58 protein-coding genes and 2 pseudogenes are annotated in these 57,671 nt (G+C 50.5%); 32 read left to right on the top strand and 28 right to left on the bottom strand.

The window, feature by feature from the left end:
* From RW114_RS09295 to RW114_RS09315, 5 genes are all read left to right on the top strand, one after another.
* The coding region (locus tag RW114_RS09295) for an IS701 family transposase (protein WP_340122475.1) at window positions 1-611 on the top strand (611 nt) is incomplete at its 5' end.
* A 98-nt stretch (window positions 612-709) separates the two neighbouring features.
* A complete protein-coding gene (locus RW114_RS09300) occupies window positions 710-1,621 on the top strand; it encodes an HD-GYP domain-containing protein (protein WP_340122476.1) in 912 nt (303 codons plus the stop codon).
* 436 nt (window positions 1,622-2,057) lie between these two features.
* Window positions 2,058-2,333, top strand: coding sequence for a BufA2 family periplasmic bufferin-type metallophore (bufA2, locus tag RW114_RS09305; protein ID WP_340122477.1), 276 nt, complete (start codon window positions 2,058-2,060; stop codon window positions 2,331-2,333).
* 35 nt (window positions 2,334-2,368) lie between these two features.
* Window positions 2,369-3,256, top strand: coding sequence for an MNIO family bufferin maturase (gene bufB, locus RW114_RS09310; protein WP_340122478.1), 888 nt, complete (start codon window positions 2,369-2,371; stop codon window positions 3,254-3,256).
* Complete coding sequence (locus RW114_RS09315; protein WP_340122479.1) at window positions 3,253-4,071, top strand: HvfC/BufC N-terminal domain-containing protein; 819 nt, start codon at window positions 3,253-3,255, stop codon at window positions 4,069-4,071. The genes bufB and RW114_RS09315 overlap by 4 nt, the downstream gene beginning before the upstream one ends.
* 39 nt (window positions 4,072-4,110) lie before the next feature.
* On the opposite strand, the gene RW114_RS09320 is transcribed toward RW114_RS09315, so the two are convergent.
* Together RW114_RS09320 and RW114_RS09325 are read right to left on the bottom strand one after the other, a co-directional pair.
* Window positions 4,111-4,353 carry an anti-sigma factor family protein gene (locus RW114_RS09320; RefSeq protein ID WP_340122480.1) on the bottom strand — a complete coding sequence of 81 codons (243 nt, stop codon included), beginning with the start codon at window positions 4,351-4,353 and terminating at the stop codon, window positions 4,111-4,113.
* Window positions 4,354-4,359: 6 nt separating this feature from the next.
* Window positions 4,360-4,932, bottom strand: a complete 573-nt coding sequence (locus tag RW114_RS09325; RefSeq protein ID WP_340122481.1) for a sigma-70 family RNA polymerase sigma factor — start codon at window positions 4,930-4,932, stop codon at window positions 4,360-4,362.
* Between the two features lie 279 nt (window positions 4,933-5,211).
* Here RW114_RS09325 and RW114_RS09330 point away from each other — a divergent pair, with 279 nt between their 5' ends.
* The 7 genes and pseudogenes from RW114_RS09330 (at window position 5,212) to RW114_RS09360 (ending at window position 12,674) form a co-directional block, all read left to right on the top strand.
* Window positions 5,212-5,895: an MgtC/SapB family protein gene (locus RW114_RS09330; protein WP_340122482.1), complete on the top strand. Its 684-nt coding sequence runs from the start codon at window positions 5,212-5,214 to the stop codon at window positions 5,893-5,895.
* Window positions 5,896-6,523: 628 nt separating this feature from the next.
* On the top strand, window positions 6,524-7,513 hold the full coding sequence (gene gnd, locus RW114_RS09335; protein WP_340122483.1) for a phosphogluconate dehydrogenase (NAD(+)-dependent, decarboxylating): 990 nt from the start codon (window positions 6,524-6,526) through the stop codon (window positions 7,511-7,513).
* Complete coding sequence (gene zwf / locus RW114_RS09340) at window positions 7,510-9,084, top strand: glucose-6-phosphate dehydrogenase (protein WP_340122484.1); 1,575 nt, start codon at window positions 7,510-7,512, stop codon at window positions 9,082-9,084. The genes gnd and zwf overlap by 4 nt, the downstream gene beginning before the upstream one ends.
* Window positions 9,081-10,733, top strand: coding sequence for a glucose-6-phosphate isomerase (gene pgi, locus RW114_RS09345; protein WP_340122545.1), 1,653 nt, complete (start codon window positions 9,081-9,083; stop codon window positions 10,731-10,733). The genes zwf and pgi overlap by 4 nt, the downstream gene beginning before the upstream one ends.
* A gap of 208 nt (window positions 10,734-10,941) precedes the next feature.
* Window positions 10,942-11,355: a MerR family DNA-binding protein gene (locus RW114_RS09350; protein ID WP_340122485.1), complete on the top strand. Its 414-nt coding sequence runs from the start codon at window positions 10,942-10,944 to the stop codon at window positions 11,353-11,355.
* A 153-nt stretch (window positions 11,356-11,508) separates the two neighbouring features.
* Window positions 11,509-12,206: pseudogene (locus RW114_RS09355) on the top strand (mercuric transporter MerT family protein).
* Between the two features lie 21 nt (window positions 12,207-12,227).
* Complete coding sequence (locus RW114_RS09360) at window positions 12,228-12,674, top strand: putative iron-sulfur cluster-binding metallochaperone (RefSeq protein ID WP_340122486.1); 447 nt, start codon at window positions 12,228-12,230, stop codon at window positions 12,672-12,674.
* A gap of 161 nt (window positions 12,675-12,835) precedes the next feature.
* Here RW114_RS09360 and RW114_RS09365 read toward each other — a convergent pair whose 3' ends face one another.
* The 13 genes from RW114_RS09365 to RW114_RS09425 all read right to left on the bottom strand — a co-directional run bounded on the left by RW114_RS09365 (window position 12,836) and on the right by RW114_RS09425 (window position 23,377).
* The gene (locus RW114_RS09365) at window positions 12,836-13,036 is read right to left on the bottom strand and encodes a zf-HC2 domain-containing protein (RefSeq protein WP_340122487.1); all 201 of its coding nucleotides are present in this window, start codon (window positions 13,034-13,036) and stop codon (window positions 12,836-12,838) included.
* Window positions 13,029-13,625 carry a sigma-70 family RNA polymerase sigma factor gene (locus tag RW114_RS09370; protein WP_340122488.1) on the bottom strand — a complete coding sequence of 199 codons (597 nt, stop codon included), beginning with the start codon at window positions 13,623-13,625 and terminating at the stop codon, window positions 13,029-13,031. Before RW114_RS09370 ends, RW114_RS09365 begins: the two co-directional genes overlap by 8 nt.
* Before the next feature lie 16 nt (window positions 13,626-13,641).
* On the bottom strand, window positions 13,642-14,682 hold the full coding sequence (locus RW114_RS09375) for a methyltransferase domain-containing protein (protein ID WP_340122489.1): 1,041 nt from the start codon (window positions 14,680-14,682) through the stop codon (window positions 13,642-13,644).
* A gap of 173 nt (window positions 14,683-14,855) precedes the next feature.
* Complete coding sequence (locus tag RW114_RS09380; protein ID WP_340122490.1) at window positions 14,856-15,728, bottom strand: phosphate ABC transporter ATP-binding protein; 873 nt, start codon at window positions 15,726-15,728, stop codon at window positions 14,856-14,858.
* Window positions 15,725-16,561 (bottom strand): phosphate ABC transporter permease PstA, encoded by an 837-nt coding sequence (gene pstA, locus RW114_RS09385; RefSeq protein ID WP_340122491.1) that lies wholly within the window; start codon window positions 16,559-16,561, stop codon window positions 15,725-15,727. Before pstA ends, RW114_RS09380 begins: the two co-directional genes overlap by 4 nt.
* Window positions 16,554-17,408: a phosphate ABC transporter permease subunit PstC gene (pstC, locus tag RW114_RS09390; RefSeq protein ID WP_340122492.1), complete on the bottom strand. Its 855-nt coding sequence runs from the start codon at window positions 17,406-17,408 to the stop codon at window positions 16,554-16,556. The genes pstA and pstC overlap by 8 nt, the downstream gene beginning before the upstream one ends.
* Window positions 17,389-18,219, bottom strand: a complete 831-nt coding sequence (locus tag RW114_RS09395) for a phosphate ABC transporter substrate-binding protein (protein WP_340122493.1) — start codon at window positions 18,217-18,219, stop codon at window positions 17,389-17,391. The genes pstC and RW114_RS09395 overlap by 20 nt, the downstream gene beginning before the upstream one ends.
* Before the next feature lie 2 nt (window positions 18,220-18,221).
* A complete protein-coding gene (lpdA, locus tag RW114_RS09400; protein WP_340122494.1) occupies window positions 18,222-20,369 on the bottom strand; it encodes a dihydrolipoyl dehydrogenase in 2,148 nt (715 codons plus the stop codon).
* Window positions 20,370-20,507: 138 nt separating this feature from the next.
* Window positions 20,508-20,771: a hypothetical protein gene (locus RW114_RS09405; RefSeq protein WP_340122495.1), complete on the bottom strand. Its 264-nt coding sequence runs from the start codon at window positions 20,769-20,771 to the stop codon at window positions 20,508-20,510.
* A 220-nt stretch (window positions 20,772-20,991) separates the two neighbouring features.
* On the bottom strand, window positions 20,992-21,846 hold the full coding sequence (locus RW114_RS09410; RefSeq protein ID WP_340122496.1) for an EAL domain-containing protein: 855 nt from the start codon (window positions 21,844-21,846) through the stop codon (window positions 20,992-20,994).
* On the bottom strand, window positions 21,843-22,244 hold the full coding sequence (locus RW114_RS09415; RefSeq protein ID WP_340122497.1) for a hypothetical protein: 402 nt from the start codon (window positions 22,242-22,244) through the stop codon (window positions 21,843-21,845). The genes RW114_RS09410 and RW114_RS09415 overlap by 4 nt, the downstream gene beginning before the upstream one ends.
* An 8-nt stretch (window positions 22,245-22,252) precedes the next feature.
* A complete protein-coding gene (locus RW114_RS09420) occupies window positions 22,253-22,540 on the bottom strand; it encodes a hypothetical protein (RefSeq protein ID WP_340122498.1) in 288 nt (95 codons plus the stop codon).
* 171 nt (window positions 22,541-22,711) lie between these two features.
* Complete coding sequence (locus RW114_RS09425) at window positions 22,712-23,377, bottom strand: glutamate synthase-related protein (RefSeq protein WP_340122499.1); 666 nt, start codon at window positions 23,375-23,377, stop codon at window positions 22,712-22,714.
* Between the two features lie 229 nt (window positions 23,378-23,606).
* On the opposite strand from RW114_RS09425, the gene RW114_RS09430 reads away from it, so the two are divergent.
* Window positions 23,607-24,356: a DUF547 domain-containing protein gene (locus RW114_RS09430; RefSeq protein ID WP_340122500.1), complete on the top strand. Its 750-nt coding sequence runs from the start codon at window positions 23,607-23,609 to the stop codon at window positions 24,354-24,356.
* Between the two features lie 26 nt (window positions 24,357-24,382).
* On the opposite strand, the gene RW114_RS09435 is transcribed toward RW114_RS09430, so the two are convergent.
* Window positions 24,383-24,568, bottom strand: a complete 186-nt coding sequence (locus tag RW114_RS09435; RefSeq protein WP_340122501.1) for a hypothetical protein — start codon at window positions 24,566-24,568, stop codon at window positions 24,383-24,385.
* Here RW114_RS09435 and RW114_RS09440 point away from each other — a divergent pair.
* The gene (locus RW114_RS09440; protein WP_340122502.1) at window positions 24,549-25,235 is read left to right on the top strand and encodes a DMT family transporter; all 687 of its coding nucleotides are present in this window, start codon (window positions 24,549-24,551) and stop codon (window positions 25,233-25,235) included. The two genes, RW114_RS09435 and RW114_RS09440, sit on opposite strands and share 20 nt — an antisense overlap.
* 30 nt (window positions 25,236-25,265) lie before the next feature.
* Complete coding sequence (locus RW114_RS09445; protein ID WP_340122503.1) at window positions 25,266-25,412, top strand: hypothetical protein; 147 nt, start codon at window positions 25,266-25,268, stop codon at window positions 25,410-25,412.
* 205 nt (window positions 25,413-25,617) lie between these two features.
* On the opposite strand, the gene RW114_RS09450 is transcribed toward RW114_RS09445, so the two are convergent.
* Window positions 25,618-26,223, bottom strand: coding sequence for a TetR/AcrR family transcriptional regulator (locus RW114_RS09450; RefSeq protein WP_340122504.1), 606 nt, complete (start codon window positions 26,221-26,223; stop codon window positions 25,618-25,620).
* Between the two features lie 530 nt (window positions 26,224-26,753).
* On the opposite strand from RW114_RS09450, the gene RW114_RS09455 reads away from it, so the two are divergent.
* The 4 genes and pseudogenes from RW114_RS09455 to RW114_RS09475 all read left to right on the top strand — a co-directional run bounded on the left by RW114_RS09455 (window position 26,754) and on the right by RW114_RS09475 (window position 31,065).
* Entirely contained in the window at window positions 26,754-27,341 is a 588-nt protein-coding gene (locus RW114_RS09455; RefSeq protein WP_340122505.1) for a PAS domain-containing protein, read from the top strand.
* 37 nt (window positions 27,342-27,378) lie between these two features.
* Window positions 27,379-29,605 (top strand): annotated as a pseudogene (locus RW114_RS09460) (methyl-accepting chemotaxis protein).
* A 430-nt stretch (window positions 29,606-30,035) separates the two neighbouring features.
* Window positions 30,036-30,224 carry a recombinase family protein gene (locus RW114_RS09470; RefSeq protein ID WP_479687029.1) on the top strand — a complete coding sequence of 63 codons (189 nt, stop codon included), beginning with the start codon at window positions 30,036-30,038 and terminating at the stop codon, window positions 30,222-30,224.
* Between the two features lie 346 nt (window positions 30,225-30,570).
* Window positions 30,571-31,065 carry a MerR family transcriptional regulator gene (locus RW114_RS09475; RefSeq protein WP_340122508.1) on the top strand — a complete coding sequence of 165 codons (495 nt, stop codon included), beginning with the start codon at window positions 30,571-30,573 and terminating at the stop codon, window positions 31,063-31,065.
* A gap of 98 nt (window positions 31,066-31,163) precedes the next feature.
* Here RW114_RS09475 and RW114_RS09480 read toward each other — a convergent pair whose 3' ends face one another.
* A complete protein-coding gene (locus tag RW114_RS09480; RefSeq protein ID WP_340122509.1) occupies window positions 31,164-32,090 on the bottom strand; it encodes a methylenetetrahydrofolate reductase in 927 nt (308 codons plus the stop codon).
* Between the two features lie 151 nt (window positions 32,091-32,241).
* Here RW114_RS09480 and RW114_RS09485 point away from each other — a divergent pair, with 151 nt between their 5' ends.
* Together RW114_RS09485 and purU are read left to right on the top strand one after the other, a co-directional pair.
* Window positions 32,242-33,099: a 3-methyl-2-oxobutanoate hydroxymethyltransferase gene (locus RW114_RS09485; protein WP_340122510.1), complete on the top strand. Its 858-nt coding sequence runs from the start codon at window positions 32,242-32,244 to the stop codon at window positions 33,097-33,099.
* 166 nt (window positions 33,100-33,265) lie between these two features.
* A complete protein-coding gene (purU, locus tag RW114_RS09490; RefSeq protein ID WP_340122511.1) occupies window positions 33,266-34,141 on the top strand; it encodes a formyltetrahydrofolate deformylase in 876 nt (291 codons plus the stop codon).
* Between the two features lie 40 nt (window positions 34,142-34,181).
* Here purU and folD read toward each other — a convergent pair whose 3' ends face one another.
* From folD to RW114_RS09505, 3 genes are all read right to left on the bottom strand, one after another.
* Window positions 34,182-35,042 carry a bifunctional methylenetetrahydrofolate dehydrogenase/methenyltetrahydrofolate cyclohydrolase FolD gene (gene folD, locus RW114_RS09495; RefSeq protein ID WP_340122512.1) on the bottom strand — a complete coding sequence of 287 codons (861 nt, stop codon included), beginning with the start codon at window positions 35,040-35,042 and terminating at the stop codon, window positions 34,182-34,184.
* Window positions 35,043-35,097: 55 nt separating this feature from the next.
* Window positions 35,098-36,162: a cobalamin-independent methionine synthase II family protein gene (locus RW114_RS09500; RefSeq protein ID WP_340122513.1), complete on the bottom strand. Its 1,065-nt coding sequence runs from the start codon at window positions 36,160-36,162 to the stop codon at window positions 35,098-35,100.
* A 62-nt stretch (window positions 36,163-36,224) separates the two neighbouring features.
* A complete protein-coding gene (locus RW114_RS09505; RefSeq protein ID WP_340122514.1) occupies window positions 36,225-36,545 on the bottom strand; it encodes a hypothetical protein in 321 nt (106 codons plus the stop codon).
* A gap of 710 nt (window positions 36,546-37,255) precedes the next feature.
* Between RW114_RS09505 and RW114_RS09510 the strand changes: the two genes are divergently transcribed.
* The 3 genes from RW114_RS09510 to RW114_RS09520 all read left to right on the top strand — a co-directional run bounded on the left by RW114_RS09510 (window position 37,256) and on the right by RW114_RS09520 (window position 39,073).
* Window positions 37,256-37,687, top strand: coding sequence for an SRPBCC family protein (locus tag RW114_RS09510; protein ID WP_340122515.1), 432 nt, complete (start codon window positions 37,256-37,258; stop codon window positions 37,685-37,687).
* Between the two features lie 217 nt (window positions 37,688-37,904).
* Window positions 37,905-38,330, top strand: coding sequence for a hypothetical protein (locus RW114_RS09515; RefSeq protein ID WP_340122516.1), 426 nt, complete (start codon window positions 37,905-37,907; stop codon window positions 38,328-38,330).
* 50 nt (window positions 38,331-38,380) lie between these two features.
* Window positions 38,381-39,073 (top strand): haloacid dehalogenase type II, encoded by a 693-nt coding sequence (locus RW114_RS09520; protein ID WP_340122517.1) that lies wholly within the window; start codon window positions 38,381-38,383, stop codon window positions 39,071-39,073.
* An 11-nt stretch (window positions 39,074-39,084) separates the two neighbouring features.
* Here RW114_RS09520 and RW114_RS09525 read toward each other — a convergent pair whose 3' ends face one another.
* From RW114_RS09525 to RW114_RS09555, 7 genes are all read right to left on the bottom strand, one after another.
* Window positions 39,085-42,258: an efflux RND transporter permease subunit gene (locus RW114_RS09525; RefSeq protein WP_340122518.1), complete on the bottom strand. Its 3,174-nt coding sequence runs from the start codon at window positions 42,256-42,258 to the stop codon at window positions 39,085-39,087.
* Window positions 42,252-43,739, bottom strand: coding sequence for an efflux RND transporter periplasmic adaptor subunit (locus RW114_RS09530; protein ID WP_340122519.1), 1,488 nt, complete (start codon window positions 43,737-43,739; stop codon window positions 42,252-42,254). The genes RW114_RS09525 and RW114_RS09530 overlap by 7 nt, the downstream gene beginning before the upstream one ends.
* Window positions 43,736-45,040 (bottom strand): TolC family protein, encoded by a 1,305-nt coding sequence (locus RW114_RS09535; RefSeq protein WP_340122520.1) that lies wholly within the window; start codon window positions 45,038-45,040, stop codon window positions 43,736-43,738. The genes RW114_RS09530 and RW114_RS09535 overlap by 4 nt, the downstream gene beginning before the upstream one ends.
* Window positions 45,041-45,236: 196 nt before the next feature.
* On the bottom strand, window positions 45,237-45,680 hold the full coding sequence (locus tag RW114_RS09540; RefSeq protein WP_340122521.1) for a hypothetical protein: 444 nt from the start codon (window positions 45,678-45,680) through the stop codon (window positions 45,237-45,239).
* Window positions 45,681-45,812: 132 nt separating this feature from the next.
* Window positions 45,813-46,463, bottom strand: coding sequence for an ABC-type transport auxiliary lipoprotein family protein (locus tag RW114_RS09545; RefSeq protein ID WP_340122522.1), 651 nt, complete (start codon window positions 46,461-46,463; stop codon window positions 45,813-45,815).
* On the bottom strand, window positions 46,460-46,858 hold the full coding sequence (locus RW114_RS09550) for a hypothetical protein (protein ID WP_340122523.1): 399 nt from the start codon (window positions 46,856-46,858) through the stop codon (window positions 46,460-46,462). Before RW114_RS09550 ends, RW114_RS09545 begins: the two co-directional genes overlap by 4 nt.
* The gene (locus tag RW114_RS09555) at window positions 46,827-47,795 is read right to left on the bottom strand and encodes an MlaE family ABC transporter permease (protein ID WP_340122524.1); all 969 of its coding nucleotides are present in this window, start codon (window positions 47,793-47,795) and stop codon (window positions 46,827-46,829) included. The genes RW114_RS09550 and RW114_RS09555 overlap by 32 nt, the downstream gene beginning before the upstream one ends.
* A 188-nt stretch (window positions 47,796-47,983) precedes the next feature.
* Here RW114_RS09555 and RW114_RS09560 point away from each other — a divergent pair, with 188 nt between their 5' ends.
* The 8 genes from RW114_RS09560 (at window position 47,984) to RW114_RS09595 (ending at window position 57,412) form a co-directional block, all read left to right on the top strand.
* The gene (locus RW114_RS09560; RefSeq protein ID WP_340122525.1) at window positions 47,984-48,436 is read left to right on the top strand and encodes a DUF6789 family protein; all 453 of its coding nucleotides are present in this window, start codon (window positions 47,984-47,986) and stop codon (window positions 48,434-48,436) included.
* Between the two features lie 150 nt (window positions 48,437-48,586).
* Window positions 48,587-48,781, top strand: coding sequence for a DUF2934 domain-containing protein (locus RW114_RS09565; RefSeq protein ID WP_340122526.1), 195 nt, complete (start codon window positions 48,587-48,589; stop codon window positions 48,779-48,781).
* 142 nt (window positions 48,782-48,923) lie between these two features.
* Window positions 48,924-50,918, top strand: coding sequence for an amylo-alpha-1,6-glucosidase (locus tag RW114_RS09570; RefSeq protein WP_340122527.1), 1,995 nt, complete (start codon window positions 48,924-48,926; stop codon window positions 50,916-50,918).
* Window positions 50,919-50,997: 79 nt separating this feature from the next.
* The gene (locus RW114_RS09575; RefSeq protein ID WP_340122528.1) at window positions 50,998-53,718 is read left to right on the top strand and encodes an MGH1-like glycoside hydrolase domain-containing protein; all 2,721 of its coding nucleotides are present in this window, start codon (window positions 50,998-51,000) and stop codon (window positions 53,716-53,718) included.
* Between the two features lie 167 nt (window positions 53,719-53,885).
* Window positions 53,886-54,683, top strand: coding sequence for a GMC oxidoreductase (locus tag RW114_RS09580; protein ID WP_340122529.1), 798 nt, complete (start codon window positions 53,886-53,888; stop codon window positions 54,681-54,683).
* Window positions 54,684-54,711: 28 nt separating this feature from the next.
* The gene (locus RW114_RS09585) at window positions 54,712-55,038 is read left to right on the top strand and encodes a hypothetical protein (RefSeq protein WP_340122530.1); all 327 of its coding nucleotides are present in this window, start codon (window positions 54,712-54,714) and stop codon (window positions 55,036-55,038) included.
* A gap of 49 nt (window positions 55,039-55,087) precedes the next feature.
* Window positions 55,088-56,509: a hypothetical protein gene (locus tag RW114_RS09590; protein ID WP_340122531.1), complete on the top strand. Its 1,422-nt coding sequence runs from the start codon at window positions 55,088-55,090 to the stop codon at window positions 56,507-56,509.
* A 12-nt stretch (window positions 56,510-56,521) separates the two neighbouring features.
* The gene (locus RW114_RS09595) at window positions 56,522-57,412 is read left to right on the top strand and encodes a mechanosensitive ion channel family protein (protein ID WP_340122532.1); all 891 of its coding nucleotides are present in this window, start codon (window positions 56,522-56,524) and stop codon (window positions 57,410-57,412) included.
* The last annotated feature ends 259 nt before the right edge of the window (window positions 57,413-57,671 follow it).

Here is a 57,671-nt window from a genome sequence, read left to right on the forward strand (position 1 = left end):
AGCCTGACGCACAGCAGCCTGGACAGCGAGGACGTCGCCGTAAGTACGGTAAACGCTTGGGATCGGTGACCGAGATGGCTGCCGAGGTTCGGCAACAGGCCAAGACTTATACCGTCAACCTTTATAGCAAACGCCGAGAAGTGCGCGCTTATGACGCTGTGGTCATGGTGAAGACACTCAAATGCCCTGTTCGAGTGGTTTGGGTGTTCCGTAAAACCCAGTGGGTAGCACTGTTCACCACTGACCTGGAGCTTTCTATAATACAGATCATCGAGTATTATGGGGCGCGCTGGAAAATTGAATCCGGATTTAAAGAGCTCAAACAAGACATTGGCAGCCGGACAAGTCAGTGCCGCAATGCTCAAGCCGTGACTAACCATCTGCAATTTTGTTTAATGGCGTCAACGATCACTTGGATTTATGCAGATCGCCTGAAAACCGACCCGGAACGTCGGCATAAAGTGAAGGGACGAACCAGTTTTGCCTTTTCGGATGTTCGGCGGCTTATAGCTGAAGCCGCTCTCAATGAGGATTTTGATAGGGTTTGCCCCAAACCCGGCAACCCCTCGAAAAATTCGTTGGTGGCCGTATTGCTACGCATGGTGGCTTGATGATTTTTTAGGAAACTTCAGTTGTTTTTATTTCGACTTAGAATGATTAGTCCAAGAAAACCACGGCCCCCATTGGTTCAAGAGTAAAGGAGAACAACATGAAACCACTCTTAAGCAAAGCCCACACGCAAGATTTACTGCACACCCTTTACAGCATGGCGTTTTTGGTCGAAGCGCGCGATCCTTACACCGGCGGTCATTTGTGGCGGGTGTCGCAGTTTTCGACTCGTCTGGCGCTGGCTTGCGATTTCTCCAAACAGCAGGCTGTGGTTGCCGGACTGGGCGGTTTTCTACATGATTTAGGTAAGGTAGGAGTGCCGGACAGTATTCTGAACAACAAGGGTAAACTCGGTGATGACGAATATGCGGTAATGAAAACCCATCCTGAATTAGGGGCTCAGGTTTTACAGGGTCATCCATTGGCACCGCTGGCGATGGATGCGGTGCTGGGACACCATGAGCGCATCGACGGCCATGGTTATCCATCTGGCCTAACCAGCGAGGCTATATCGAACACAGCTAAAATAGTAGGCCTGGCCGACGCTTTCGATGCGATGACCAGCACTCGTCCCTATCGTAAAGGTATGGCGGTGGAAGCGGCTATTGAACAAATAACCAAAAATTTGGATACACAGTTCGACCGGACATTCGGTGTGAAGTTTATTGCACTAGCCAAGTCGGGTGAGTTGGATGGTATTATCGGTCACAGTGATGCCGGTATTCCGATGCGCGATTGCCCTATATGCGGGCCTGTTGTGGTAGTGCATAAGCACCAGAAAGCGGGGGATGCTGTCTTTTGCAGAGTATGCGGCAATGGCTTTTCAGTGCAAAAACAGCATGGCGAATTGAAACTGCAACCCACCGGAAAACTTGGCACCCCCCATGATTTACAAGCCAATATCGATCATGACCTGCTGGGTCGATTGCTCGAAGAGGCGCTGCCGCATTTGCCTGTTGACAGCAGCAACAGCGGCAGGAGCTGGCTACAACGCTTGCGACGCTGGTTGTAATGTGCATAGATGGATTAGGCAAAAGGGATGCCGTTTATCCGATAGGTAAACTGATTTATGCCGCAATGCTGAAAATCGTTGGGAATATAAGACCAGAACACACATGAGAAACTTTGGCGGCTCAGGCCGCTTGAATTGTTACGCACTTCGGAGTTAAATCCGCTATCGTTTGCGAAATAAAAAAATTAGCTTATAAGGAATGCCGTGATGGTACGACTAATCGTTTATAAGAAGTTTTGATGTAGCAGGAAGAGCATTTTTATTCCGCTATTTCCAGCCTGTATCGCACGCACGGATCGCGGGCGGTGGGGTCGCACCACGTTGAATCGGTGCGAACTTGATGCCCTTCTAGAGTAAGCGGGGCTATATTGAGCCGTTAAGCAAGACGCAGATGCGGCGAGTGTGTGTCAATTAATTAACGAAATAGGAAAAACTGATGAGAACTTCAACAAATACATCTGGAATGTTATTGGCTACTGCGGTAGCGGCATTATTCATGAACGGCCCTGTGATGGCAGCAGAGCAAGGCGGTGCGCAAGAGGCAAAAGTTCATTGCGGCGGCATCAATGCCTGTAAAGGACAGTCCGAATGCAAGACTGCCAGCAATGCTTGCAAAGGCCAGAACTCATGCAAAGGCCAAGGCTTTATCTCCACTACAGAAAAAGAATGCGCCGATCAGGGTGGCAAGGTTCTGGCAGCCCCCGCCATGTAAAGGACAGATTTTATCATTAAAACAGGAGTTCGGCTATGCTGTGGCCGGACTCCCCTTTTATCTACTACCGGGGAGACATTATTATGTCTAATACGGAGCAGCGACCCAATCTCGGATTTGGTCTGGGTCTGCGCACAGAGCACTATGAAACAATCCTGGCCGATAAGCCACCTGTTGACTGGTTTGAAGTGATCACGGAGAATTACCTCGTTCCAGGCGGCAAACCACTTCATTATCTCGATCGTATCCGCGCGGATTATCCGATGGTCATGCACGGTGTCTCGCTTTCCATCGGCGGAACCGACGCCCTGAATTTCGACTATTTACGCCAGGTTAAAACGCTGGCGGAACGGATAGAGGCAGCCTGGATTTCCGATCATCTTTGCTGGACCGGCGTTAACGGCGTTAATTTGCACGATCTTTTGCCGCTGCCTTATACCGAAGAAGCGATACAACATGTGGTGAACCGTGTCAAAACGGTGCAAGATTTTCTCGGCCGCAAAATTCTGCTGGAAAATGCTTCCAGTTATATCACTTATTTGCATTCGGAAATGAGCGAATGGGAGTTCCTCGGCGCGGTCGTGGAACGCGCAGACTGCCTTATTCTGCTCGACATCAATAATATTTATGTCAGCGCCCATAACCACGGATTTGATCCCTTTGTTTACCTGGACAATGTCCCTGCAAACCGCGTTCAGCAATTTCATATTGCCGGCCATCTTAATCTGAATAATATCATCATTGACACCCACGGCGAATCGGTGATCGACCCGGTTTGGGCGCTTTATGAAGCCGCATTACGCCGCTACGGGCCGGTTTCCACCATGATCGAGCGCGACGACAATATTCCGCCTTTCGGGGAATTACTGGCAGAGCTGGAGATGGCCAGACAGATCGCCGGTTCTCTGGAGTTAGCGGCATGACACTATCGAAACCGAAGCCATCCTCATCCACTCTTACGCTGAGGGATATGCAACAGGCATTTCAGTCAGCCGTGCTGCATTTGCAGGAAACGCCGCCGGACTTTGTCGTTGATACCGCACAGGCATCCTCCGCGGAACGTTTCAAGGTCTATACCGAAGCCTATCGCTTGCGCCTGATCGAAGCGCTCAGCGCCGATTATCCTGCCTTGAAAGACTGGCTGGGTGATGAGGGTTTCGATACCATGGGACGCGCCTATATCGACGCATCGCCTTCCGATCAATTTTCCATCCGCTGGTTCGGACGCCATTTGCCGCGCTTTCTAGCGGAATCACCACTTTATGCCGGGCAGCCGGGTCTAAAAGAACTGGCGATTTTTGAATGGGCGCTGAGCGAGGCGTTCGACGCCCCTGAAAGCACTTTGACCGATTACAAGCAATTGGCCGCAATCGATCCAGCTCATTGGCCATCGCTAAAACTGCGTTTTCATCCGTCTTTGCGCCGAAGCGATTTAAACTACAATGCTCCTCAAGTGTGGCAGGCGTCGAATCAGCAAGAACCGCTGCCGGCGTTTACAACGAATCCCGAATCGCAAGCCTGGATAATCTGGCGTCACGAACTCAAACTTTTATTTCGTTCTCTGTCGGCTCAGGAGGCGTTTTCCCTCGATGCCTTTATGCAAGGGCAATGTTTCGCGGAAATTTGTACAGGCTTATGCGAATGGCTGGACGAAGAACAAGTGGTCATGAATGCGGCGGGCTTTTTACAGGCCTGGTTGCGCGATGGCTGGATTGCGGATGTTGAGGTTAACTACTGAGGCAGTTATGCAGGAGCGGCTTAAGCCGCTCCTGCATTGTTATTGCTGGTCGCCTTTTATCCTATCGCTAATGCGTTTGCGGGCGGCGTCGGGTAGTGAAATAGTCAGGCAGTGATTGTTAATGTTAGCCGCTGCCTTCTGTATAAACTGTAATTGTTTAAGGTAACGATGGCAGGTTTTACACATTAACAAATGCAGCTTCATTTCCCAGCGTATTCGCCAGGGTAACGAGGTATCGAGGCTATTAGAAGCCAGATCTATGATTTGTTTACATTTAAGCATGGTTTCTTACTCTTTATCGAACCAGTGGGTGTCCAGGCACTGCCGGAGTTTCATGCGGGTTCGTGACAAGGTAACCCACAACTGATTAGTCGAATTAAGATCCAGAACCTTACAGCAATCTTCACTGGATAAATCTTCCAGGGTACGCAGCATGAATAAATCAGACATGTTTTTAGGCAGTCTGGACAGGCAATCATTAAATACTTGCCAGAACTGTTCATTATCTAAAGATTTATCCGGGGTTGCCCATTCTACCAGTGAGACTTGCCAGTTTCCCTCTCCATCAAACTGATGAGCCAATAAATCATCGCCCATGTCCGTTTCGCTGGGCGTTGAAATTTCGTGCCGGTTTTTTCGGAAGTGATCCATGATTTTATGCTTCAAAATACCTACCAGCCAGGTTCCAACTGCCGATTGCCCGGTAAAGTTTTGAAATCCCTGAAGCCCGGCTAACAGCGTATCTTGTACCATATCTTCAGCTGTGGCTTCCGAGCGCACTCTCAGCAGCGCATAACGATACAGCATGTCGCCATAATCATTCAGCCATGTCTCAGGCTCGGGTGTTGTTGACAGGGTCATAGGGAATCCTTGAGTTTTCTCTTAAATTTGTATTATAAGCAATAACCGGTGGTTTCTTAAGGAAAATCATGAAATTCACTGCGTAACCTCAGCAGCTGGATAAAAAAATCGATAATCATGAATTACATCTATTGCTCGTTTGGGATGAGCTTGCCTTACATTATTTTATAAATGCTCTGCTGCTAAAGGCTGTCAGGTTTTACCCTTTTTTCCGACTAATGGATTAATTATCAAGGCTGCTTTTGTCCATTCACAAGCCCTAGATCAGGAGACGCAACCATGAAATGGTTATTTGAAGACTGGTATCACCTGCTCGTTGCGCCCTGGGCGCACACAGCTCTGGTCGTTTGCGCGATACTTTGCGGGACGTTAATCGGCGCGGAGCGGGAGAAAAATAGCAAACCCGCCGGCTTGCGCACCATGATCCTGATTGCGCTGGGCTCTACGCTGTTCACGATGGTTTCCTATCAGTTGGCGGGCGATGACGGCGACCGTGGACGGGTCGCGGCGCAAATCGTTTCGGGTATCGGCTTTTTGGGTACCGGCGCCATTTTGCATGACACCGTCCGCATCAGGGGATTAACGACTGCCGCAACTATTTGGGTTATGGCCGCGCTTGGCATGCTCTGCGGTGTCGGTTACGGCGGCGCGGCAATCGGGTTGACCTGCGCCGTATTGCTGCTGTTGATCCTGTTAACGCAAGTGGAAAATCGCTATTTGGGTCCCTGTTATTACGCTAACGTTGCGCTGATTTATGATGACGACGGCGGCAAAACCAGCGTAAAAGTCGATTCGGTTCTGGAGGATTACAGAATCCCGCCAAGTTCGATCAATAAAACACTCAATGAGAATGGCATGGTCGAATTGACATTGATCTACTGCAATGCGCATAAACATCATAAAGCTTTTTTGATGAAATTTTCCGAAATGCCGGAAATCAAATCGATCAAACGAAGCGATTGATCCTAGAAAAATCATTTGATCCACGAAAAACACAAAAAGCACGAAAATATTCAAAGAGATACCAAGTTGTAGATCCTCACCCAAAGGGCATAGGTATCTACACAACTTTAAATATATATAATCAGTTGGTTAGGGAAATATAGTCGGTTTTTCATAAAGATAATCACCTTTACGAGGTGAGTTTTGACACTCAATGCAGTCAGTTGTTAACCAGAAATCATGAATAATCGAATTTAACCAATTGTTTTATAAGTCATTAAACTTGTGTAGATACTTATGCCCAAAGGGTGAATGGCTGCGCAATACAACATACTGATTTCTTTCGTGTCTTTCGTGCTTTTTGTGGACTAACTGCGGTTTTTAGGTTGATGTTTCCCAGCGGGTTCCTGGTGAAAGGCACTTATTTTGGACGCCCGGAAAATATTTCGGTTTTCGGCTTCCCAGCAGTTACCATTTTTCAGTAAACAATGTAAGTCCCGGCGGCAAGCGGCGACTAATTCGCAACACTGTTCGGATATCACTTCTGTTGAAATGAAAATTCGGGGGTTTTCCGCCGTTGTTGGCTAGACGGCACACTACTGCCAGCGCTTGCGCATTGGTTTATATTCACAATAGGAAAATGCAACAGATGAAAATTGCCATGATAGGTTTAGGAAAAATGGGGGCGAACATGACCAAACGCCTGATCAATAACGGCCATGAAGTCGTCGTTTATGATCTTAACCCTGACAATGTCGCGCAGCTAGTTGCGGAAGGCGCTGAGGGCGCTGCTTCCCTTGAAGATTTAGCGCAACGATTACCCGCGCCGCGTGTCGTGTGGATGATGGTTCCGGCAGGTGACGTGGTGGAAAAAAACGTGACGGCCCTGGCCGAATTGTTAGAACCGGGTGACACGCTCATCGACGGTGGTAATTCTTATTATAAGGATGACGTGCGCCGGGCCGGGCTGTTAAAAGCACAAGGCATCCATTTTTTAGATGTCGGCACCAGTGGCGGCACCTGGGGCATAGAGCGAGGCTATTCGCTGATGATCGGAGGCGACCAAGATCCCGTTCAACGGCTAGCACCCATCTTTGCCGCACTAGCGCCGGGACGGGGAGATATTCCGGCAACACCTTACAGAAACGATTCCGCCAGCAGCGCAGAGCAAGGCTATTTGCACTGCGGTGCTGTCGGCGCCGGGCATTTCGTCAAGATGATACACAACGGTATCGAATACGGCTTGATGCAGGCTTATGCGGAAGGCTTTGATATTTTGCGCGGCGCGGCATCCGAGACGCTTCCCGAAGCGTTTCGATACAACTTTGAATGCAATGAAATTGCCGAGCTGTGGCGGCGTGGCAGTGTCATCAGCTCATGGCTGCTGGACCTGACTGCGCAGGCGCTGGCCGAAGATCCCGAGCTGTCCGGTTATAGCGGCTATGTCACCGATTCCGGTGAAGGGCGTTGGACGGTGCAGGCCGCTGTTGAAGAAGCGGTGTCCGCCGAAGTGTTGACCGCTGCCCTTTATGCCCGCTTCCGCTCCCGTCAGGAACATACCTTTGGCGAGAAAATGCTGTCAGCGATGCGGCAACAATTTGGCGGCCATGTAGAAGACGGAAAGGGAGAAAAAGTGTGACCATCAATATTGAAGCCGTTGCCACCAAGTCCGGCGAATCCGCGTTAGCCAAGGCCGAAGCTTGCGTGATCGTCATTTTCGGCGCGACCGGGGATTTGACCAAGCGTAAGCTAATGCCGGCTCTGTGTCATTTGGCGCGGAAAGGAGAACTTTCGGAAGCGTCGATAATCATCGGCGTGGATCGTGAGACGATGGATACCGATAAGTTCAGGGCGTTAATGCAATCCGCCGTGCATGAGGCAAAAGGGGATCAATTGTTCGATGCCGAAGAATGGCGTCACTTTGCGCAAAAGTTAAACTATTTTGCCTGCGATTTGAAAGAACCTAGTCGTTATGGCGGTCTGGCTGCGCGTATTCAGGAGTTGAACGGAGGCACCTTGGGTAACCGGCTTTATTACTGCGCCACACCGCCTACGCTGGTCGAGCCGATTATCGCTGGCATAGGCACAGCCGGTCTGGCCGGCGAGGCGTCGGGCTGGTCGCGCATCATCATCGAAAAACCTTTCGGGCGCGACCTGGCTTCTGCACAAGCGCTCAGCGACACGATTGCCCTGGTATTTATGGAACACCAGATTTACCGGATCGACCATTATCTGGGCAAGGAAACCGTGCAAAACATACTGGTTTTCCGTTTTGGCAATGCGCTGTTCGAACCGGTATGGAATCGTAATCATATCGATTATGTCGAAATAACCGCAGCAGAAACCTTGGGCATAGGCCATCGCGGCGGTTACTACGAAGAAGCCGGCGCCCTTCGGGACATGGTGACTAATCATTTAATGCAATTACTGGCGCTGATCGCAATGGAACCGCCCATTGCCTTTGATGCCGATGCGGTTCGCGATAAAAAAATACAGGTTTGGCGCACGATCAAGCCGATGACGGCAGCAGAAGTCGCGGCAAAAACAGTGCGGGGGCAATATGGAAGCGGACAGATTGATCAGGATGTCGTGCCGGGTTACCGCGAGGAACCCAGCGTCGCTTCAGATTCAAATACCGAAACTTACGTCGCTGCCGAGTTCCGCATCGAAAACTGGCGTTGGGCCGGCGTGCCGTTTTATCTGCGCACCGGCAAACGTCTGGCGCGTGGCGTCACCGAACTCGCCGTGCACTTCAAGCGACCGCCGCAACCGTTGTTTGCAGGCAAAACCGAACTGATCGAGCCTAATGTGATCGCCTTGCGTATTCATCCCAACGAAGGCATCGACATCAGTTTTGACGCCAAACAGCCCGGCAGCGAAATGCAGACCGTCAACGTGCAAATGGATTTTCGTTATCAGCAAGCCTTTAACATGCGCATTCCTGAAGCTTACGAAACCTTATTGCTGGATGCGCTGTGCGGCGATGCCACGCTATTCACCCGCCGGGACGGTGTGGAAGCGCAATGGCGATTAATCGACCCTATCCTGGAATCCTGGCGACAACAGCCGCCTGAAACGCTCCCCAACTATGCCGCTGGCAGCGAAGGCCCGAAGGCCGCCGATGAACTGCTGGCCCGCAACGGCCATAAATGGCGGTTACTGGGTACGCAGCTTACAAACACACCGCAAACAGGAACAACAAAACAATGATAACAACCAATACGAAAACACAATCACTGACAAAACGTCCTGCCTGGCAGGCGCTGCAGGCGCATTATCAACAGATACAGCTTTTACACCTGCGCCAGCTGTTCGCCGATGATCCGTTGCGCGGCGAACGCTTGGTGATTGATGCTGCGGGCATTTACCTGGATTATTCGAAGAACCGGGTGACTGATGAGACCATGCGCTTACTGATAAATCTTGCCGACGAATGCGGTTTAAGTGAGCGGATTACCGCTATGTTCAACGGCGACATCATCAACGTGACCGAGCAGCGGGCCGCGCTGCATACGGCCTTGCGTGCGCCTAAAGGTGAACGGATCCTGCTTGACGGCGTTGACGTGGTGGCTGAAGTCCACGCAGTACTCGACAGGATGGCGCTCTTTTCAGATAAGGTTCGCAGCCGTCACTGGCTGGGATACACGGGTAAACGTATCGCCAATATCGTCAATATCGGTATCGGCGGTTCCGACCTCGGCCCGGTGATGGCCTACGAAGCGTTGCGGCTTTACAGTCAGCGCGACCTGACTTTCCGTTTCGTCTCGAATGTGGATGGCACCGATTTTACGGAAGCTACCCGCGATCTTGATCCCGAAGAAACGCTGTTTATCGTGTGTTCGAAGACCTTTACCACCCTTGAAACCCTGACCAATGCCCGCGCCGCGCGTGACTGGTGTTTGGACAAGCTCGTTGACGATCATGCCGTGCGCCGGCACTTCGTCGCCGTATCGACCAATGCCGAAGAAGTGACAAAATTCGGCATCCATACCGACAATATGTTTGGCTTCTGGGATTGGGACGGCGGGCGCTATTCGATGGATTCGGCGATTGGTTTGTCGACCATGATCGCCGTCGGAGCGGACAATTTCCGTGCGATGCTCAAAGGCTTTCATGCCATGGATGAACATTTTCGCACTGCGCCGTTCGATCAGAACCTGCCTGTCATCATAGGCTTGCTCAAGCTCTGGTACAACAACTTCTTCGATGCCCAGTCGGTCGCGGTATTTCCTTACAACCAGTATCTGAAGCGTTTCCCTGCCTACCTGCAGCAATTGACGATGGAGAGCAACGGCAAGCACATCACACTAGACGGTGCCTGCGTCGACTATCAAACGGCGCCGATCTATTGGGGCGAACCGGGCACCAACGGCCAGCACTCGTTCTTCCAGCTGCTGCATCAGGGTACCCGTCTGATTCCCTGCGATTTTATCGGTTTTTTCCAGAGCTTGAATCCGCTCGGCGATCAGCATGATTTGTTGATGGCAAACTTTTTCGCGCAGACCGAGGCACTAGCTTTCGGAAAGTCACAGGACGAAGTCAAGGCCGATGGCACCTCCGACTGGTTGGTGCCGCACCGTACCTTCGAGGGTAATCGTCCGACCAACACCGTTCTCGTTGAACAGTTGACCCCTGAAACGCTCGGCAAACTGGTCGCGCTTTACGAACATAGTGTGTTTACGCAAGGGGTTATCTGGAATGTCGATTCATTCGATCAATGGGGGGTTGAGTTAGGCAAGGTATTGGCGCAGAAAACCGCAGCCGAACTCAAAACTGCAGATGAGCCGCTACTCGACCATGACAGTTCGACCAACGCGCTGATCCGGCGTTATCGCCGGTTTAAAAGCGGGCAATCATGACAATCGGCTTCAGCGACTGCCATTCGACCACCTCTCGCGGCAGCGACCCTCTTGGTAGAGAAAGATAGGCAAGGTGGATTCCTTGCCTACAGGGATGTAGGTAAGGGGCGTAAGCTTTGTGGGCGAAAACGGCCGTGCGCCTACTTTTGATGCCCCCTTTATACCAGACTTCTAATAAAAATAAGTACGAGAATAAACAGGTACAAGAATGAAACTGACGATTGGCAATTTGGCAAAACAGGCTGAAGTTACGGTTGAAACCATACGTTATTACCAACGCATCGGATTACTGGATGAACCGGAGAAACCTGACAGTGGTTATCGATGTTATCCACTTGATAGCATCGCAAGAATACGGTTTATTAAGCGCGCGCAACAATCCGGTTTTACCCTAAAAGAGATTAGTGAATTGATAGCGCTAAATAGTGGCCATTGCGACGATGTCAGAAAAATAGCCGAACAAAAGCTGGTGCGAATCAATCAACAGATAAGCGCTTTGATTATGTTGCGAAATGAATTGGATCAATTGGTTAAAGGTTGTCAGCGAGGCGTTTCAACTAACCGTTGCTCTCTGATTGATACGCTGGCGAGTGCTGAGTCAGATTCAAAAGCAGGGGAATAATCCATTTCTCCTTGACCCCGTTCTGTGGAACGGGGTTTAAGATACTCTTCAAGCTCTTTGGTAAGGCCTGAATTTATTAAAAATCGACAAGATTCTATGGTCGAGCTGAAGTTGTCAGACTACGGGTTTTTAGTTTAAACGAGAAAAACTGTCATGAAAACAAATCAACAAACACTCACTAAAAGCTCCGGCTGGTTTGGACTGGGCGCCATATTAGCCGCCATCGGTGCCTCCGCTTGTTGCGTTGCCCCGTTATTACTATTATCACTGGGCATCGGTGGCGCCTGGGTGAGTAATTTAACGGCTATGGAAGCCCTCAGGCCATTTTTTATAATACTAACGCTGGTTTTTATTGGGCTGGGATATCGACAATTAGTTGTATTGCCGGAATACTGCGAAGAGGGAAAAGTCTGTACTTCCCCAAAAGTGAAACGCAATCAACGTTTGTTATTCTGGATAGGTTCCGGATTTTTACTGATGTTGCTGGCCTTTCCCTGGTACGCCCCTTTCTTTATGAAATGAGGAGAATAACAATGATGATTAAAACTGTATTTTTGACGTTGAGCTTATTCATTACACCTTTTCTAATTCCGGCAGCTCATGCTGTATTACCCCTTCAAACTCAGAACAGTAACTCATCTGTGACGCTGGATGTGCAGAATATGACCTGCCCACTATGCAAATTCACCATCAAGAAAGCGCTGCAGGGCATAGATGGGGTGGACAATGTTGAAGTTGACTATGACGCTAAAACGACTACGGTCAGTTTTAACGCGCAAAAAACAAGCGCCGATGCCTTGATTAAAGCGACCACAAATGCCGGTTACCCTGCAACTGTTCACCTTCAATAGTCAATAACACAGGATCGGAACATGTCAGAGTGCTGCTCAAACAGTCCATCAAAAATAACTGAGCAAGATTGTCCTCAGTGCGGGACCTCATGTAAAAGCGTAGGCACAAAAACGTTGTACCATCAGGTGAAATTCCCGGAAAACCAGGCAATTAATTCAGACAGATATTATTTTTGTCCTGTTAAAACCTGTGCGGTTGGTTATTTTTCAACAGCGGGCAGCATGATTCCCAAACAACAGTTAAGGTCTGCTCAGAACATTCAGGAAGACATGCTTTGTTATTGTTTTGATATTTCTGAAGCCCAATATCGATTTGCGTTACAGGCTAATACTGCTGAATCGATCAAGCACTTTGTTATTGAACAGACCCGATCAGGAACTTGCGCCTGTGAAATCAGAAATCCATCAGGGCAGTGTTGTTTGGCTAAGTTTAAGCGGGTTGAGAAAGAAATTGCACATTGTGACTGAATGACATGTTTCGATTAACACGGCTGGAATAAAAACAAGCAGGTTTATGGCTTGCTTCAGTAAATTTTCATGTTGGAATCCGGCTGGAAAACCAAGCTTAATAAATAGCATGAAACCGTAATTATTCAGTCTTACACCTTTCCGCAACTCAATATCGCGATTTACAATTTTTTATCTAATCGGCTTTGCAGATCGTCGGTGTAATGACGCGCCGCTTTGCGTATGAACTGCGTCTGGGTTTGGAAATTGCGACAGCGGTTACACATCATTACATGCAGCCACACCGCAAAACGTTCGCGCAAACTTAATTTTTTATCCAACCCCTGGGAAACCAGGGCGGAAATGTCTCGACAGTTACGCATGGCGTTTCTCCTGTTTTGTATTATTGAACCAACGGATTTCCAGGCATTCGCGCAACCTGAGTCGCGCACGGTGCATGGTAACCCAGTAATTGGCTTCACTGAGCCCTGTTTCCCGACACACTTCGACGGCTTCCAGGCCGACCAATTCGCGCAGCATAAAGGTATTGGCCATTTTCGGCGGCAGATTATTTTGGCATATCTCGTAGATCGTCCAGAATTCCTGCTGTTTCAGTGCTGCTTCAGGATCGGCCCAAGCCTTGGGACCGCCGTTCCAGTGGCCAGTGCTCATGAAAAAATCGTCTTGCTCCGTTTTATCATCACCTTCGTCAGTCTGGGTAAACTCTGGGACAGGATTTTCTCGCGCGCTACGCCGCCAGTGATCGGCTATTTTGTGTTTAAGAATACCGATTAGCCACGTACGCAAACCGGCTTTGCCTTCGAAACCCGATGACGCTTGCAAAGCCGCCAGCAGCGTTTCCTGCACGGCGTCATCGGCCAACTCGCTATCACGTAATTGCAACAGCGCGTAGCGAAATAATATTGGTCTTTGTTCAGTCAGCGTTTGCTCGGTGAATAAGGTGCCTGTCATCACATATACGCCCCAATCAGCAGCACAAGCTGGTCTCTGCCGCGTCGCCTTGCGCACCTGGAGTGCAATCAAACAAACCGAAGTGGCGGGATTTTTCACCCAATACCTGAAAATGCTCGGCATAGCGGCTGGCAGCCAGCATATCGGCGGTATTACCGCATACCCGCAGCGGACGGCCGGTCTCGAAGTGATGATGGTTATCCAGTTCGAAGGCATGGGGATGTTCGGGGATGGTGCCGAGGTAGTAGGCCACCTGCCCATAATCCTCACAACGGTCTTCCAGCGGTAGCTTGAAAGCGCTGACGGTGACCGAGCTAAATTTGACCATGCCGATTTTAGCGGCGACTTCTGCGTCGTCGATACTGATGGGGTTTTGTTTGACGATGCGCACGTCCGGGCATCCCAACTCGTGCATAATTCTCCGGAAGTCTTCCCAATATAATGCGCCGCCCAGGCATTCGCCCAGTAAAACAGGGTCTTGGCGTAAAGCGGCAGGGATGCGGCGATCGGCGAAGACGTCGGAAAAATAGAGTTCGCCGCCCGATTTCAGCACTCGGAATATTTCAGCCAGCACTCGTGGTTTTTCCGGCGACAGGTTAATCACGCAATTGGAAACGACTACGTCAATGCTGTTATCGTCGATACCGACAGCAGCAAGATTTTCAATATGTCCATGCAAAAACTCGACATTGGCATAGCCGAAGCGTTCGGCATGCCAATCGCGATGACGCGTAGCCACTTCCAGCTGCTCCGGTGTCATATCGACGCCAATCACCCTGCCTTCCGGGCCAACCAGTTTCGACAACAAATAGCAATCGCGACCGGAACCGCAACCTAAATCCAGCACAGTCTTACCCTTTAAAACCGGAGGCAGTGGCGAGCCACAGCCGTAAAAGCGCTCCAGCACTTCCGGGTGCAAACCGGCCAGTAAGACTTTTAAGTAACCTGGCATCGCGTCAATACTGCAACAGGCACTGGTTTTCAGATCATTACTGGATTGCAAAACCTGACCATAATAATGGCGGACGGATTCGCTGATTTCGATACTTACAGTCATAGGTTTCCCCTTGTGTTTTAAAATAAAAGTCGGTAGCTGTGTATGAGAATATTGATTTAGTCGTTAAGATTAGTAGAAACCTTACAAAATCATCCCATTGACCCTGAATAAATCGCTAAACCCATAATTCTGCAAACGCTATTCAGAGCTATTTACTGGTGTTCGTTACTCGATTATCCCCGACTGCCATTAACATAAGCCGCTGTTAATTCATGCGCCGGGGCTTCAAAAATCTGCTTGCACTGGCCGAACTCGATCAGGCATCCGGCTCGCTGATCCTTGATCCAGAAAAAACCTGCGTAATTGGCAATGCGTCGGGCTTGGGCCAGATTATGGGTCACGATCACGACCGTATATTTTCCGCGTAAACGCTGAATCAAATCCTCGACCACACCTGAAGAAATCGGGTCTAAGGCACTGCATGGTTCATCCATCAATAATACTTTCGGTTTCAATGCCAATGCCCTGGCGATACACAGACGTTGTTGCTGCCCTCCGGACAAAGCCAGCGCCGAGGATTCCAGCCGATCTTTCACTTCATCCCATAAGCCTACATCCTGTAGAACTTGTTGCATAACCTCATTCAAATCAGCTTGTTTACTCATGCCGTGTTCGCGTAGCGGCAGTTCAATATTACGCCGGATCGATAGCGGAAACGGTACCGGCTTTTGAAAAATCATGCCAATATCACGGCGTAATCCTTGTACGTCAAGGGCCGGATGACGTAAATCTCTACTGTCAAAATGCACATTGCCCGACACACGGCAATTCGGAATCATATCGGTCATCCGATTAAGCACTGACAGGAAACTGGTTTTACCGCATCCTGAAGGCCCGATCAACGCGGTGATACACCCTTTATAGATATCCAGTGAAACATTCTCCAACGCCGGTTTTTTTCCGTAATGCAATGACAGCTTGTCAACCCGAATCAGAGGTTCAGGATCGCAGCACGGAGGACCAGCCTGCAAAGGCCCCAAGGTATAAGCCTCATCCTTATGGGTTTTATCGATCGGCTCATTTTTTGGATTTATAATTAAATTCATACGGTAACATCGCTCCTGTGTAACCAATGTTTAGCCAGACTCATGGCGATACTGTTGATGATTAATAAAATCAGGATCAACACCAACGCGGAGGAGTAGGCATTGGCATCGCCGCCCGCCACATTCATGGACAGGTCATAAATATGGACCGATAAAGCCCTGCCGGAATCAAATAGCGAGTCCGGCATACGATCTACATAACCGCTGGTAAAAATCAGCGCAGCGGTTTCGGCAACAGCTCGACCGATACCCAGCATTAAACCGGCGACCAGAGCTGGGGTTGCTGTTGGCAACAATAGATGAACCAGCGCGGCGCTACGTGACATACCCAGCGCAGCGGCTGCCAACCGATAATCATTGGGAGTTGCCTGCAAGCCCTCTTCAGCGGTACGGATCAGGATAGGCAAGACCATGCAAGCTAAGGTCAAACCGCCGGACAAAATGGAAAAGCCCAGATCCAGATAAATACAAAAAAAAGCATTACCGAACAGCCCGAATACGATGGATGGGACACCTGCCAGCACATCCAGACTACGCCGCACCAGGCGCCCGAACACACTGTCATATCGGGTAAACTCACTTAATAGCACAGCCGTAGCCAGACTAAGGGGTGCCGCCGTTACCATCGCAACCGCCAAGATCAACAGTGTCGATACGATAATCGGGGCGATACCGCCGGAACGACCGGCATTTTTAGGCGCATCGGCAAGAAACGACCAGGATAGGTGAGGCAATCCGTGAATAAGGATGTCGGATAGTAGCCAGAAAAAGACTCCACTCACTAGAATGGACGCCAGCCAGATTAACCCTGTTGCTAGCGTATTTTTAGTCATGATGAGGTTCTCTGGCCAGTAATTCTGCCGTACCGACTAAAACCAATACCGTAGACATTAAGGCCAAACCCGATACAAACAATGCTGCGCGATGGTCACCCGTTGCGTAAGCCATTTCCAGGGCAATGTTCGCGGTGAGTGTGCGTACCGAATCAAACAGACCTAGCGGTTGTTGCACCACATTGCCGGCCACCATTAACACCGCCATCGTTTCGCCGATAGCCCTGCCTGCCGCCAGCATGATGCCGGCGATTATTCCCGAACGAGCGGCGGGCAAGGCCACGCCGCTGATCAAGCCCCAACGCGATAACCCTAAGGCGGCTGCCCCTCGCAGATAAGCAATCGGCACAGCAGCCAGTGCGGCATCGGCGGTTAACGCCACGGTCGGCAGAATCATCAGCGTCAATACCAGTATGCCGGCCAACAGACTGACACCGGGCGGGTGCAGATTGCCGATTAACGGCGCTAACGTTATTAACCCCCAAAAACCGTAAACAACCGAAGGAATGCCGGCCAGTAATTCGATCAGCCGACGATAACAACCGGCTAGAAATGGCGGCGCATAATAACGGCTGAACAAGGCTGAAGCGACGCCCAGAGGCGTCGCCAGCAACACTGCACCTAGCGTTGAATAAAACGTAGCCGACAGCATCGGCGTCAGCTTATACAAACCGTCCACCGGATGCCAGGACGCATCGCTAACAAAACGTATCAACGCTACATGCCGCAACACCGGCCAGGATTCCTTGACCAGGAACAACAATATCAACAGTACTATCGCTGCCGCCAGCAGCGCACAGCCCCGTAACAGTGTGGCCAGTTGCCGGTCAGCGCGGGACAGGGACAAAGTACTGCGCCTCGATCAGATCATTAACTTGCGACGAACGGGCAAACTCGATGAAGGCTTTGGCGAGTCCCTCCGGCTCGGTACGGGTCACCAGATTTAACGGTCTGGATAGAGGAAAACTGCGGTTGCGCACATTCTCTACCGAAGCCGCTATGCCTTCGAGGGGCAGCAATTTAATTGCCGCGCCCTGCCCTGCCTCAAATTCGGCTGTTCCCACAGAAACGTAACCGATGGCATCCGGATTGCCCACCACCGTTTTAATGCCTTGCTGATTATCGCCGATGACCACTTGCGGCTTGACATCGGTATTTTTTAAACCGAAATAATGCAGAAACAGTTCCAGTGTCGAACGGCCTTCTGCTTTGTTGACCACGGTAATAGGGGCATCGTTACCGCCGACGGCTTTCCAGTTGAGAATTTTTCCGGTATAGATATCGATAATTTGCTGTTTATTCAGCGATTGAACAGGATTAGCCTTATTCAAGATGACGCTGATCCCATCCAAAGCAACGGTAAAACTCAATAAATCTTTTTCGTCATCCTTTAGCGCTCTGGAAGCCATACCAATATCGGCAAGCCCTGCTCGGGCATCGCTGGCCCCGCGAGAAGACCCGCCGGTCTGCACATCCACCCGCACATTACTGTGTAACGACTCAAAGCGTTTGCCGATTTCCGCAGCAAGCGGTGCTATCGTGCTGGAGCCGGTTAATACCAGTTTTTCGATTCTTGTATCATCAGGTTTTGTCCTCAAAAATCCCCAGACTGCGCTTATAAGCACAATAAGCACTACAACTATACCCAATTTCTTCATGCTTAACCCCTGCGCCAGTCGTGGAAAAGTCCAACCCACCGCAACAAGCCTTCCGGCGCATGGTTGCGTTTCCAGACACCGGCGACATACTTGTTCGCCTCGGCCATGGTTGGATAAATATGGATGGTGCCGAGCAATTTGTTCAAACCGATATTGTGTTTCATCGCCAGTACGAATTCAGCCAGCAAGTCTCCCGCATGTTCGCCGACGATGGTCACGCCGAGAATCCGGTCTTTGCCGGGTTGCGTCAGCACTTTAACGAAACCATGCGCTTCCCCGTCGGCAATGGCTCGATCCAGATCGTCAAGATGATAAGTGCTGACTTCATAGGCAATGTTTTGCTCTTTGGCATCCAGCTCATTCAGACCGACCCTGGCGACCTCGGGTTCGATAAACGTAGCCCACGGAATTACCGAATAATCGGTTTTAAATTTTTTAAAACTGCCGAATAACGCATTCACCGCAGCATACCAGGCTTGATGGGCGGCGGTATGGGTGAACTGGAACGGGCCGGATACGTCGCCGACGGCAAAAATGTTCGGGTAATTGGTTTCCTGAAAATCGTTAATCGCAATCGTGCGTTTGGGCGACAGTTCAACGCCTACTTCTTCCAGTCCGTAACCCTGGGTATTGGCAACCCGTCCAATCGACAATAACACCTGGTCGAACGGAATGCGCACTTCCTGGCCCTGATGCTCGGCAATCAGGATTTTTTCGCCGTTTTCGATGATGAACTGTTTGGCGGTATGATTAACCAGCACATCGATACCTTCCTGGCGGAACTTCGCCATGACTATTTCCGAGACATCGCTATCTTCCCGGATCAATAAACGCGGCAGCATTTCCACTTGGGTCACCTTGCTGCCGAAACGGGCAAAACTTTGCGCCAGTTCGCAGCCGATAGGTCCGCCACCCAGTACAACCAGACGCTTGGGCAGTTCGCGCAATGCCCAAATGTTATCGGAAGTTAAATAGCCGACCTCTTCTACGCCGGGAATGGGCGGTACAAACGGACGCGAACCGGCGGCGATAACAATAGAGCGGGTGGTAATGGTGCGGGTTTCACCGGCTGTTGTTACCTGAACCTCCCAAGGAGAAAGAATTTTAGCCTCACCTTCGATGACATTGACGCCCAGGTCTGAATAACGTTGCACTGAATCGTGCGGCTCGACGGTTTTGATAACCGCTTGCACCCGGTTCATCACATCGGCAAAATCAAATTCAGCCTCGGCTTTTTTGATGCCGAAATCCCCCGCTCTTTGAATATGGGACAGCAATTTGGCGGAACGGATCAGGGCTTTAGATGGCACACAGCCGGTATTGAGACAATCGCCGCCCATTTTATGTTTTTCAATCAAGGTGACTTTGGCTTTGACGGCGGCGACAATGTAGGAAGTGACCAGGCCGCCTGAACCGGCGCCAATCACGACGATATTGTTGTCAAAATGCGCAGGCTTAGGCCAGTTTGCATAGACTTTGTTCGCTTTAATGGCTTCAACGATTTTATTGGCAATCAGCGGAAAAATGCCCAGTAAAATAAAAGAACCGATCAGTCCAGGCGACAGAATCCCCGACAAAGACTTCAGTTGACCCAGCTGAGTCCCTGCGTTCACATAAACAAGGGTTCCGGCCAGCATGCCCACCTGACTGACCCAATAAAAAGTCTGGGTTTTTAGATTGGTTAAACCCATCGCCAGATTAATCACAAAGAACGGAAAAACCGGCACCAATCTCAGGGTAAAGAGGTACAGAGCGCCTTCTTTAGCTACGCCGGCATCAATGGCTTGCAAGCGCTCGCCGAACCGGGACTTGACCGCATCTCGGAACAGAAAGCGAGCGGCCAAAAAGGCCAATGTTGCGCCAATCGACGAGGCGAAAGATACAATCACCGTCCCCCACAGCAAACCGAACACAGCGCCGCCGGCGAGCGTCAGTATCGCCGCGCCCGGAAGAGACAGGCCGGTTACCGCGATATAAATCAGCGCATAAATGGCAACGGCCATGCCGGGGTGGTTGCTGCGATAAGTTTCAATAGATGCTTGCTGAGCCTTCAGTGTTTCCAGGGTCAAGTAGTTCTGCAGATCGAAAATGAAAAAAGCAGCGATCAGGGCGGCGATAAAAGCCAGTAGTGCTACGCGTGAAAGATTCATAATTTGTTCTCCTTAATGATGGGTGCCCATAAAACGGTTGTTAGCAGAAATTTTCCCTGTGGAAATGCTGAAAAAGAGGAAGAGCTGAATGAAAGCATATCGTTATTCACAAAAGGTTCCTTAATATAAATGAAATGATTATTCATTTGTCGCACGACAAGCGGAATCCTTACAATCAACAATCACACTGTTAGTTATTGGATGCATTTGAACTGAAGGTAACGGCTGGAGTGCAACTGATACTTTTCCGTCTGATGGAGAACCATGCGCGGCTGATGAAGCAATCATGGAAAAATCGGCTTTGCAGACGAAGTCCAAGAAGTACACGGGCATACGAATATGCAGTGTAATTTGCCGACAATTTATTTTGGGCTTTGCTCCTGTCCATTTTTCAATTTCCATGCCCTTTTACATCTGCTCATGGTGGCATATATGAGTTCTTACTCATTATAGATCCTGATTAGCAAATAATTTCAGCTAATCTGGGGTAAATTGAGAAAAACGGCATTTTTTTGTAAGGAATCTTTCTATCGAGCGACTGGAAGAAGCGTTATCCAGTAATCGACACCGATGTAGCGCCCTCCGCCTATAAAGAACAACAGGATAAAATATTTTTTGAATATTATGGGTTAAGTGATGGATCAAACAGCAGCTTCGGCTTTCCGGTAAAGTGGCCTTGCGAAAAATCAGCCCCGAGAACTTTTAATTTTTCCAGTTGCAGGGCATTTTCTACATATTCGGCTATGGTTTTCTTACCATATAGCCTGGCCGCCGAGACAATAAAATCGACCACCAATTCAGAATAAGGTTCATCCAGCAGATTAGTAATAAACGAACCGTCAATTTTCATAAAATCCACATTAAATTTTGGCAGATTCGCTAAATTACTGGAGCCGACACCGATATCATCGAGTGATAACTGACAACCCAGTTGCTCTTTCAATAAACGCATCAGCTTGATGGCCTGTTGATAGTCTTGATCGGCCACCGTTTCGGTGATTTCAAAACAGACCTGTCGGGGATTGACCCCAAAACGCCTGAATTCTTTTGCCACAATATCGAAAAAAGGCGGGTAGCGAATGGTGCTGCCTGAAATATTCAGCGAATAAACCACGTTTTGCTGTTTTTGCCGTTCAATAAACCGGCAGAACTGATGCACCACATAAAGATCGACTTCCCGGCTGATATGAAATAAACCTGCGGTTTTCAGGAAGCAAAGCGGAGGGTAAATTTCACCCTGTTTGTTTTTATAACGCAGCAGCACCTCCGCTTTTTGCTGGGTAACGGCCTGCGTAATCGGGACTATGGGCTGGGCATAAAGCACAAAGGACTGATTCAATAGACCTTCTCTCAAAACAGGTAACAGCTTGAGCGAATCATAGTATTCATGCAAAACCGGGTCGTCGTGCCCAATTAACTTAACCGTGCTGTTTCCGGATTTTCTTGCCCGATATAGCGCCTCATCGACGGCAATCAATGTCCTTTCCGGTGTTTTAAATCAGACGATAATGCAGTAACGCCAATCATTAATTTGGGGTAATAGGAATTTTCGGCAATGGTGATGCATTGCCGGTCAAGCAGGCCGGCAAGTTCTTCGGCAAACTCAACACTCTCTTTGACGGGCATTTTGACAATGATGCCGAATCGATTACCGCCCAGTTTACCCATCCATGAATCAGCCAGCTGTTTGACTTTAATGAAAATCAACGATTGAATTGCGGCAATAAGTTGTTCTTCCGCTGCGTTCCCGCCTAACAGGCTGGCAACCTGCAGTGCGTGATTAATTTCTGTATAAATCAGGGTGTGCTGTGGATTCTCGTCCTGCGATAAATGCCGGATCGCTTCGATAAATGAGGGTTTGCTTAACAGATTCATCCCTGAGCCTATGAGTTTTTATGCCGATTGTAAGATTGAACGCTGGTGTAGGTCGATACGCAATACGGCACCCAATACGTCAACTCTATTTTTATCAGTTCTGTTTTACCCAGGCCAATGCCTATCAGGTTTTGCATGGTTATATTTCCGTTCATCCACTCTTCCAGCTTCAGACCGCATTCAAATAACGTATCGCCATAGTTAATAAACAACAGCAAGGTTCCCACAAAGGCGGCAGTCTTTAATGAGCCATTACGAATCTCCCCGCTCAAAGCGATTTTTAACCAGGATTTCATCTTGTTCCTTTAATCGATTTTACGATCCGTCGCATTAAACATTTGCGCATCGCCTAGAAGCGCCTACTTTTGGCGACAAGCCGCAAATCATTAACAAAGGTTTCCGGTACTGCATCGGTTAACAAGCAGCCTGTCGCTAACCCTGGATAGATTTCTTCATAGCTTTTCATTTCAGTCTGGCTGATCCTGCGGAAAATATGCGAGCGATTCAATTCTTCCGTTCTTAAAAGCCCTGCCGCCGCCATGCTCAAGATGATAGCGGCTGATGCCGCCTTCGCCGGTGTTATGGGCGAAGTTGCCCAGCTTCGCCCCGCCGTTTAACGCCATAATCGCATGACTGCTCAAAGCGCCGAAACTCAATGCCGAGATATTAAGCAAACTGGCGCTGTAAGGTTGACGGCAAGAACAGCCGCCAATGGTAACGCGTAAATCGCTATTGATATCGGCAAGATTTTTTGCCGCCAGGGAATGACCGATCCATTCGTAGCCCACCCGATAGACATCGAATTTTGTACCGTAAGGGACGGTATCCATCTCGCCTTTTGCGCGTTGATAAACAACGGAACGAAATACCCGGCTGACAGGCAAGCCATCGGTATCCTCTTCGATAAAATACTGCCGGATCATCGGCCGCATCCCTTCCAGCAGCCAGCGGATTCTGCCGAAGACCGGGAAATTGCGCCATAGCGTATGTCGGATTTGCAGCATGTCATAAATTCCCAGCATCAGCACCGGCATTAACAGCAGCAAACTCCATAAAACCGGCGACCAGAATAGCGCGATCATTGCAATGATCGCCAGTGCGGCCAAATTGCTGATGAGGAATGTTTTACGCATTGTTATTCATGGTTACTCGAAATGTTGCCGGGTCAAGGTCTGCAAAAAGTTAACTGTTTAATGAGTCGTCTTTCAATAGAAAACCTTACACGGAGATTGAATAACCGATCTATTCAACGACTCACATAACACGCATGGAAAAATAATGAGGCAGGACATAAAGAATTTGTAAGTTATCGTTTGGCAAACCGACTAAAAATGCGATAACTAACTTTTTAGGAGATACCGAATGATTTTAATGAAACGCTTAATGCTATTCACAGCCCTGCTGGTGCTGAGCTTTAACACTTTTGCCGCAGAACCGGACTGGAGTGCTTATGCTGAAGCTTTAAAAAGCGTCAGCCCGGGAACAAAGAACGATGTCAAACTGGCCCTGGTGGATTACCAGGTACTGAAAGAAAACGGCAAACTGGAAGCCGCCTACCAGCAATTATCAAGTTTCCCGGTTAAAAATCTCAGCAACAAGAAGGAAAAACTGGCTTTTTACATCAATGCTTACAATATCCTGGCGTTAAAAATGGTTGTCGACCATTGGCCGCTTGACAGCATCAAGGATGTCGGCAGCCTGATCAGTCCGGTGTGGGGCAAGTCCGCCGGCAGTATTGATGGAGAAACTGTCTCGCTGGATGACATAGAGAATAAAATCCTGCGTCCACTGGGCGAACCGCGCATCCATTTCGCCATCGTCTGCGCCTCGGTAAGCTGCCCTGATCTGCGCAATACACCTTATACGGCATCAAATTTGAACGCCCAACTGGATGAACAGATACAACAGTTTCTGTCCAATGCCGATAAAGGGCTTAGAATTGGCGATGAAAGCATCCAAATTTCCAGGATTTTTGACTGGTTCGGGAAGGATTTTAAGCCTGTAGGCGGTGTTGAGGCGTTCATTCGCCGTTACCGATCCGATTTACCCCAGTTACCGTTCAAGGAGAGCATTAACTATGACTGGGATGTAAACGGCATCACTGCAAAATAATAACGCGTGTGTGACCGGATCGGAATTCACTTGATGTCACGCACTCGGATCATCGTCCTGACTTTGCTGGCCATGATGGCTTTCGCGGGAAATTCGTTGCTCTGCCGGTTAGCACTGAAACACACCGGCATCGACGCGGCCAGCTTCACGTCAATTCGACTCATTTCCGGTGCCGTTGCGCTTTGGCTGATCGTGCGAATACGTGGCGACACACACGACACCGCAGGCAGTTGGCTCTCTGCGCTCGCCCTGTTCGCTTATGCTGCCGGCTTTTCATTTGCCTATATCAGTCTACCGGCTGCGACAGGCGCATTACTGCTCTTTGGGGCAGTACAGGCAACGATGGTCGGCTACGGATTATGGACTGGAGAACGTCTACGCAGGCGGCAGACCGCAGGTTTTGTCTGTGCGTGTGGCGGACTCGTCAGCTTTTTGTCGCCGGGGCTCTCGGCGCCGCCCCTGCCGGGTTCACTCTTGATGCTTGGCGCCGGCGTTGCCTGGGGCATTTATTCCTTATGCGGCAAAAACGCGGGAGATCCTCTTATGGCGACGACGGGGAATTTCTGCCGTGCGGTATTTTTCACTGCCGGACTGAGCCTGATGCTGCTTCCCCGGGTCTCTCTTGATGGTTCCGGTATTGGAGCCGCGATAGCGTCCGGAGCATTGGCTTCGGGCGTTGGCTATGCCATTTGGTATACAGCCTTGCGCGGATTAAACGCCACCCGTGCGGCCACCGTACAACTAAGTGTGCCGGTCATCGCGGCCGTGGGCGGACTTGTTTTCCTCGGCGAACCCGTTACCTTACGCCTTTTAATCGCCGCCACGGCAATTCTCGGTGGCATTACAATGGTCATTATCGGCAAACCGTGTGCATCGTGATGGAATTACCTTTAAGCGAATGCATACGCAATGGCCATCCCTACCGAACAGATTGGCAGCATTCCCAGACCCAGGGAATTGCTTGACGGAATAGCCGCTTTTGCAGCTGGCACTATTGATCAGGAGGCGCTTGATGCCTTAACTACCCAGGCAGTCCGCGATTCGATACAGCTGTAGGAAACCGGCCCTGCTTCGGCTGTTTTGGATCAGGAAAATGCTATTCACTGAAACGAGTTCCGCTTAAGGGCTTGTACCCGTTTGAGATCAAGGCCCTGGAATCGGTAATCATTGTTGAGACGGCTTTTTTCAGGGCTGACTAGCTAAACGTCTCTTCATCGTTTACCCGCGCGGCCCCGGCGTAATCGCATATTTTCTGGAAATGTCAGGCTCTATTATTGCAAGACCTTCCCCGCAACACAGAAAGCAAATTATCCACTATTGATTTCAAGGCTGAAATATCGGGTTGGGTTTTATTAAACACACGCAGCCCGTATATTCCCGCAACAAGAAATCGGGCTAATGCTTCAGGGCTTTGTTTACTATCAAACTCGCCGGAGGCTATGTGTTCTTTTAAAACACCCCTAAATTCATTTTCCACCAAGCCAAACATCGCTTGTAATCGGGAATTGATTTCCTGATCATGAACCGGAATTTCGAGCAGGGTATTGACCAAAAAGCAGCCTTTGCGATGTTCATCCGTAACCGAGTCGCTGACCAGCCGGTTAAAAAAGGTTTCGATGCGGACTATGGCGGCTTGGTTGGTATGTAGCGTACTGAAGATCATACGTTTCATATTTTCAAAATATCCATCAATGGCCGCTAAAAAAAGCCCGCGTTTATCGCCAAATGCCGCGTAAATACTGCCCGGCTGTAGTCCTGTGGCCTCGACTAGGTTTTTGATAGATGTCGCACTGTAGCCTTTTTGCCAAAAAACTCCGATGGCTTTCTGGAGCACCTCTTCACGATCAAATTCTATGGGTCTGGCCATTTCAAGCATTCCTAAAAAATTTCCAAAACTAATTATTGAACACACGTTCAATAAAAGCTATTCTTTAATTGTTTCTTAAATTCATCTCATAAGTGCAATCAACACTTAGCGAAAAAGAAATCATAGTATAGCCGGTGGGATGCGGCAGGCAATGGCAGCAACTGCATGGACATCAATTTTGTAAGTAAACTATGGCAGGTTAAGCGCGCAGTGATTACCGGCGCTTTGACGGACTTGACACGTATTTTGGGTGATGCGATTGCCGGTTATGGATGCCCACCTAGAATACTAGTTTTTGCAAGCCTTCCAAGTTGACACAAGACGCTAAGGCTCAGGGCTTTGGAAATCAACGGGGCAACTGCTATGCAGGTAAAAACGAACTCCGAAACTTTAGTAAAAAATTTATAGTGTAATTGCTGGTTGTAAGGATACCGCTTGTCGCACGGCTGTTTTGATTCCCTGATCAATTCCACGCTGTTTTACATTAATAACTTACCCCGCTTCTAAACAAAAATAATAAGAGACCGTTTATGAAAATCAATATGTCGGTTACTAACGTCGAATACTCGCTTAAAGAGAGTGATTCCATAGTATCCAAGACTGATTTAAAAGGGATGATTACCTATATCAACGAGGACTTTCTTCGCGTTAGCGGATTCACCAGAGAAGAGCTGATCGGCGCCTCGCACAATATAGTGCGACATCCTGACATGCCGCCGGAAGCGTTTGCAGATATGTGGAAGACATTGAAAGAGAATCGCCCTTGGACCGGCATGGTAAAGAATCGCTGCAAAAACGGCGACTTTTACTGGGTGTTAGCCAATGTCACCCCCTATTATGAAAATGCTCAGCTGGCCGGTTACATGTCAATGCGCAGCAAACCCAGTCGCGAACAAATCAATGCGGCAGATGCCGCCTACCGGCTGTTCCAAAAAGACAATCCCGGTAATCTGAAAATCCAGGACGGAAAAATCGTCAAATCGATTTTTTTGGCAAAATTTAATCCCTCCAAGCGTCTCACAATCAAAAGTCGGCTAATCAATGTTATCGGTCTGTTGAGCGTATTGATGATGATCATCGGCGGCCTGGGCTTGCAGGGCATGAGCAAGGCTCAATGATAGTCTTCGCACTGTGCATGAAAATCGCACGCTTCCGATGAAGCAGATTGCCTACATCCAGAAACGGCTGCTGCTTCAACGGATGCGCATTACCGCTATCCTAGTCACGCCAACCCCCGAGGTGATTCATAACACTACAGTCGAATTGGAACAAACTATCGCTGACGTTACCAAGATATGGGACTCGTACATGACTTCTACGCTCACCTCGAAAGAAAAAGCGCTGGCCGGCAAATTCGCCGAAAATAGAAAACACTATATCGTGGAAGGTCTGAAACCAGCCGTCGCGGCTTTGCGTGGCAATAATATGGTTCTGGCAAAGAGCATCATTGTGGAAGAGATCCAACCGCTCTACGAATCGGTGGATGAGGGCATTGAGAGTCTCCTGCAAATGCAGCTGGATGGCGCCAAGCAGGAATTTGAATTGGCGCAGTCCAGATATGACCTAACCCGCAACATCGCCATCGGCTTAATCGCGACAGGTATTACGTTTGCCCTATGGCTGGGCTTTACCCTGCTTCGCGTTATTGTGCGTCCGCTTGACTCCGTTATCAGCCACTTCGGCCGCATAGCCCAAGGCAACTATAACAACACCATAGACATTGAACGCCGGGACGAAATCGGCAAGGTATTGGAAGCGCTTAAAACAATGCAGACCAAACTCGGTTTCGACATAGCGGAAGATAAACGTATTGCCGATGAGAATTTACGCATCAAAATCGGCCTGGATAACGTCAGCACCGGCGTGATGATTGCAGACAATGCGTGCAACATCATTTACGTCAACAAAGCAGTGGTCGATATTCTCGGCAAGGCCGAAGCGGATATCCGAAAACAGCTGCCTAAATTCTCCACCGCCAATCTGGTCGGCACCAATATTGGTGATTTCCACACAAACCCTGCGCACCAGGCACAACTTCTGTCCACCTTTGACGATGCTTATACTGTCAAAATGAATCTCGGCGGTCGATCCATGGTGGTGACCGCCAACCCGGTCATCAATGAACAGGGCCAACGTCTGGGAGCGGTGGCCGAATGGCGGGATCGCACCATTGAAGTCGCGGTAGAGCAGGAAGTGGCAGCCATTGTGCATGGTGCAGTCATGGGGGATTTCACCCGGCGTATTGAAATGCAGGACAAAGAAGATTTCTTTAAACAACTGGGAGAAGGGCTTAACGGACTGATGGAAATTACCGAAAGCGGCATCAATGATGTGGTGCGCGTACTGGGCGCATTGTCCCGTAACGACCTGACCCAAACCATCAGCAATGACTATATCAGCAGTTTCGGACAACTCAAGGACGATGCTAATACCACGGTGGAAAAGCTCAAGGAGATTATCAATCAAATCAAAGAAGCCACTGACAACATTAACACAGAGGCTAAAGAAATCGCCTCGGGCAATAATGACTTGTCGCAGCGTACCGAGGAGCAGGCCGCCAGTCTGGAAGAAACTGCGGCCAGCATGGAACAGCTGACCGCCACCGTGCAGCATAATGCCGCAAACGCCAAACAAGCTAACCAGCTTGCCGTTGACGCCTCCGATATAGCCGGCAAAGGCGTCGAGGTGGTCGACCAAGTGGTTAGAACTAATGAATGATATTAACGATTCTTCGCGCAAGATCGGCGATATTATTTCGGTCATCGACGACATTGCTTTCCAAACCAACATCCTTGCCCTGAACGCCGCCGTCGAAGCGGCGCGCGCCGGGGAGCAAGGCCGGGGCTTTGCCGTGGTGGCCGTAGAAGTACGTAACCTCGCGCAACGCGCCGCTACGGCTGCCGGAGAAATCAAACACCTGATTGACGATTCGGTCGTTAAAGTCTCCGGCGGCACTAAATTGGTCACACAAGCCGGGCTAACCATGGAAGAGATCGTCAATTCCGTTCGCGGCGTTACCGCCATGATGACTGAAATCAGCGCCGCCTCGGCAGAACAAACGTCCGGCATTGAGCAGGTCAATCAAGCTATCGCCCAAATGGACGAAGTGACCCAGCAAAATGCCGCCTTGGTGGAACAAGCCGCCGCCGCAGCGGAATCGCTGGAAGAACAGACACAAAACCTATCAAACACGGTGGCGCAATTTAAAATGGAGGGTTACTCTCGCAATGCGTCTGGAAGTATGTCTCAAGCCAGTTCTTTTTGAGCAATGCGGCAGCAAAAAGAAACGATACTGGCTAGAGCGGTAGCGGCTAAAACCCCGGCAGCAGTCAAACCTAAATCAATCCCACAATCTTCCAATGATGAATGGGAAGAGTTTTAGTTAAAAAACGCTAAGGAACGTGCATGAAATAACTTGAGCAAGTTTTATTTTTAAACCATGAAGGACATGAAGGATTTAGTCTTCATCTCCTTCATGTCCTTCATGGTAATTGCTTAAATTAATTTATGCATGTTCCTAAGCGGCTGCGGACAATGTCAAATTCTCCGCAGCTATGTTTTCCTAAAAATCGCTTGAAATAAAAACACCTGAGACTGTGAGCGTGCTCACCTGATAGGTCATTAATTGAAGAAATTTAGCCGTCTGTCCTACAGACACTTGTACATCACCAACTGATTTTAAGGTTAATGCACTTTCCTCTTCATGAAATCGACACACGAAACGGTATAGCCCACCGTTAAGTTCTAGCTGTGGCATATGTCGACGCATAATCATAAGTAACTTAAACGGTCATATAAATGATAGGAGCACTATGTTAATTGGTTATATGCGGTTATCGAAAGCAGATGGTTCTCAGGCCTGCGGCTTGCAACGCGATGCGCTGTTAGAGGCGGGCGTCGATCCCCGACACATCTATGAAGATCAGGCATCCGGCAAACGGGATGATCGTCAGGCCTGGCGGCTTGTCTTAAGGCCCTGCGTGAAAACGATACGTCTGTAAAGAACTGGGGATTACCCGGCAGACGTTGTATCGGCATATTTCACCCAAGGGGAAACTGCGTCCAGATGGCGTGAAACTCTTATCCAGTGGTTAAAAGACTTCCTTTACTGACAGCGGCTGGCCAACGGCAGATACGGTGGCATCATTGTAATATCGTCCACGTATTTCGGGTATATCAAGCAAAGCATCTACCAGATTCGTTTTGTATTGGGAGAGGCTTTGCCAGATAGACTGTAGCCTTCCTTTGTGTCAGGATAGGTACAAAAAAGAGGTCTTCTCTTGATACCATTACAGACACTAACCAAACTCACCCTATTACATTTGCCTTATATTTTGTAAAAAAATTATGCGTCTTCCCCCGAAACACCAACGTGACGTTCTAAAAATCGGTGAATTGGCCGAAGAACTGGGTACTACACCGAGAACCATTCGTCTGTACGAGGAGCTTGGTCTGATCGCCCCCGACCGTACTGAGGGCGGCACCCGGCTCTATGCCAAGAAAGACTTGAAACGCATGGCTATCGCTTTGCAGCTTGGGCGTGTTGGAATCGAACTGGAATCGGTGCAGAAGCTTGCCCAGACGCGGGAGCAATGTGGAACGGGCAAAGAAGCCTCAGCCGCTATGCAGCCGCTGCTGGACGATTTGCGCAAAAGAGTTCGCGGTCTGCTGAACGATCTGGAAGAACTGGATCGTGATCTGGAGCGGGCGGACATGTTGATCCGCCAATGCGAAAATTGCCAAAATCGTCCCAATCGCAAGGATTGCCCGAATTGCCCGATCAACAAGAACGTCGATTTGACCAATATCGTCCGCCTTATTTGGGATCCAAACTGTCCATGACGGCATTGACTCTGCTTTTTCAAATCATTGATAAATGAAAAAGCAGATTATGTGTTGGACCATGCCACTAGAATCGAACCTCAAAACGACAAACCGGATTACTCATTGTCGTGAAGCTCTAAATCGCCGCGTACTATCGCAGATACCCATTCCGCAGTCTTCTCAAAGTTGCCTAATGGGAAAAAATGGCAACCGGCGAAAAGAGACTGCTTAAATTCTACGGAATGTCTTGCCAAGGAACGGACAAGTCGATCTGGGGTTGTCGAAGCCGCTATCTTGAGCATTTTCGCAGGCTGTTTTGCCAAAACCTCGATAGAAGCGCCGACCCCGCAATAACGAGCTTGTCGAATCAGACTCGCCAGGCTGGCAACGCCATGAAATCCTATCCGAACCGGCATGTGAACGCCGCATCGTAGCAACTGTCTTTCCCATTCAGCCATAGCAGTAAAATCGAAGAAAAACTGCGTGACCAGAGAGGTCGTAAGATGTTTTTGTTCCCCGTAAGTCTGTTTTTCCAGCAACACCTCCATGAGTTCGTGATGACTGATGACGGGATGCCCTTCAGGATGTCCGGCAAAACGTAAATCTTCGATCCCATTGCCTTCCATAACGCCGCTCTTAACCAGCTCCATGGATGAAGTCAAAGTCCCCACCGGCCTGTCGTAATTCCCGCCCGCGATAATCAGTGCCGCAGTGACATTTGCCTCCACGCTCAATCTACGGACCCACCGGTCGAGAATTTCAACGCTCGGAATGGCACGAGCTGCGATGTGAGGAACCGGAATCATTCCCTCACCCCGTATGCGCTTGGCGAGATCGACGACATCATTAGGCTTGGTGCTTGGGGTTGCAACGATATAAACCTCAGTACCTATGGGTAGGTGATTGCTAAAGTCGTCAATCTTTGCAGCTTCCTTAACTGTGATCTCGATACTGAAACTGGATAACAGTGATTGGAGGGTTGTCTTGTCAAAGATTCTATCGGAATCATCGGCGGCGTAGATAAGTGCATCATTGTTGGTCATAGTTATCTCTCTTATTGAGTGGATGGTGTTTTTTAAACTTCATAGCGATGGGATCGATGATTGCTTGCAAAATCTTACGTTAACGTTATATTATTATGACGCGTCCAAGAACGCAATTCCAATATTTATAACTATGCAGAGGACTATCGATATGAAGCCGAAACGAAAAAAAATCACCATCAAGACGCTGGGCGAAAAAATTGCCAGAGGCGAAAAAATCATTGGAATGGAGTGCCATGACACACCGAGCGCCATGATGGGAGAGGAATTGGGCATGGATCTGTTATGCGTCGGCAGTCCTGGGCCAATGGCTTTGTTCGGGCACAAGAGCATGAACACCGTGGAATTTCAGGAGCAGCTCTATTTTCTGGAAGCCGTGCTTCGGGGGGCCAGCACACCGTTCATTTGCTGCAATATGCCCAACACCACGGCTTGTGTTTCCAAATCCGATGCCGTCCGCAACGCATCGGAAATCCAGCGTCGCGGCGCTGATGGCGTGCATATTGAGCCGCACCATAAAACCGTAAAAATGGTGGAAGCGATTGTCGCCGCCGGGATTCCGGTCATTGGGCATTTCGGCGTCCAAGGCGAACGTTGGTCGCAAGTAGGCAGTTATCTACCCAGAGGGCGGACGGCAAAAGATTCTGCCGATATTGTCAAACTCATTAGGAGCTGTATCGATGCCGGTATTAGCACCGTATTACTCGAACATGCTTCGGAAGAACTCACCAAATGGTGCTACGAAAACCTGTCCGTTCCGGTTGCCAGCTTAGGTTCCGGCCCTTATGCGCATGGGATTTTTCATGTTTCGTCAGACATCATCGGTTGCTCCGTTTTTCCCACGCCACCCAAGCGGGTTCCATTCGGTAATGTTTGGCAAAACATGAAGGATGCTTATACCGCGTATTATGAAGCCGTCCAGTCAGGAGCCTATCCGCGTGTTGAAGAATCCCATCACATGCATGAGGGGGAGTTTGAAAAATTTCTGGATTTGGTAGACAAGCCTTAGTTTCTAGGCCTAGCCATCCTCGACGGAAAATTTTCAGGAAACAGGCTTTCAAAATCGAAAATGTATAGCAACTCCCTGGTGGCTTGTCTCGCAGCTTATCGGGGAGTTGCCCGAAATAAATCAAGCAACGCCATCTTTTATTGAGCGTATTTGGAGAAATTTTACAGTGACGACACCAACCGAATCGAAGCGTCAATACGTCCTGACTGCATGCTGCCCTGGGATTGTTGGAACAACCGCCAAAATATCCGGATTTCTTGCCAGACGGCACTGCTACATCACCGATATGCAGCAGTTCGATGACATTTTGTCGAACCGTTTTTTCATCCGCTGCACCTTCTCACGCGATACTGAACTCTCGCCTTCTCTCGACGCTCTGCGCCTTGAATTCATCAAGCCGGCAAGCGAAGAAGGCATGGAATGGGCAATACATGATGATCAGTCGCGTACACGCGTGCTTATCATGGTGTCGAAATTCGATCACTGTTTGAATGACCTGCTCTACCGCCACAGCATCGGCGAATTAAAAATGGATGTGACCGCAGTGGTTTCCAATCACCCGGACCTTCGTAAGCTGGTTGAATGGCACAATATTCCCTATCATTACCTGCCAATTACAGCAGAAACAAAGTCCACTCAGGAAACCCAACTAAAAAGGATAATCGACGAGTCAAAAAGCGATCTGGTTGTCCTGGCCCGCTATATGCAGGTTTTGTCAGACGATCTGTGTCACTATCTGCAAGGTCGTGCGATTAATATTCACCATTCTTTCCTGCCCGGTTTCAAGGGTGCCAAGCCCTATCATCAGGCGCATAATCGAGGCGTCAAACTGATTGGCGCTACCGCCCATTACGTGACTGCCGATCTTGACGAGGGCCCCATCATCGAACAGGTCGTTGAACGCGTCGATCACACCTACACACCCGATAGAATGGTCGCCGCCGGACGCGACTCGGAATGTGCGGCGTTGTCGCGGGCAGTTTGCGCACATGTTGAGCATCGTATTTTCATCAACGGTGAAAAGACCGTGGTCTTCCGCTGATCTTGTTCACCGCCGAGGGAAAGAAAAATAATTTTGGCGATTAATGCCGAAGCGCCGCGAAACGCTCAGCTGATTCCACCGTGTTACCCAGCAGCATGGTTACCGTCATCGGGCCGACGCCGCCGGGAACGGGCGTGATGTAGGATGCTTTTTGCCGCACCCCTTCAAAATCGACATCGCCGATCAGCCTGCCGTCGGGTAGTCGATTAATACCTACGTCAATCACTACTGCGCTGGTCTTGACCATTTCCGGCAGAATCAGATTAGGCTTACCCGCCGCGACTATTAAAATGTCGGCGAGCACTGTGAATTGAGCCAAGTCGCGTGTTTTAGCATGACAGATGCAGACCGTTGCGTCACGTTGCAACAACATGAGAGCCATCGGTTTGCCGACGATATTACTGGCGCCGACCACGACCACGTTCTGCCCCGCCACATCAATATTTTCCGACTCAAGCAAGCGCTGCACACCGTAAGGGGTGCAAGGCGGGAAAACAGTGTTACCTGAAATTAAGCCGCCAACATTGTAAAGATGAAATCCGTCGACATCTTTTTCCTGGGCTATGGCATCGAGGATCAGTCTTAAATCGAAATGGGGCGGTAACGGTAACTGCACAAGGATGCCGTGGATAGCCGGATCGGCATTTAGCTGATGAATGTGCCTCAAAATATCATCCTGCGGTGTATTGACGGTGAATTCGCTGAGCAGCGAATAAATGCCGACATCCGCACAAGCCTTGGTCTTATTGCGTACATAAGCTCGTGAAGCGGGGTTGTCACCGACCAGAATAACCGCCAACCCTGGCCGTAAACCAGCTTCAATCAGGCTATCTGTTCGGCGTTTGAACTCCTGTCTTACAGTTGCCGCAAGGGCCTTGCCATCAATAACTTTTGCCGCCATTTTTTCTCCTAAGCATTACCGCTAAATCTTGTTCGTGCAGTCATTCGCCCGGTAGTTAGCAATTCAACGCCTTGGCGGCAAGTTCCGTACCGATGACTCGGGCTCTGATCTTGGCAAAGGCGGTATCCCGCCCGGTCGACGTGTCGTCTTCGAAAGGCGAGAAGCCGCAGTCGTCGGTGCTGCCGAGCTGCCCCACGGGGATGTATTCGGCGGCGCGCAAGATACGATCCCGCACCAATTCCGGTTCTTCCACTTCGGGATTCAGCACATCGATAACGCCGACAAAGACCCGTTGGTTGGGGCGGATATGTTCCTTGATAATGGCCAACACATGCTCAGGATTCTTTTCGCTGGCCATCTGCATATAGATATTGCCTGCCTTGAGCTGGAACAGGCTCGGTAGAAGATCGGCGTAATCTACCTCGGCGCTGTGGGTGGAATCGTGGTCGCCGCCTGGACAAGTATGCACGCCGATGTGCTGGCGCTGTTCCGGGGTGAAATGCTCCAATACTCGGTTGTTCAGGTCGATAAACTGCCGGAGCAGTTGCTTGGACGGGTCGAGCTTGACCGACAAGCGTCTTTCGGTGAAATCAATCTGCACATGGTGAGCGCCTTGCTCCAAACACCCGCGAATATCCGCCACGGTTTCCATCACCAAGTCATCCAGAAAAGTTTCCCGCGAGTATCCGGCGATGCCCTCTTGCGGATAAATCAGACTTAGCGCGAAAGCTGAAATCACAGCCTGCTTCAATGGCCGCGTGGTGTAGCGTTTAGCAGCCTGAACGTAAGCGCCCGCATGAATACCGTATTGAAACGGCCCTGCGCTAAGCTTAGGCATCTGGCGGGTATGACCGTCAGCAAAGGTGATGACGACACCATCCTGAACGATATTGCTCAGGCCCTGTAACGGGTAGGTGGCGAAACTTGACTTGGTCTGTTCTCCATCGGAGATTACCGGCGAACCCGTGGCCTCGAAACGTTGGATAGTGTCGCGTATGGCTTCGTCGTAGCAGGCGTCGAGCCGTTCCCGAGATAGATGTCCCGCCCGGAATTCCCTGAGTGCATCTAGCAATTGCGGAGGACGAGGAATACTGCCAATGGATTCGGTAGGTATGGACATGTTGCGCTCCTGTATCGGATTAAGGTTTGGTGCTTCGAGAGGCTATTGGAAACATCTTATCTTCAAGCGGATGGCTTGTTTTGCGAGTCGATCAGCCTTGGGTTAATCGCTGTTAATGCGCCATAGGTTGCTACAAGAAAAGGAACCGCATAAGTCAGCAGTGTCTTGGTAATATTGAGGTGTTCATCGCCATGAAAATCCAAAAAGAGGGAACCGAGCAAGGCTTGCGGCTGATGAATCAAGTTCAGCACGGTTCCGACTATAAAGGCGACTCTGAAAGAACGGCGGTATATGCCCAATTGAATAGCCATGCGATGAATACGAAGTAAATTCGGCAGACGGCTTTTTTCAGTGCAATGAAAGCAAAAAAATTTTAACCTCATGAACAAGCCTCTTGTTAAAAAAGTTCATTAAATATTCCGTGCTACGAGAAAAGTAAATGGCTCTAGCTATTTAGAAAAAAACAAATTATTTCCTTTAGCTAAATATATCATTAAGGTTAGGTTATGACAAGTCCTGTGCATGTCTTCAAAAAGCACCTGTGTGAGATTTTGAAGTTCAGTTGAGCTTGCAAAATCAAAAATTGCTTTGGCGATGTTCCTGACAAAATTGAGTTCGATCTATCGCTACAATATAGGCATCGGCCGGAGTCTGGAACGAGCAATGGATCGAAATGACCTGCTCGTAATCATTTCTCGTAAGTATATTGCCGCCCTATCCTGATACGGCTAACTAAAGACATCTTAATAGTGCAATCAGCTTCAGATATTCCGTGCAGTTGTATTCTGAAAATGACACTAATTAATGCTCAAAAACGGTAAATTTTTGTCACTTAAATCCGTAAAATAAACTATGTGTCGCTTCGACAAAATGCTTGATTGATGCCGCACTGTAGCCTTTTTGCCAAAAAACTCCGATTGCTTTCTGGAGTACCTCTTCACGATCAAATTCTATGGGTCTGGCCATCTCATGCATTCGTTAAAAAAATATAAAACTAATTATTGAACATTCATTCAATAAAAGCTATGCTTTAATCGTTTTTGAATTAAGATTCAATAATCATTCATTTTCTCCATTACACAAGGAACGCATCATGCCACATTGCTATCAATCCATAGTTGTTAATGCCCCTGTCGATAAAGTATGGGACACCATCAAAAATTTTCATGATATGTCATGGGCTGCCAGTGTCATTGAAAAATGCGAGGCTGTTGGCGAGAAATCGGGTACCGAGGCCGGCGCCAAAAGAATTTTGAACGATGCCTTTCATGAAACGCTATTAGGGTGTAACGACCAGGAGCACAGAGTCAGATATTCAATTGACGAAGGCCCCTCTCCGGTCTCATCCGCTGAAGTCAGTCATTACATTGGCAACCTGCATCTGATCCCGGTTACCTTGAATAATTCGACGTTTGTCGAATGGGGTTCAACCTGGGATTCTGCCAGCGAAGACGCAGCAGAGTTTTGCCATCAAATCTACGTGGCTTTATTGAGAGAATTAGCCCAACAATTAGACACAAAATGATGCCAGTCAGGATATGCACTGCATAACCTGACTAGCCATGCCATTAAGTTAAACCGTCATACCGGCAAGCGAGGGTTGGCCGGTATTCAGTACACAGGGATGTTTTTGGAGTTTGCCATCCTTTGGCCTCTGGATACCGGAAATCCCTGCCGGAACGACGAGTTTTTCCTTAACTTAACGGAGCTCCCCTGATTGCTACCCCCATCAAGGAACACTCATGACCAACCAAAATAAATCATTACCCATCGCCTTATTCGGTTTAAGAATCAGCGTATTTTTAGTGATGTTTATGTGGACTATCGATAAATTCATCAACCCTGCGCATGCCGGCAAGATCTATGAAAAATTCTATTTTATAACCGGTCTGGAAGGGTCAGTGATGCTTATTATATTGGCAGTCGTCGAACTGGTTATATTGGCCGCATTCCTGGCAGGTTTGTATAAAAAATTCAGCTACGGCTTTGTGCTGGTTATCCATGCCGTGTCTACGCTGTCCTCTTTTAAGCAATATCTGTCACCATTTGAGGGGCCGCATCTTTTGTTCTTTGCCGCCTGGCCGATGCTGGCGGCTTGCGTGGCCCTGTTTCTGCTGAGAGATGAAGATGTCATGCTGACTTTTCGCCAACCAATTCGGAACAATTAATTCCGCGTGCTAACAAAAAGGCGTTATCTACTTGCCTTAAAGAAAAACAAGTGACCTCACTGCGTTTAAGCGGCATTACCGCATGCGTGTTCGACGCATACGGGACGCTATTTGACTTTACCAGCGCTGCCGCTCAGGAAAAGAGCGCACTCGGAGACCAGTGGCTGGCGCTGTCCGACCTTTGGCGTACCAAGCAGCTTCAATACACCTGGCTGCGCAGCCTGATGGGAAAGCATGCGGACTTCTGGCAAGTAACCGGAGATGCCCTCGATTTCGCCATGACCAGCCTCAAGATCGAAGACCCGGCATTACGCGACCGCTTGATGTCGCTTTACCTGAAGCTCTGTGCATACCCTGAGGTAAAAGATACGCTGACACAGCTGAAGGCTCACGGCATGAAGCTTGCCGTACTTTCCAACGGAGAACCAAAGATGCTTAAGACTGCGATCGAAAATGCCGGAATTGCCGGTCTTCTTGATGCGGTGCTGTCGGCCGAGGAAGTGGGGATCTACAAGCCTCACCCAAACGTCTATCGACTCGCCACCGATCGATTTGGTGTGAAAGCGAATCAAATTTGCTTCGTCTCGTCGAATGCCTGGGATGCCCATGCAGCCAAGGCTTTCGGATTTCGCGTGGTCTGGTGCAACCGCTTTGGACAGGCTCCCGAACACATCCCCTCGCCGTCCGACGGAGAGATCACCACCCTGGCTTCTCTGCCTGCTATCGTCGCAAAAGTTTATTAACATTTGCTCATTTACTTAAGCCGCCAGCCCTTCCAATAAGAATAAACCGCCGGAAAAACGATAAGCACCATAAGCAACGCGGAGATGATTCCACCCACCATCGGTGCGGCGATCCGCTTCATCACATCCGCGCCGGTTCCTGTATTCCACAGGATAGGGGTCAGGCCTATCAGTGTGGTCATGCCGGTCATCAGCTTCGGGCGTATGCGACGCGCAGCGCCTTCAACAATCGCTTCGGTGAGATCCTGCCGGGACTGCAAGCGGTTTTCCGCGCTGCGTTGGCGGCAGCTTAAGTCCAGATAGAGCAGCATCAGCACTCCCATCTCGGCGGCGAGACCGGCCAGCGCAATCATGCCCACCCAGACCGCAATGCTCAGATTGTATTCAAGTAAGTACAAAAGCCACACGGCGCCGATCAGCGAAAACGGAATGGCCAGCAGAATAATCAAGGTTTCGCCGATCGAGCCGTGATTAAGGAACAGCATCAAAAACACAATCACCAGGGTTAAAGGCACCAGCACCTTGAGTTTGGCCCTGGCCCGCTCAAAGTACTTGAACTGCCCGGCCCACTCTACCCTGACGCCTTGCGGGATAGCCGCCTTTTCATGGACCACCTGGCGCGCCAGATCTACATAATCGGCGATGCCGATGCCCTTGACATCCACCAGCACAAAGGAAACCATAAAACCGCCCTCATTGCGCAGCATGGGGGGACCTGTGACAAATTCAAGCCGGGCCAGCTGGCTGAGGGGGATTTGCGCGCCGTCGGGTGTCGGCACCAACACCCGGTTCAAGGCTTCAGGGTTGTCGCGAAAGTCGCGGGCATAGCGCAGGTTGATGCCATAGCGTGCACGTCCCTCGATGGTTTGAGACACCGTCAGTCCGCCGATGGCGGTACTAATAACGTCTTCCACAGCATCGACGGTCAAGCCATAGCGGGCGATTTTGTCCCTGTCTATCGTGAAATCGAGATAGTAACCGCCGGTCAGCCGTTCGGCAAAGGCGCTACGGGTAAAGGGTCGGGTGCGTTCGTCATCCTGAAGTGCGTGCTCGATGCGCACGGCGGCAGATTCGATCGTCGCCAGGTCATCGCCGAAAACCTTAATGCCGAGACCGGCGCGAATGCCGGTTGCCAGCATCTCGGTACGGGTCTGGATGGGCATCCACCAGATATTGGGCATACCGGGATAGCGCATTGTTTCGTCCATTTCGGCAATCAGCCCGTCCCAGGTCATGCCCTTGCGCCACTGATCCATCGGTTTCAAGGTAATGACGGTTTCCACCATCGACAAGGGCGCAGGATCGGTCGGGCTGGTGGAACGGCCAATCTTGCCGAACACCCGCTCCACTTCCGGAAAGGTCTTAAGTTGCCGGTCCATGGATTGCAATACCTTTCCCGCTTCGGTGATGGACATACCCGGCAACGCGGTGGGCATATACAAAATACTGCCTTCGTTGAGCGGCGGCATGAACTCATTGCCCAGTTTGAAAAAAACCGGCACGGAAACCAGCAGGGATACCACCGAAATCCCGATGACCCAGCCGCGAAAACGTAGCGCAAAGCGGACTACCGGCGTATACCAGGCAACCAGCGTCCGGTTGAGCAGGCTGGTATCGCTGCGTATTCTGCCGCGAATCAATAATACCGCCAGCGCCGGGGTCAAGGTAATGGCCAGCACGGCGGCAAAGCCCATGGAATAGGTTTTGGTCAACGCCAATGGTTTGAAAAGCCGGCCTTCCGTGCCTTCCAGTGCGAATACCGGCAGAAAGGAGAAGGTAATAATCAGCAAGGCGAAGAATATACTCGGCCCCACTTCCTGCATGGCCTGAATAATCACTTCACGCTGGGGCTCGGGCGACCAACCGGTCGCCCCTACAGGCTTGCCAGCCTCGCTTTCCAGGCGTTTATGGATGTTCTCGATGATGGTGATGGCGGCATCGACCATGGCGCCGATAGCCACGGCAATACCGCCCAGTGACATGATATTGGCGGTCATATGCTGCATCGACATAGGAATAAAAGCCAGCAAAATAGCGATAGGCAAGGTCAGGATGGCGATCAGGGCCGAGCGAAAATGCAGTAAAAACGCCATGATGACCAAGGAGACCACAATCATTTCCTCGATCAGGGTATCCTTGAGCGTTGCGATCGCCCGTTCGATCAAATCCGAGCGATCGTAGGCGGTGACAATATCAACCCCTTGCGGCAAAGACTTCTTAATGTCTTCAAGACGTTGTTTAACCCGTTCGATGACATTGAGTGCATCCTCGCCGTAGCGCATGACGACAATGCCGCCCACCGTTTCGCCTTCACCGTCCAGTTCCGCCAGCCCCCGCCGCAACGCCGGTCCAAGACTGACTTTTGCGACATTTCCGACAGTGACGGGAACACCCGCCTTGCTCGCGCCCAGGGCGATGCGCTCGATGTCGGCAACGGCGTGGATATAACCGCGCCCGCGGATAATATGTTCATGACCCGCGATCTCCAGCACCCGTCCGCCGACATCATTATTGGAGCGGCGGATGGCCTGTGCGACCTGGTTTATAGTTATGCCATAGGCAGCCAGCTTGTTGGAATCGACAGTGACCTGGTATTCCTTCTCAAAGCCGCCAAGGGAGGCGACTTCCGCCACGCCTTCAACCGACTCCAGCCAATAACGCAGCTTAAAGTCCTGCAGGCTACGAAGCTGCGCCAGGTTATTATGGCCGGATTTATCGACCAGCGCATATTCAAAGACCCAGCCCACGCCGGTGGCATCCGGCCCCAGCGTAGGCCGCACGGCTTCTGGCAGCTTGGCCGCCGCTGAATTGAGGTATTCAATCACCCGTGAACGCGCCCAGTAGATGTCGGTGCCTTCCTCGAAAATGACATAAACAAAACTCAGCCCCATAAAGCTTTGACCGCGCACAAACTGGACTTTGGGCGCCGCCAGCAGCGTGGTGATGAGCGGATACGTAATCTGATCCTCGACCAGATCGGGGCTGCGTCCGGGCCAGTCCGTGTAGATAATGACCTGGACATCGGACAGGTCGGGGATGGCGTCCAGCGGCGTGCTGATCAGGGACCGGTAGCCCCAAAAGGCGCAAATTGCGACCACCAGCAGAGTGATGAAGGCATTGCGTGCGCAGTAGCCAATCACGCGTTCAATAAGGCCGGCGCTGGCCGTGTTAGGTTCATTTACCATTGTTCCAGCCCCGCTTTGAGTTTGCTTTCCGAGGCAATCAGGAAATTACCGGAAGTGACAATCACATCGCCGGCCGCCAAACCGTCAAGCACCTCGATAAAATCATCGTTTCTAAGCCCTGTCCTGATTTTTTTGGGCAACAAGCGCCCGTCACCGAGATCGACAAAAACGACACGGCTTTTTCCTGCGTAAATTACCGCCTGTTCCGGAACGACCAGGCGTTCTCCCAGATCGATCCGCAGATTCAGCCGGGCATAGCGGTCGGGGCGCAGCACGCCATCCGGATTGGGCAATGCCACGCGCACGCGCGCCGTGCGGGTTTTATTTTCCACCGTCGGTTCGATGAAAGTGATTTTGCCAGGCAATGGGGAATCGGGCGCATCCTCCAGCACGAACTCGGCCTTCATGCCGACCTTGACCCAGGGCAGTTCGGACTCGTAGACCTGGCCTTCGACCCAGACCGTGGACAAATCGGCAATGCGCAACAGCGTTGCACTCGCCTTGAAAGCCGTGCCGGGCACGATGTACTTTTCAATGACGGTGCCGGAGACCGGCGACAGGATCGGCACATATTCCGCCGCCTGTCCGCGTCGCTCCAGGGCTCGGATCTGGGTGGCGTCAATGCCCCAAAGGGTCAAGCGGCGATAGGCCGCGGCGGTAAGACTGCCTGGACCGGCACGGCTGCGCCGCAAGCTGTCGAGATACTCATCCTGGGTCGAGACCAGTTCCGGGCTGTAAACGGTGAATAATGCTTGCCCTTTTTTTACCTGTTTACCCACATAATCCGCGTCAAGCCGGCCGATCCAGCCGTCAAATTTAAGGCTGACGTCGGTAAGACGGGTTTCGTCATAGGTGATCCGAGCAGGGGAATGGATTGTTTTAATGAGGCTCCGATACATCACCTTGCCGGTGGTGACGCCGATCAGCTGGCGACGGTAAGCGTCCACCGTGAATGTTGCGGGTTCCAACGATGGCGAGGCGGTTTTAACGCTCACTTGCGGCGCAATATCGCCAGGGCTTGCCGACGTCAAAGACACGCCTTTCCGACTGGTGCCCATATCGAAAGTGAGTCGGGCCTGCCCCTTCGTAGCGGAGTCTATCGTCAACGTCAACGGCCAGGCGCCAGCCATCGGCAGTTCGAATTGGCCCTGATAAACTCCCGGTTTCACGCTTTTAATTTCGATGGGTATGGGCATGGCCGCCATGGCGCCCATGGCCGGCATTTCCGCCACCGCCTGAATGGCGGCATCGGTGACCGGCCGGTTATCCTGGTCACGGACAATAAGGGTTATTTGGTTATTGCCGATTCTGGGTTTTTCAGGTTCCAGTTCCACCTGTATATAAAATGGTCCGGCCGGAAAGACGGGCGCATCGGTATGGGTTCCCACGCCGGAGCGTGGGAACCAGATAAGTCCAATACCGGATAAAACCAACAGGCTCATCACAAGCGCCAACAAGCGGATTTTATTGGCTGGTTTCATGGCTGCATCGCCTCTGACCGATCAACTACGGGTAATGGCTCAAGACTGCCTACCGCGCTTTCAAGCTCGGCAATGCGGCGATGGGTATCAGCCAGTGCTTGTTCGGTCTGTAACTGGGTCTGCATGCGGTTTTTCTCGCTGCTGATCAGCGTTAGAAAATCACCTCTGCCTGCCTGATAATCCGCTATGGCAGCTTCCAGCGTTTCATCGGCCAGGGGCAACAGTTGTTTTTGATACAATCGAAACACATGCATGCTTTCATCGGTACGCTCGTAGGCGATCTGCACCTCTTCCCTGATTTTTGCCATCTGATCAATACTATTCCACTCAACCTGTTTCATCCTGGCCCGCGCTTCCGTTTCGGCGGCATGGCGTTTGCCTTGATCCAGCGGAAGGTTGATCCCGACACCCAGGATGAAGCGCTGTTCGCTTCTATCCCAAAAGCTGTTATAGCCCGCTGACAGATTTAAATCGGGATAGAATGCTCTTTTCGCCAGTTCGGTTTGGGTTTTGGATGCCTGAATGCGCGCCGCCAACTCTTTAAGTTCAGGACGTGCTTGCAGGGCGTTGTTATGCAATGATTTTGCATCGGGTAGAGCGCTGATCTCAGGCAGCTTCGAAGGCGGCGGAAGGGACTCATCGGGCAGGCGATTCAGCAGCGTATTGAGACGGGCAAGAATCGTCCGCCGTTCGCGTTCGAATACAATCGCCTGGTGCTCAAGCAACACAATCTCCACCTCGGCGCTCAAGGCATCCTGTTTGCTGGCCAGGCCGGTACTATAACGGGTGACGGCAATGTCCCGGAATTCAGCCAATAAGGTCTGGTTAATCCGGTTAATCTCAATGGCCTGATGAATGTAATACCAGTCTGCGAATAACGATTTGGCTGTAGAGGACAGCACCAGACGCAAGACTGCAATGTTTTCATTAGCCGCATCCGCTTCAAAGCCCGCAGCTTCACCACGCAGACGCAGTTTTCCCGGCCAGGGTATTTTCTGTGAGATTTCAGTGCTCTGTGAAAAGCCGTTCTGCTGGTTGCCGATAGTCTGCGGCGCCATACTGTGTACCAGCATGGGATCATCCAGCGCGGATTCCTGCTCGATCCGGCTGGCCGTTGCCTGCCAGATTGCCTGGACAACTTCCAGCTGCGGGTTTGCAGCCAGTACGGCAGATACTAATTGAGTTGATGACAATGCACCGCCGGCCTGATTAAAAATGGCTTCAGTGGCTAATGAGTTTGTTGTCTGACTTAGGGTCAAAACCAGCAACATCAAACGAACGGGATGATAGTTGGATTTCATGAGAGTCTCTTGAGAATAAAGCAATTCAGATGTAAGCCGACTCTGCAAATACGGATAATGTCCTTCGTCGCCATACAGACCGGTGGTCTGGAAGGCACAAAAAGGAATCAGGTGTTTTACAGTGGACGTGTTACATCAGACACACACCAGCCTAAATTCGCCGGTGAATAGATGATTGCAAAGAGAGGAATCCGGTTTATAGTCGAAGACGACCGGTGAGCAGATACGTTTGTTTGCCGCTACTCAGTAGCAGCGGTTCATGCGGAGGAATTGCAAGCCTGAGATTGGCCTGCGGAGAAGCGGGCAATAATTCCTGATAGTCAATGACCGGCGGAGGCTGTGGTCCGTCCAGCAACAAGGTCAGGAAATCAGCCGTTGAAGAGCTGTGTGTCATGACCACATCCGTCAATGAATCCTGGCTCACGTCACAACAACGGCCTTCATCGGTATTTTTCTGCATGGCGCAAGATTCACTCATCGGGTAACCATCAGACATGGACTCGCCGCAACAGCAAACCAGTTTCGGTTTGCCATCCATCAGCTCACAGGCATAAAGTATCTGTGTCTGTGAAAGCAGCGCAGTGCATAAAAAGGTCAAACTCAGTATGCGCTGAAATGTTATGTTGCGGAATAGTGCCATGCTTCAATTCTAATTGAATAATATTCAGACGTACAGGAATAACACACCCTTACCCTGATTTATTGAATACAAATCATTTGCCCGTAAATCCAATGCTTCGCCTACCAAAAATAGGCGCATTTGGCGAAGCGCCTATTTTTGGTGCTCCCGGTTAACTGTTCCATCAGAAGAAATTTCCAACAACCAGTCCTGAATTTCGGCTACGGCCTGATGCGTTAATGCTGTAAAACTATTAATGGCCCCGGATGCGTTAGCAGTTGCAGTCGCCTGCTCCAGTCTGAAGTCACGTTTACCGATAGCCTGATTATTATTCAGCGAACGGGCTTCTACTTGCAATCCTAAAATTACCCGGGATTTTTGGGGAGTATCGAATTGCTGCTCAAACTCTGTCAGCCGTATCTGTAACATAATATCTTGCCGTTTTTCAATGAAGCTTAAGTAAGGCTCCAGCAGCGTCGGCGGTGGCGCCTCCCAACGGTCTTGTGTATAAAAGCGGATCGCTGTGGCATCGGCATAGAGTAAGCGATAGCGGATCCGGTCATCCCATAACCAGACCGGTGCGTCCAAACTACTGGCCGAAACTGTCTTTTCCGGGTGGTGCGCAGGCCCCAGATCATGAAGCGTAATCAGTACGGGCTTAGTGCCCAGAGTGCAACCCGCGCTGATTAACAGGAGTGACCATAACAGAGCACGGCTCACGTTGCTGCGATAGCGCGCGGGCGACTTCCGCCTGTCGGGGAAGAGTAGCTTGCGCCTACGGCCTTTTTCGATAAATTGTTTCATTTTGTCACCTCAGTGTGTTCCATCGGGTCGTCAAAACCTGATTCACCCGGACCTGCTTGTGTTTGACCGGCGCCCAAAAGAAACGCCTGCGGATCGGTTTCAAGCATTGAAACAACACGCTTAAACCGGCGAGTCGTTGCCTGTAACTCAACCATTAAGACATTGGCCCTGGGCAGTGTGGTTTGCACCAGCATGTTGCTGGTGGCGGTACCGGATTCGGCCAGATTTCCGGCTTTTTCCGTCATTGTTTTCAGCTCTTTCCTCATATCCCGGCTCAGGTTGTTAAACTCTCCGGTCAGTGCATCGACATGTGACAGCGTTCGCCGCGCGTCTGCCGTCAACGCGGAAAAACCGGCCAGCGTTTTATCGGCCCGGTTTTGCAGCCTGATAACCAATATCCATGGTCAGCTGGGCGGAAACTATGCCGCCGATCAGGGCAAGGGTATCGGTCCAGACAATCAGCAGCGGCATCGCGATAGCCAGTGCGATGACTTTTGGCAGAACCAGGCGTACCGAATGGGAAATACCCATGGCCGACAACGCATCAAGTTCCTGAGTGACGCGCATAATGCCGATTTCAGCGGTCATGGCCGAGCCGGAGCGGCCCGCGATCAGAATGGCCGCCAACATCGGCCCCAATTCCCGGATAACACTGAGTCCGAGCAAATCGATAATATAAATTTCCGCACCAAACTTTTGCAGTTGCAATGCGGACAGGTAACTCATGGAAACGCCGACCAAAAAACCCACCAACGCGGTAATGCCCAGGGCCCGGACGCCGGCTTGATAGACATTAAAAGAAATTTCTTTCCAGGGTACCGCGCGAGGGTGTTGCAACAAATAGCCCAAGTCTAAAATCAACCGCCCGAATAGCGTCAACCAGGCTGCCAAATGGAAGCCAAAACCCTGAATCAAGCCCAGCGTATAGTGAACCGCCGCGAATAGTTCCACCCTTGCGGGCTTGGGCATGGGAATTTTCCGGCCATGCCAGTGTTCAAACAAACGTTGATGCTCGGAACGCATTTGCACACCCGCCGGTATTTTTTCACCCCAGCTTTGCCAGAGAATAAAAGCGGCGGCGCTATCAAGCAGGCCAACTTGGCTAATATCCCATTGAATATTCCCTGCAGCGGCATAATGTTTGATTGCCTTGCGCAAATCAGGCGCTGCCGCCAGATTGCGCAGATCCCAGGAACCCGTCAGCACGATAGCCTTGCTGCCGGATTCCCCACGCACTTTCAGTGACGGCGGTACGCCTTTATTTACTGCCTTATCAGTCATAAAACTTACTCGCCCTAGCCACGGCAACGGTTGATTGAAATGAGTTTTCATTGTGTTCAGGCTCATTTTTCTGTTAAGCGCTTTCACTTAATAGTCGTTATCCGAGTAAAAATCTTACATATCCGCCTCTTTAAAACGAGTTACGTTATTTTTTGAATATCTTTTGTAAGGAATAAGGTTTTGCCGGGACTAAATATCAGCTGCTTCAAGATAGCTATCACTTAATGAAAGGATAAAAAATGAACCCAAATATCATAAAAGCAATACTCGGCGGCATCGTCGGAACCCTGATGATGTCATTAATGATGCGTTTTGCCGCTCCCATGATGGTAGGACAACCGATGGACATCGCGGCCATGCTCGGCAACATGATGGGCGGTGTCTACGCGCTAGGCATGGCGGCTCATATCATGCTCGGCGTTCTTGTTTTCCCGCTGATCTACGCCCTTCTTGTTTTCCGCTTGCTGCCGGGAGGCCCCCTTATTAAAGGCATGCCCTGGGGCTTAATCCTGTGGCTGATCGCCGAAACCATGGTCATGCCGATGGCTGGCGCCGGGTTTTTCATGTCCGAAATCGGAGGTATAAAAGCGGTCATGGCGGCGTTAATGGGACATCTGGTTTATGGCGGATTGCTCGGTGTTATTGCAGGCGGAGCAGATAGCTGTTGCAGCGCACACCGAAGCCTGGCTTAGGCTTAACCCGTCTCGTTAACCACCAATCCGGCACGACTTAACACCAGTGGCCCGCTTAAAACGTCGTTGTGAGTCCAACTACGGCTCTCCAGAGCGTAGTCGAAGGGCATGAACGACCTAACACAAACAAACTCTATTTAGGAGAAGAAGATGACTGACAGTAATTCGCAACAAAATACTCCTATTGAAGGTATCGATCCGGACAACAACGTGAAAATGGTTACAGAGCGCACTTATTTTAAAGCCGAAAAAAGAGGTTTTGCAGCGGGCTATGAAATGGAAGACTGGCTTGAAGCCGAACTAGAGGTAAGCAACCAATGCCATAACCGGTCTCAGCAGGTTTAGTCATATAGGTCAGGTTAGAGTTGCGCGCCCCGACACTTTAGTGCACAGGTCGTCGGGGGGGCGCCCTGCTAATAACACGACTTACGAACTACGTTAATAAACATAACCGTCAATTCCAGCTTTGGTTGACGACAGAGGACATATGACTCAACTTAAACCGGGATCCGGCGACTGCGGAATCTTTGAGCGAGCTGTCGAACGGGAGTGGCTGATAACCAACGGCATCGGCGGCTTTGCTTGCGGCACAGTTTGCGAAACCAATACAAGACGTTATCACGGTCTGCTGGTGGCCGCTTTGGAACCCCCGGCAGTTCGAATCTTGCTGGTTGCTAAACTGGATATTACCGTACGCTATCGCGGCCGGGAATATCCCTTATTCTGCAATGAATTTGTCGACGGCACGGTAGCGCCAAAAGGTTATGTTCATCTGGAGTCTTTTCATCTCGATAACGGCCTGCCTGTCTGGCGCTATGCCGTTGCCGATGCATTGATTGAAAAGCGCATCGTCATGAAACCGGGACAGAATACAACCTATGTCAACCTACAGGTACTACGTGCAAGTGATGAACTGATAGTGGACTTGACGCCGCTATGCACTTACCGGGATTACCACAGCCATAGTCATGGCGGATGGAATTTAGGTCTACGCGAGATTGTGCATGGTTTTGAGGTCAACGCATTCTCAGAGGCATGCGCCTATCGACTCAGTTGTGAACAGGCTGTTTTTATACCCGACCCGGTCTGGTACTGGAATTTTAAGCATCGCGCTGAAACAGTCCGTGGCCTGGATGATAGCGAAGACCTGTTTCGCCCCGGCCGTTTTACCCTGAGCCTTGGCGAAGGCGAACAGGCGGCTGTGGTGATCACCGATGAATTGAGCATTACCGAAGATTTTACGACCGTACAACAGCAGCTACGCGAGCAACAGCTGACTGTGCTTCAATCCCTGCCGACCGATGCGGCCGGCTGGATTAAGCAACTGGCTTTGGCCGCCGGACAATTTATTGTCGATCGTTATCAGCACGGCCTACCGGCAGGCAAGACTGTGATCGCCGGTTACCCGTGGTTTGCCGATTGGGGCCGCGATACCATGATCGCCCTGCCCGGCTTGACACTGGCTTTAGGCCGCTTCGACATTGCCGCCGGGATACTACGCACCTTTGCCGCCCATGTCAGCGAAGGCATGCTGCCTAATCGCTTCCCGGATAACGGAGCGGAACCGGAATACAACACGGTCGATGCAACGCTCTGGTATTTTCATGCCATCGATCAATACACGCAAATGAGCGGCGACATTACCTTGGGTGAAGAACTCTATCCGGTGCTGGCCGACATTATCGACTGGCATCGACGAGGTACCCGTTATGGCATCAAGGTCGATTTGAACGATGGTCTGCTCGCGGCGGGTGAAGACGGCTTACAACTGACCTGGATGGACGCCAAAGTGGGCGATTGGGTGGTTACGCCGCGCATCGGCAAATGCGTGGAGATCAATGCCTTGTGGTACAACGCATTGAAGATCATGGCGGGTTTTGCCGGGCAATTCGGCCACACCTTGCAGGCACGCGACTATCAGACTGCCGCCACACAGGTAAAAGACAGTTTTCAACGCTTCTGGAATCCGGCCGGAAACTGTTTATACGATGTCATCGACGGTACTGAGGGCGATCAGGGAGCTGATGGCAACAACTACGACAGTCGTTTGCGGCCCAACCAGATTTTTGCGGTTTCCTTGCCGCATAGTCCGCTGTGCGAACAGCAATGCAAAGCCATCGTCGATCTTTGCGCCCGTGAACTGTTGACTTCTTTCGGCCTGCGCAGTCTGGCAAGGGGCGAGCCAGGCTATGCGCCTTATTATCAGGGCAATCCGGCACAACGCGACAGCGCCTATCACCAGGGCACCGTATGGACCTGGCTCATCGGCCCGTTTGTGGACGCCCATTATCGCGTTTACCAGGATGCCGAAAAAGCCCGTTCCTTTCTTGATCCCTTGGGGTTGCATCTTGCCGATGCCTGCATCGGTCAAGTCAGCGAAATTTTTGATGCTGAGCCGCCCTTTACACCACGCGGCTGTTTTGCCCAGGCCTGGAGCGTCGCGGAAATTTTGCGTGCCTGGCTGAACCTGCATGAGCGCTAATCATCATTGCTGTCTTGGTGAGTTCAAAAAACCGATAACAACCGCTTGAAACCATAACACCACGCAAACAGGACACACCATGGCCATATCGACAAAGAACACACCCAGCGCAAACAAACGAGATAGTCTGTCCAACGCTACAAAAAAGCAGCACACTGCCATCCAGGCAGCGGAACAACAACGCATTCTCGCGCAGAGCAACAGCGCGACGGGCGCATGGCGATTATGGGGTCCTTATCTGAGCGAACGCCAATGGGGAACGGTACGCGAAGACTACAGCGCACACGGCGAGGCCTGGGATTATTTCAGCCACGACCACGCCCGCAGCCGCGCTTACCGCTGGGGTGAAGACGGCATAGCCGGCATCAGTGACATTACCCAGCGCCTCTGCCTGGGCTTGGCGCTATGGAACGGACAGGATCCCATTCTTAAGGAGCGCCTGTTCGGCTTGACCAATGACCAGGGCAATCACGGCGAAGACGTCAAGGAGCTTTACTATTATCTTGACGCCACGCCCAGTCATTCCTACCTGAAAATGCTTTATAAATATCCGCAGCAGGCTTTTCCTTACCAATCGCTGGTTGAGGAGAACGGAAAACGCGGCAAGGATCAGCCGGAGTTTGAATTGCTCGATACCGGCCTATTTGATGACGACCGTTATTTCGACGTGTTCATCGAATACGCCAAAGCCGATGTCGACGACATTCTGATGCGCATCACCGCCCATAACCGGGGAGCCGATGCCGCTCCGCTGCATATTCTGCCGCAACTGTGGTTTCGCAACACCTGGAGCTGGGGGATCGACAAAGACAAGCCTGCGCTGTCGGCAACCGGGACCGATGCGATTGTCATTAACCATAACACCCTGGGTGAATATCATTGTTATCTCGACGACGCACCGGAGCTTTTGTTCTGTGATAACGACACCAATGGTAAAAAGCTGTATGGCATGGAAGCGAAAGGTTATGTTAAAGATGCCTTTCATGATGCCGTCATCCGCAATCAAACCGATGCCGTTAACCCCGATCAAACAGGCAGCAAAGCCTGCGGTCATTTCAAGTTTCCCATCCCGGCACAGTCGAAAGTGGAAGTTCGTCTGCGCTTAACCCGCACGCCTAATGCCCAGGCTTTCAGCGATTTCGATCAAGTGTTCGACACCCGATTACGCGAAGCCGATGCCTTTTATGACGGCATTCAAAACAATATCAAAGACCCGGAAGCCAAAATGATTCAGCGCCAGGCTTTCGCCGGTATGATCTGGAGCAAACAGTTTTATTATTACGATATTCCGCAATGGCTGAACGGCGATCCCGGCCAACCCAAACCCGATCCTGAGCGCCATAAAGGCCGCAACAAGAACTGGCAGCACCTGAACAACGCCGACATCATCTCGATGCCGGATAAATGGGAATACCCCTGGTATGCCTCCTGGGATCTGGCCTTTCACTGCGTCACGCTGGCGATGATCGATCCGGCTTTCGCCAAAGATCAACTGCTGCTAATGACGCGGGTCTGGTATATGCACCCCAATGGGCAAATCCCCGCTTATGAATGGGCGCTGGATGATGTCAACCCGCCGGTGCATGCCTGGGCCGCCTGGGAGGTTTACAAGACCGAATGCGAAGCCAACGGCGACATCGGCGACCTCGATTTTCTGGAACGGGTCATGCATAAGTTAATACTCAACTTCACCTGGTGGGTCAATCGCAAGGATGCCGACGGCAACAACGTCTTTCAGGGCGGTTTTTTGGGGCTGGATAATGTCGGCGTGTTCGATCGCAGCGCGCCTCTCCCTACCGGCGGCTATATCAATCAGGCCGACGGCACCAGCTGGATGGCGATGTATTGTCTTAACCTGATGCGTATCGCTCTGGAACTGGCGCTGCATAACCGGGTTTATGAAGATATCGCCACCAAATTTTTCGAACACTTTCTTTATATCGCCAAAGCGATGACCAATATCGGCGATCAAAGCATCGGCCTGTGGCATGAAGAGGACGCCTTTTTTTATGATGTGCTGCGCTTTCCCAATGGCGAGATGACCCCGCTCAAAGTCCGCTCCATGGTCGGACTCATTCCCCTTTACGCGGTGGAAATTATCGAACCGGAAATGCTGGAACGACTGCCGGACTTCAAACGGCGGCTGGAGTGGTTTTTGAATTACCGGCCCGATCTGGCCGGCCTGGTATCGCATTGGAACGAACCTGGGCGCGGCAACCGATGCCTGTTGTCTTTGCTGCGCGGCCACCGGATGAAACAAATTTTGCGCCGCATGCTGGACGAAACCGAGTTCCTGTCCGATTACGGCGTGCGTTCCCTGTCGCGCGCCCATCTCGATCATCCTTATGTATTTTCCGGCGGCGGTCAGTCGTTGACAGTGAAGTACCAGCCTGCCGAATCAGAATCCGGCGTATTCGGCGGCAATTCCAACTGGCGCGGGCCGATCTGGTTTCCGGTCAATTATTTGCTGATCACCTCGCTCAGGCGTTTCGACACCTACTACGGTGACGACTTCAAGATTGAATGCCCGACCGGCTCCGGACAGTATCTTTCAATCAATGAGGTTGCCGACGAGCTATCCCTGCGGCTGACCCGTATTTTCCGTAAAAACGGACAAGGGCACAGGCCGGTATTCGGCGACAACGAAAAATTGCAGAACGACCCGCACTTTAAAGATTACATCGTGTTCCATGAATATTTTCACGGCGACAACGGCAGCGGCGCAGGCGCATCACACCAGACCGGATGGACTGGATTGGTGGCAAATTTATTGGCGGCGAATGCCGATCCGACGTCTTGATTGCATTTTTTGTAAGGTTTGAACATCCAGCTCGACCAACTATTGGAACCGCAACCGCCATTCTAATTTTTTAAAATTTAACGAGGAGTTTCCCATGTCTTTAATGTGCAAAATGTCTCTTTGATAACCCGCTGTTTCAACTGCTGCCCTATAAAGAAGTCGCCGCATTGCTTTCAAACGAAAATAATCCGGCTGGAATCACGGGTGTCTGTAGTGCCGATGGTGTGTGCTATTACGCAGACACAGTCATTCTTGCCGCGGGCGCGATGTCTTCGCCACGCATCCTGCAAAAACATCTGCAACAAAGCGGACTGGACAAAACGCTGCCCTCGGCTCCGCTGGTGGGCGCACATTTCAAACTGCATATCAACAGCGCCTTGCTCGGGTTCTCGCTGTTCCCGCAACGGGATGTGTTACGCAAAACCGCGATCTTTTTTAACGACGCTTTCCCGCATAGCAGCGTGCAATGCCTCGGCTGGATGGACGTCGAAATACTGTCCACGCAATTGCCGCTGTGGCTGCCCACGTTCGTAACCAATGCGTTGGGCGCAAGGGCTTACGGTTTTTTTGTCACCACTGAAGACGGCTCAAGCCCGGACAATCGTATCTTGGCCGACAGGGATACGGGAGATCGGCCCATGCTGGATTATGACCTAAAACGGGTTCCAGCCTCTGTCGCCGAGCATCGTGCCATCATTCGAGGGTTTAAAACCCGGCTGTTACAAGCCGGTTTTTTTAGCGTATCGCAACAAATGGGACTGGCCGCAACCGCTCATGCCTTAGGCAGTATGGTGACAGGTAACGACCCCGCATTGTCTGTCGTCGATGCCGACGGCAAAGTACACGGTTTCGATAACCTGTATGTGGCGGACGGCAGCGTATTGCCGCGTTCCAGCCGGGTCAACCCGGGCTTGACTATTTATGCCTGGGGACTGCGCCTTGGCCGGTATCTTGCCGCGCTATAAGTGACAATTATGGCAACGCCTGAACAATGTGTTCGGAGCCCGCCTGCACATCACTGCGCTCAGAGCTTCTCACGGCGGCCCCGGCATCGAACTGCTGGAATATCGGACACCGAACAGCGGTCGGATCATGCCGCCTGATACCCAGGCCAATGATCTATGGCACTGGCAAGTTCAAGCAACCCTTTCCGATGCCGCGGTTATTAAGGATACTTTAGCCAACGTAAAATCCTATCCGGTATCCAATGCTGCAATTGATTTACCGAAAGATACACTGGGTTATTCAAGCGCATTCATGATCCGTGATCCGGACGGACACGCAATGCTATTGACTAACCCCCTAAGGAACATGAATTAGGGCTATCTAATTCGCGTACTGACCGCCGAACTTCAACATTCACTGTGCTATGAAAGCTATTCATTCCATCAATATTTTCCCGCTACATCTTGTTTTACAATTAGTGCTGTTGTTGTATTCAAGTCCGTCATGGTCTTTCGGAGTCTACAGTGAAGCCTGGTTGGAGTCGGCCAAATCCGCTCTTGAATCAGCCGACAAGACGCTCCAATCGGCTGTCGATCAGGAACTGGATACTGACCGACTTGAGGAAATCAATAAGAAACTTCTGCCCATTCGCGAACAGGCTCAAGACTGCGTCGCGGAAACTGAAGCAGTTGCACAACGACGTCAACAGGATATTGATTCCCTGGGTTCGAAACTAAGCAAAGCAGCGAATGATGTCAGCCTGGCTCAAGCCGATCTCGTCCAAGAACGCGAAGCTCTCGAAAAACGTCTTGCCGCCTGTCAATTTATCCTGATTCAAGTCAAAGAGATCAAGGAAAAAGCCGCCGCCATTGAACAAGCCACTCTGACTCGAAAACTCCTGATTAAAGGCCTCAGTGTAAGGGAGCTCATTCAGGACAATTTCAGCCATCCTGAAGCCTGGTGGAAATTGTCGCAACGCCTTTTAATGATGCAGAGCGGATTGCAATTATTGACCGGAACCGATCTGGTAGCGCTCCTATCTTCAGTTGTCCTGGGCTTTTTTGTAGGGCGGCGTTTTTATCAAATCTGGATGGCGGCAAAAAAGAAAACCTGTGTCGATAAATGCACCCGTTTTTTGCTGGCGCTGAAAAGTTGCAGCGTCCGGTTATTGCCGGTCATCAGCGCAAACGTGGCGGCCCTAATCTTTTTAAGCTGTGTTTTGCCCTTCGCACCGATGCCTTTTATCACTCAATTGGCTTACGGCCTGTTGGGTTATACGCTGGCGCTGAGCATAGCCGGCGCTATGCTGCATCCTGACCCGCCTGCGAGTCCTTATCTGGCTATGGATGATATGACGGCGCTGGCCTTGGCCAAACATTTAAAAAGACTATTGGCTTTAGGTTTTCTGGGGCTACTATTTTTCGCTTCCGGTTTTTCAGATGCCTTATTGGAAACTCAATACTTGTTGGCACGAGCCTTTTATGGCGTTTTTCTGTTCCTCAATCTGATCTGGATACTATGGTCCATTGGCCGTATCCCTTCCCTGGGCGGCACGTACAGAATACGATTGTTGCTGCTCGCCGCGTTGATCTTTGCACTGGGCTCCGAATGGCTGGGTTATCGCAATCTTTCAATTTTTACTATGACCGGATTGCTGGGATCCTTATCGGGTTTCGGCATCATCTGGTTTATTAACACATTGATAACCGATTTGTTCGACGGTATGGATTCCGGTTATCAACCCTGGCAGAAACGGCTTCGCCGTCACTTTGGGTTAAAAGATCCGGATCATATTCCCGGTCTGATCTGGATTCGGCTTATCTTCAGTGCGGCGATCTGGAGCTGACTCGGACTCTGGGTGCTTTGGGTGTGGGGATTGTCGCATCAGGGTCTCGATCTGATCGTGACTTTTCTGCAGGAGGGGTTCTGGATCGGTTCTTTTCGCGTCGTCCCGCTACAGATTGCGGCCGCCCTGCTGGCTTTTTCCTTGCTATTTGCTTTTTCCGGCTGGTTTAAACAAAACGTGGTGCCGGGCTGGTTAAGTAATGCACGGATCGAACGTGGCGCACGGGATGCGCTGATTACCGTTACCGGTTATCTGGGGCTTGCCGTCTCTCTACTCGTCGCGCTGTCCTTAGCGGGAGTAGGTTTTGCGAATATTGCCATTATCGCAGGCGCCTTGTCGGTGGGCATCGGTTTCGGTTTGCAAAATATCGTCAATAATTTTATTTCCGGATTTATTTTGCTGATCGAACGCCCTATTCGCACCGGAGACTGGATTCTCGTCGGCGCCATCGAAGGCTTTGTCCACAGGATCAGTATCCGCTCGACTCAACTCAGAACGTTTGACGGTTCGCATATCATAGTGCCCAACTCAGAGCTCATTTCCAGCCAGGTCACTAACTGGATGTTGCATGATTCATCGGGACGGATCAAAATCCCTATCAGCGTCGCCTACGGTTCCGACCTTGAAAAGGTTCGAGTCATCCTGCTCGCCGTCGCGCATCAACACGACATGGTCATTACCGAGAGCAATCAGGTTTCTGCTCCTGTGGTATTAATGACGGGGTTTGGTGACAGCGCGCTTCATCTTGAACTACGCTGCTTTATCCGATCCATTGATAACAGGGCGCAGGTTTTCAGCGATCTGTGCTTTGCGATCAATGCCGCCTTTAGGGAAGAAAGTATCGAAATACCTTTCCCGCAACGCGATGTGCATGTAAAAGAGGGCTCTTCTTTCCGCTCATGAGTTCGGTTCATATTCATCAGGGGATGCCGTGAATCTGTCAGGGACGGCTTTATGACAGCATCTGAGGCCCTTGATTACGCCTGTTCATACTCTCTTAGCCGACATATCTTCTGAACGCATATAAAGGTAATAATCTGGAAGTCGGCATTCGGATACCCTCTGCCGAAAGTTGCCCGCAAGTGACCTTCCAGAAGCCGAGTAAATCCTGCCGTCCACCGATCACGAGCAAAGGAATCCAAATCTTTATTGCCAAGTCATT

It is taken from the genome of Methylobacter svalbardensis, assembly GCF_037671525.1.
Classification (GTDB): Bacteria; Pseudomonadota; Gammaproteobacteria; order Methylococcales; family Methylomonadaceae; genus Methylobacter_A; species Methylobacter_A svalbardensis.

Coding starts and splice junctions, on each gene's coding strand:
- RW114_RS09500 (WP_340122513.1), bottom strand. CDS start 36,162: ATGTCCATACCTACCGAATCCATTGGCAGTATTCCTCGTCCTCCGCAA.
- RW114_RS09485 (WP_340122510.1), top strand. CDS start 32,242: ATGAAGCCGAAACGAAAAAAAATCACCATCAAGACGCTGGGCGAAAAA.
- RW114_RS09360 (WP_340122486.1), top strand. CDS start 12,228: ATGTCAGAGTGCTGCTCAAACAGTCCATCAAAAATAACTGAGCAAGAT.
- bufB (WP_340122478.1), top strand. CDS start 2,369: ATGCTGTGGCCGGACTCCCCTTTTATCTACTACCGGGGAGACATTATT.
- RW114_RS09320 (WP_340122480.1), bottom strand. CDS start 4,353: ATGCTTAAATGTAAACAAATCATAGATCTGGCTTCTAATAGCCTCGAT.
- RW114_RS09505 (WP_340122514.1), bottom strand. CDS start 36,545: ATGAGGTTAAAATTTTTTTGCTTTCATTGCACTGAAAAAAGCCGTCTG.
- RW114_RS09470 (WP_479687029.1), top strand. CDS start 30,036: ATGTTAATTGGTTATATGCGGTTATCGAAAGCAGATGGTTCTCAGGCC.
- RW114_RS09480 (WP_340122509.1), bottom strand. CDS start 32,090: ATGACCAACAATGATGCACTTATCTACGCCGCCGATGATTCCGATAGA.
- RW114_RS09560 (WP_340122525.1), top strand. CDS start 47,984: ATGAACCCAAATATCATAAAAGCAATACTCGGCGGCATCGTCGGAACC.
- RW114_RS09370 (WP_340122488.1), bottom strand. CDS start 13,625: ATGACAGGCACCTTATTCACCGAGCAAACGCTGACTGAACAAAGACCA.
- RW114_RS09375 (WP_340122489.1), bottom strand. CDS start 14,682: ATGACTGTAAGTATCGAAATCAGCGAATCCGTCCGCCATTATTATGGT.
- RW114_RS09405 (WP_340122495.1), bottom strand. CDS start 20,771: ATGGAAATTGAAAAATGGACAGGAGCAAAGCCCAAAATAAATTGTCGG.
- RW114_RS09575 (WP_340122528.1), top strand. CDS start 50,998: ATGGCCATATCGACAAAGAACACACCCAGCGCAAACAAACGAGATAGT.
- RW114_RS09510 (WP_340122515.1), top strand. CDS start 37,256: ATGCCACATTGCTATCAATCCATAGTTGTTAATGCCCCTGTCGATAAA.
- RW114_RS09330 (WP_340122482.1), top strand. CDS start 5,212: ATGAAATGGTTATTTGAAGACTGGTATCACCTGCTCGTTGCGCCCTGG.
- pstA (WP_340122491.1), bottom strand. CDS start 16,561: ATGACTAAAAATACGCTAGCAACAGGGTTAATCTGGCTGGCGTCCATT.
- RW114_RS09415 (WP_340122497.1), bottom strand. CDS start 22,244: ATGAATCTGTTAAGCAAACCCTCATTTATCGAAGCGATCCGGCATTTA.
- RW114_RS09555 (WP_340122524.1), bottom strand. CDS start 47,795: ATGAAAACTCATTTCAATCAACCGTTGCCGTGGCTAGGGCGAGTAAGT.
- RW114_RS09420 (WP_340122498.1), bottom strand. CDS start 22,540: ATGAAATCCTGGTTAAAAATCGCTTTGAGCGGGGAGATTCGTAATGGC.
- RW114_RS09590 (WP_340122531.1), top strand. CDS start 55,088: ATGAAAGCTATTCATTCCATCAATATTTTCCCGCTACATCTTGTTTTA.
- RW114_RS09530 (WP_340122519.1), bottom strand. CDS start 43,739: ATGAAACCAGCCAATAAAATCCGCTTGTTGGCGCTTGTGATGAGCCTG.
- RW114_RS09540 (WP_340122521.1), bottom strand. CDS start 45,680: ATGGCACTATTCCGCAACATAACATTTCAGCGCATACTGAGTTTGACC.
- RW114_RS09425 (WP_340122499.1), bottom strand. CDS start 23,377: ATGCGTAAAACATTCCTCATCAGCAATTTGGCCGCACTGGCGATCATT.
- RW114_RS09380 (WP_340122490.1), bottom strand. CDS start 15,728: ATGAATTTAATTATAAATCCAAAAAATGAGCCGATCGATAAAACCCAT.
- RW114_RS09545 (WP_340122522.1), bottom strand. CDS start 46,463: ATGAAACAATTTATCGAAAAAGGCCGTAGGCGCAAGCTACTCTTCCCC.
- RW114_RS09565 (WP_340122526.1), top strand. CDS start 48,587: ATGACTGACAGTAATTCGCAACAAAATACTCCTATTGAAGGTATCGAT.
- RW114_RS09455 (WP_340122505.1), top strand. CDS start 26,754: ATGAAAATCAATATGTCGGTTACTAACGTCGAATACTCGCTTAAAGAG.
- RW114_RS09395 (WP_340122493.1), bottom strand. CDS start 18,219: ATGAAGAAATTGGGTATAGTTGTAGTGCTTATTGTGCTTATAAGCGCA.
- gnd (WP_340122483.1), top strand. CDS start 6,524: ATGAAAATTGCCATGATAGGTTTAGGAAAAATGGGGGCGAACATGACC.
- RW114_RS09300 (WP_340122476.1), top strand. CDS start 710: ATGAAACCACTCTTAAGCAAAGCCCACACGCAAGATTTACTGCACACC.
- RW114_RS09325 (WP_340122481.1), bottom strand. CDS start 4,932: ATGACCCTGTCAACAACACCCGAGCCTGAGACATGGCTGAATGATTAT.
- RW114_RS09350 (WP_340122485.1), top strand. CDS start 10,942: ATGAAACTGACGATTGGCAATTTGGCAAAACAGGCTGAAGTTACGGTT.
- RW114_RS09515 (WP_340122516.1), top strand. CDS start 37,905: ATGACCAACCAAAATAAATCATTACCCATCGCCTTATTCGGTTTAAGA.
- RW114_RS09450 (WP_340122504.1), bottom strand. CDS start 26,223: ATGGCCAGACCCATAGAATTTGATCGTGAAGAGGTGCTCCAGAAAGCC.
- RW114_RS09570 (WP_340122527.1), top strand. CDS start 48,924: ATGACTCAACTTAAACCGGGATCCGGCGACTGCGGAATCTTTGAGCGA.
- RW114_RS09535 (WP_340122520.1), bottom strand. CDS start 45,040: ATGAAATCCAACTATCATCCCGTTCGTTTGATGTTGCTGGTTTTGACC.
- RW114_RS09475 (WP_340122508.1), top strand. CDS start 30,571: ATGCGTCTTCCCCCGAAACACCAACGTGACGTTCTAAAAATCGGTGAA.
- lpdA (WP_340122494.1), bottom strand. CDS start 20,369: ATGAATCTTTCACGCGTAGCACTACTGGCTTTTATCGCCGCCCTGATC.
- pgi (WP_340122545.1), top strand. CDS start 9,081: ATGATAACAACCAATACGAAAACACAATCACTGACAAAACGTCCTGCC.
- bufA2 (WP_340122477.1), top strand. CDS start 2,058: ATGAGAACTTCAACAAATACATCTGGAATGTTATTGGCTACTGCGGTA.
- RW114_RS09315 (WP_340122479.1), top strand. CDS start 3,253: ATGACACTATCGAAACCGAAGCCATCCTCATCCACTCTTACGCTGAGG.
- RW114_RS09525 (WP_340122518.1), bottom strand. CDS start 42,258: ATGGTAAATGAACCTAACACGGCCAGCGCCGGCCTTATTGAACGCGTG.
- folD (WP_340122512.1), bottom strand. CDS start 35,042: ATGGCGGCAAAAGTTATTGATGGCAAGGCCCTTGCGGCAACTGTAAGA.
- RW114_RS09365 (WP_340122487.1), bottom strand. CDS start 13,036: ATGCGTAACTGTCGAGACATTTCCGCCCTGGTTTCCCAGGGGTTGGAT.
- RW114_RS09445 (WP_340122503.1), top strand. CDS start 25,266: ATGGCCATCCCTACCGAACAGATTGGCAGCATTCCCAGACCCAGGGAA.
- RW114_RS09430 (WP_340122500.1), top strand. CDS start 23,607: ATGATTTTAATGAAACGCTTAATGCTATTCACAGCCCTGCTGGTGCTG.